The sequence below is a fragment of the Peribacillus sp. NPDC094092 genome (assembly GCF_050279365.1).
In the GTDB taxonomy this organism is placed as follows: domain Bacteria; phylum Bacillota; class Bacilli; order Bacillales; family DSM-1321; genus Peribacillus.
On record NZ_JBNNUC010000001.1, the window covers coordinates 980418 to 1038088 of the forward strand.

Consider the following 57671-nt stretch of genomic DNA (forward strand, 5'->3'; position numbering starts at 1 on the left):
GGAAACGATGACCAAGCGACTTCGAGGCAAACTGCCGGTCAAAAGGAGCAATCTGGTTCTCTACACCATTTTCAACGATCACCGCTTCTTTATGAATGGCAAACGTTTTTAGTGTATCTTCCTCGCCCTCTTCATAACCAGTAAGGATCAGTTTATGATCAAGATCGATCCCTTCAACCTCCACAAGACGAATATCAGGATATTTATCTTTATTGTTCAAAATGATTTTGGTAACATTCTCTTCATTATCAAACATTAACCCCACCCGATAGCCGGGCTTCAATTCTATATTCTCCGCATCTTCACCAGCCATGCGCACGTACCCGCCAAGAGGGAGCAATCGAATGGTATATACGGTTTCCTTCTTTTTATATGTGAATACTTTTGGCCCGAAACCGATTGCGAACTCACGGCATAAAATTCCTGCTCGCTTTGCAAACACTAAGTGCCCAAGCTCATGGAAAAAAACTAGAGCTCCAAAAATGATGATGAACGCTATAATCGTTTCTAAAGTCTGCATGTTCCGGTCACCTATCTTTCACTAGAGATTCTATATACTGCCTTGTCATATGATCTACTTCCTGAATCGTTTCTAAATCTGGAAGGGCTATGACGGAATGCTGGTTCAGCGCTTTTTCTATTAACGTTTCAATTTCAAGGAAGGTTACCTTTCCAGATAAGAATGCAGAGACTGCGGCTTCATTGGCGGCATTCAACACAGTAGTCATCGTTCCGCCCATTTTACCTGCTTTATAAGCGAATTGCAAACAAGGATATCTGGTGAAATCCATATCGCTAAAATGCAGTTTTCCTGCTTCAGCAAGATTAAGTCGTTTGCGGCCTGCTAGCTGAATACGGTCTGGATATGTAAGTGCATATTGAATCGGCACCCGCATATCCGGTGTCCCCAGTTGTGCTATCACGCTGGAGTCATGAAACTCAACCATGGAATGGATGATGCTCTCCTTATGTAGCAATACATCAATTTTATCGTATGGAAGATCGAATAGCCAGTGGGCCTCAATTACTTCCAATCCTTTATTCATCATTGATGCTGAATCGATCGTGATTTTGGCTCCCATTGACCAATTCGGATGGTTCAGTGCCTCTTCCACCGTTACATCCTTCAATTCTTCCCTGGTCCGGTCTCGAAAACTGCCTCCCGAAGCGGTAATGACCAGACGTTCTATATTTTTTTCCTTTTCACCTTGCAATGCCTGAAAAATGGCGGAATGCTCACTGTCAACCGGCAGCAATCTGACCCCCGCTTTTTTTGCTTCACTTATGACCAAATGACCTGCCGTCACCAAAGTCTCCTTGTTGGCGATAGCAATATCTTTTTTAGCCTTTATTGCTTGAAGTGTCGGATAAAGACCCACGCTTCCGATGACAGCATTGACCAATATCGTCGCCTGACCATAAACGGCAACAGCAGTCAATCCTTCATCTCCATACATGAACTCGATATCTTTGCGGCTGGAGAATTCACTTTTCAAAACATGATAATCTTCTTCCGTCTGGACTGAAACCAGTTTCGGTTCAAACTCTTGTATATAAGTCCTGACCAATTCTATATTCTTTCCAGCAGAAAGCGCCACGATCTTGAATTGATCTGGATGGGACCTAACTACATCCGCTGTTTGTTGACCAATCGATCCTGTCGCACCCAAAAGGCTGATATTTTTCAAATTGTTCATCTCCTAATTCAATTACGCTTGCCTATATTTATATTATAAAACATGCAATAAATGCAAAATCGGTAAAATGAATATCACGCTATCAAGCCTGTCCAAAATTCCTCCATGTCCCGGGAGAAGCTTTCCTGAATCCTTAACGCCATAATGGCGTTTATACGCCGATTGGACAAGATCACCCAATTGCCCGAATACACCAATGATTAATGAAATCAATAATAATTGTAATAAAGTGTAGTCAAGGTTGGAGAAGGCGTAAAATAGAACACCCACTATCAAAGCGGAAAATACCCCGCCAATAAACCCTTCCACCGTCTTGTTTGGACTTATTTCTGGCCAAAGCTTTCTTTTACCAAGTGATTTACCAATGAAGTAGGCCCCGGAATCGGTTGCCCAGATCGTAAATAAGGTAAGCAGGATATAGATCAGTCCCAAGCCCAAAGAGTCACGTGTTTCAAACAGGTAGTAGAAACCGATCCCCAAGTATAGAATCGAAATCACTAGAAAGCCAGCATCATCAAAAGTGAAACGGTTTTTTGAAACGACTGTATAAAGTAACAGCAGCAAAACCCCGATTAAGAAGACTTGAACTTTATCGTAATTTATTTCTGCTAAAAAAGCGGTATGCTCATTAGGCAATAAAAGCACCCACAATAATATGTGTGAAAGAAATGCTTCAAAAGACAGCACACGTATTTTTTTCATTTTCATCAGTTCATATAAACCAATTGACCCTAACAGATAAACCGTCAGTAAAAAGGGAGTGCCCCCTAAAATGACTAGTGGAATGAAGATAGCGGCAACTACGACCGCCGTAATAATTCGTTGTTTCATTATTCCATTTTCCTCGCCTTCTACTTTAAACGCCACCGAATCTTCGTGAACGCTTTTGATACTCCTCAACTGCCTGCAATAAATGCTCTTCACTAAAATCCGGCCACAGCACCTCAGTAAACCACATTTCAGTATAAGCAGCCTGCCAAAGCATGAAATTGCTTAAGCGGATTTCACCGCTTGTACGGATCAGTAAATCAGGATCCGACAAATGTTTCGTCATCAGGTAACTGGATAGCATTTCCTCAGTTACATTTTCCTTTATTATACCATTCTTAGCATCTTGAACGATGCTATTCACTGCAGATACAATCTCCCCGCGGCTTCCATAATTCAGGGCAAAATTCAGAATCATCCCATCATTGCCTTCGGTGTCTTCCATTGCCCGTTTAACGGCACTTTGTGTATGTGACGGAATGAGTGACAAGTCCCCTATCATTTCAACTCTTACATTTTCGGAAATGAGCTCGGGTAAAAATGTCCCAAGAAATTCCTGTGGAAGCTTCATCAAAAAGTCGACTTCACTTTTCGGACGTTTCCAATTTTCAGTGGAAAACGCATAGACTGTCAAAGTTTTGACCCCTAATTTATTGGCAACTTTCGTAATTCTACGAACGGTTTTCATTCCTTCATGATGACCCGCCACACGTGGCAATGCACGCTTTTTGGCCCAACGGCCGTTCCCATCCATGATGATGGCGATATGCTGAGGAACATCAAACTGTTTAATATGCTGAATCCTATTTGTTACATCGGAAGAAGCATCTTTTTTAACGAAACGCTTCCAAAGTGAATACATATGTTAGTCCCCCATCAGGTTGTACTTATCTCTCTACAAAGGCAAAGTTTTCGTGCACTATGTATATCAAGCTTTCTGCCGCTTAAAAAGAATCTATATTATAATATCAAAAAAAAACTGGTTCTCAAATTATTATTATGAAAATTATTTCTTCATTAGAATCTAGAAAGGGAGAAATCATTACTTCTTTTTTTCTATAACCGCTTATGATCACCATGTAAAATGCAAAAAAGGACCACCTCCAACGTTTGCATGCAACATACTAACTCAAGGAGCAATCATTATCGGAGAAACCTTATTATAACAGTTTTCTCCTTTAAGCACACCTATATGTTAGAACCACGACATGACCCGGTATGGATTCGGCCCTCTTTATTTAATCGATTCTTCAGCAGAAATTATACTTCCAAAATTTCTTTTTCTTTATCTTTTGTAATTTCATCGATTTTCGTGATATTGCCATCTGTCATCTTTTGGATGTCATCAGCATAGCCACGTAAATCATCTTCGGTGATTTCACCACTTTTTTCAAGCTTTTTCAAATCATCATTCGCATCTCGACGCACATTACGAACAGCTATTTTCGCTTCTTCCGCTTCTTTTTTCACAACTTTCACAAGCTCTTTTCTGCGCTCTTCAGTTAACGCCGGAATGGCGATCCTGATGACCGATCCATCATTGGAAGGATTTAAGCCTAAGTCTGATTTCAAAATTGCCTTTTCGATTTCACCCAATACCGTTTTATCGTATGGTTGAATGACCAATAATCTAGCTTCCGGGACAGAAATGCCGGCCACTTGATTAACTGGTGTCGGCGAACCATAATAATCAATCGTGATTCTATCAAGCAATGAGGCATTTGCCCTTCCGGCACGGATGCTTGCTAATTCACGTGTGTACGCTCCAATGGCTTTTTCCATTTTCGTTTTCGCATTCGAAATAACTTGTTTCGGCATCTTTTATTTCCCCCTTACGATAGTTCCAAGCGTTTCGCCTAAAACGGCCCGTTTAATATTTCCTTTTTCCATGATTGAGAAGACGATCAATGGAATATCATTGTCCATGCATAGTGAGGACGCAGTTGAATCCATTACTTCCAACCCTTCTTTAATCACATCAAGATAGGAAAGTTTATCATACTTCACTGCATTCTTGTCCTTAACAGGATCTGCATTGTATACGCCATCCACATTATTCTTCGCCATCAAGATGACATCAGCTTCAATTTCAGCAGCACGCAAGGCGGCAGTAGTATCCGTCGAGAAGTATGGATTACCTGTACCAGCTGCAAAAATCACCACTCTCTTTTTCTCTAGGTGCCTGATTGCACGGCGTCTAATGTATGGTTCTGCGACTTGTCTCATCTCAATGGAAGTTTGCACGCGCGTTTCAATTCCAAGCTGATCAAGGCTGTCTTGTAATGCCAATGAGTTCATGACTGTAGCCAGCATACCCATATAATCGGCATTAGCACGATCCATACCCATTTCACTGCCTATTTTTCCGCGCCAAATGTTTCCGCCGCCGACAACAACAGCCACTTCCACATCAAGCTCAGCCACTTCCTTGACTTGTTCAGCAATAGATTTAATTACTGCAGGGTTAATTCCAAATCCTTCTTCACCGGCTAATGCTTCGCCACTTAGTTTTAGAACGACACGTTTATATTTAGCGTTACTCATGAGAACCTCCAACTATGTAATCTTTTCATTCGTTCATCATGCTTTCTTGCAATACTACCAAAAATTCATGACATTTCAAAAAATAGGGAACACAAGAGTGTTCCCTATTATTAATTATCTGACAATTAGTCTTTTTTAACTTGATTCATTACTTCTTCAGCAAAGTTTTCTTGACGTTTTTCAAGACCTTCCCCTACTTCATAACGAACGAATGATTGGATTTTTCCGCCTTTTGATTCAACGAATTGTCCCACTTTTTGATCAGGGTTCTTAACGAAAGCTTGTTCGTTAACACAGATTTCTTCGTAGAATTTATTGATACGTCCTTCAACCATTTTCGCAACGATTTTTTCAGGTTTGCCTTCATTAAGTGCTTGCTGAGTAAGAACTTCGCGTTCGCGCTCTAGTTCGCTGGCATCTACTTGGTCACGAGAGATATATTTAGGGTTAATTGCAGCGATATGCATTGAAACGCCTTTAGCTGCCTCTTCGTCAGTTGTACCTTCAAGAACTGATAGTACGCTGATACGTCCACCCATGTGAAGGTAAGCACCAAATGCGTCGTTATCTGTTTTAGAAACGACTTGGAAACGGCGAAGAGTTAATTTTTCCCCGATTTTTGCAACAGCAGCATTGATATGATCTGCAACTTTCGCTCCATTTTCCATTGTTTGCTCAAGAGCTGCTTCAACGCTCTCAGGTTTGTTAGCAAGAAGGAATGAAGCCAATTCTTTAACAAGAATTTGGAAGCCTTCGTTTTTAGCAACGAAATCAGTTTCTGAGTTCACTTCAAGAATAACCGCTTGGTTTCCATCGACAACGATTGAAGTTAAACCTTCAGCAGCAATACGGTCGCCTTTATTAGCAGCCTTTGCAATCCCTTTTTCACGTAGGAAATCGATTGCCTTTTCCATATCGCCTTCTGTTTGTACAAGTGCCTTTTTACAGTCCATCATACCGGCACCAGTTTTTTCACGCAATTCTTTAACTAATTGTGCAGTGATTGCCATAATATATATCCTCCTCAAATTAAATGCAGTTTATTCAATCTTTACCCATTATTGCCAAAAATACTTGTTATCATCAAAGAAAATAACGAGTCTTGACAATTTTTCCGAAAAAACATCACCTTTTCCAGCCAATTTGACGGAACTAAACTAGTTGATGAATTTCATCCTTCAAAAATCGCCCATACCTTTTTATAAAGACATTCCGTACAGTGATTTTATGTATGTTTATTTAGTGCAAAAAAAAGGGATAAAAGGCATTATCCTCTTATCACCTTTTTTCTTACTGAATAAGCAACCTTTTTTACTTATTAAGCAGTTGTTGTTTCAGTTGCTGTTTCTTCGCCTTGTTTAGCTTCTAAGATAGCATCTGCCATTTTACCTGTTAATAATTTAACAGCACGGATTGCATCGTCATTCGCAGGAATAACTACATCGATTTCATCCGGATCACAGTTTGTATCAACGATACCAACAAGTGGAATGTGTAATTTGTGTGCTTCCGCAACAGCAATACGCTCTTTGCGAGGGTCGATAACGAAGATCGCATCTGGAAGAGTCTTCATATCTTTAATACCGCCTAAGAATTTTTCTAAGCGATCCCATTCTTTTTTAAGTTGGATAACTTCTTTTTTAGGAAGTACTTCGAAAGTTCCGTTTTCTTCCATTTTTTCGATATCTTTAAGACGAGCGATACGTTTTTGGATTGTTTCAAAGTTTGTTAAAGTTCCACCTAACCAACGTTGGTTAACATAGTACATACCAGAACGGATAGCTTCTTCTTTAACAGATTCTTGAGCTTGTTTTTTAGTTCCGACGAAAAGAACAGTACCACCGTTAGCAGCTAGTTCTTTCACGAAGTTATAAGCTTCTTCAACCTTTTTAACTGTTTTTTGAAGGTCGATGATGTAGATGCCGTTACGCTCAGTGAAGATATATTTCTTCATTTTCGGGTTCCAGCGACGTGTTTGGTGTCCGAAATGTACACCAGCTTCAAGCAATTGTTTCATAGAAATGACTGACATTTTAGTTCCTCCTAAATGGTTTTGTTTTTCCTCCGCACCGATCATTTTCAAACAGAAACTGTCGTAACAGCACCATCTGCAAGAATTACGGGGCGTGTGTATTAACACCATTTCATAATATATCATAATGGGCCTGTACAATCAAGAGATAACTTATCTATTCTTGCGAAACTTTAGTAATAGCTCTATCTCGGTTTGACCGCGACCTAACTTTTTGGCGATTTCCTCTACTGAATTCCCTTGATCCGCTAACATATCCACTTTTTCATTCAATGACCATTCCTTTAACGAAGCCTGCAGCATGTCCGAAAATTCCATGCCAGCCGGCTTCCCCTCGTTTTGAGGGGCTACCGATGAAAGCTCCAATTTATCCTCGGCTTTTATGTGTAAAACATTGGCATCATTTTCTTCAGGCACTATTTTATAAGCGTTAATCGCCTTCATTTTGGCTGCGGGGCGACTTCCCTCTTCATACTCAATGTTTTGTACTAGTTTTTCTTTTTTATCTTCCTTTGTTTCTTTACTTGAACCAAGTTCATGTCCATGATCGTGATTCATTGCCACCGAATTGGTGTATGCCTTTACCAATGTCTCGTTGTCCTCTTTCATCTCCATTAAATAACCAGACAAAAGTTGTTCCATTTCCCTTATGATGGCTTTTTGGTCTTTTTCCAACTTACTTAAACGATTTTGGCGAAGATATAAAACGATGATTGCAAAAATGGTGAATATGTTTAATACAAACAACAGAAATATAAAAAACGCTGACATGTTGCCTCCTAGATTAAACGGAATAGTCAATCCTGTTACCTTAATACGGATGGGGATTTTTTTTCACTGTTGTTTTTCCTTGAGTACTTTCTCCATGCATGAAAAAGTACAGTTCGAACATTCTGTGATTTCGTAACATTTATTGATGCGGGTACCCGCAAGAATTCTTTCAAGTTGACATATTGGGGCTTTCTTTGTTCTTCAAACCCCTCTTCAATCAAAATATCATGATTAAATCTTTTGATCCTGCATCGTGTTTCTTAATTTATATATCGCTTTCGAGTGAATTTGGGATATCCGGGAAGTCGATAGGCTCATCACTTGTCCGATTTCGGTTAATGTTAGTTCTTCCTTATAAAAAAGCTGTAAAACCAACTGTTCCTTTTCATTAAGCGTTTCTATGACTTTGGCTAATTCCACATACAGTTCTTCCCTTAACACATGTTCCTCAGGTAAATCCGCCTTTTCATCTTTAATATGAAAATTCGCGCTTTCTTTATCGTCCTCCTGGGGATTTTCATCAATCGAAAGTACATTGGCAAAGAAATTCTCATTTAATGCAGCATATACTTCATCTTCCGGGATATTTAATTCAGCGGCAATCTCATTTGGCGAAAGGTTCCTCATGTATCGCTGCTCCAGCTTTTCTATTGCAGATTCAATTTTCTTGGCTTTATCTCTTGCACTCCGTGGAAGCCAATCCTCTTTCCTTAATCCATCTAAAATAGCACCACGGATTCTAAAAGATGCATATGTGTCAAACTTCAGGTCACGCGTCGTATCAAAGCGCTCCAGGGCATCGAATAACCCCATCATCCCTAAACTCCTTATATCATCCCGGCTCACATTTTTAGGAAGACCTACTGAAATACGTTGAACATGATACGAAACGAGAGGTATGTACTTCTTCACCAAAATGTCCCCGGCCAGCGGATCTCTGCAATCCACCCAATTTTTCCAACATAATTGCTCTTCTTCGATGGTCAGATGAGACATTGGACATCCTCCTAACATTGTTATACGATTTGTGATCAAAACGGCCCTTAAAGCCATACACGCAATAATGATTCATTAGCAAGTGTACCTATCATATTTTTGGCTTTTCTCAAAGCCAATTCCGACCCTATATGTTTTTAGTCCCTTTAGTAACGGTCCGAATGTTTAACAAACAATCATTTAAATTGAATTCAATCGTTCTTCCGCTATTCCCGCCAACATCTTCGGCAACGACTTTGATCCGCAAGCCAGATAACTCTTTCCGGACAGCTTCCACATTCCTGGGTCCTATTCTCATCAAATCCCCTCCTGAGGCAAATTGAAACATTTGCGCTCCGCCAGCGAACTTCGCTTTTAGGAATGGCATTCTTGCTCCTTCTTTCACTAAGATCTGCACTAATTCCTTTATCGCCGTATCTGCAAATTTGGCAATGTTGATCTGTCCCGATTTAGCGAGTGAAGAGTCAGGCAGCATGATATGGGCCAAACCTGCAATTTCTATTTTTTCATCATAAATCACAACACCTACACAAGACCCCAACCCGGAAGTGCGAATCGAATAGGGAGGTTTTATTATATTCATATCCGCAATTCCAACATTAACAACCTGGCCCTTTAACAATTCAGTCATTAGGTGACACGCCTAAAGCGGAAAAAATGATATCAAGAAATTCGGGATCGGGTAATAGAAAGAAATGACCATTGATGGAGTCAGCATAAAGCTGGTCTTTTTCAAGTACTGTATCAATGACGATGGCTGCATCACTAACTTGAGATAATTCCAATAATCCATAACTGATCGTTGCCCCTACCATATCGATGCTCAATGATGGAACGGATGGATGGATATTCAACCGGGTGAAATCAGAAAGGGAAGAGAGATAGGATCCCGATAAAATATTTCCTATTTCCTGTAGGCAAGAGAGTCCCAATTCAGTATAGGGTGCTGAATCTATCAAAAAAGTCACATCACCAGTCATCTTACGAATCAAGTATTCAGCTACAGGTAGCGAAAGGATAAAAAACATACTCCCTGAAGCATCACTTTCTATTCTAAGGAAAACGCTGGCAACGACGTGATCGGCCCCGCCAGCCATTTCCATCATTTCATCAAAGGAAACGATCCGGGCATCAGGAACATTCATATTTATTTTCCTATTAAGGGTGGCAGAAAGCGCGGTTGCTGCGTTCCCTGCACCTATATTACCGATTTCCTTCAAAATATCGAGTTGAAAAGGGTTGATTTTCTCAAATAATGACATTTGATTATCCATCTCTTAACATATTTTCAGTCATTTCTAGACTTAAGGCCTTCTCCAAATTAATTAGTACGAGCAGTCGCTTCTCAATTTTAACCACTCCGCTAATGTATTCAGAAGCCAGATGTCCCACAACTTCAGGCTGAGGTTCGATACTCTCTACCGGAATATCCAAAACATCATTGGCAGAGTCCACTATTAGCCCCACTTCCATATCATCCAGAAAGACGACGATAATCCTTGTTGATTCATCGTATTCCACCTCTTCGAAACCAAAACGAATCCGTAAGTCAATAATTGGAGTGATTACCCCCCTTAAATTTATGACTCCCTTAACAAATGTTACTGCCTTCGGAACTCTGGTAATATGCAGAAGCTTTTCGATGCCACTGACCTTATCCACTGGAATTGCATATTCTTTATCCTTAATTTGAAATACGATTACTTTCATATCCTCCGACATCTATTTCCCTCCTTTTAAAAGTACTCATGTTAAGCCATGACGAAATACGAATCGGCACGGTTCACCCTCTATCATTCAATGAATCAATGTGTTGCAATCTATGATTAAAGCAACTTGACCATCACCAAGTATCGTTGCCCCCGATATTGCAAATGCACTAGTTAAATAATTACCTAATGACTTCAGAACGATTTCCAGCTGTCCGATAAATGAATCAACGACTAATCCTGCTAATTTATCGCCTTTTCTTACAATGACCACAGAGAGGGACTCTTCTTCTACCTGACTGATAGGCACTTCGAATATATCTTTCAAGAACAGAAGCGGCAGAACCTTCCCCCTGTAGTCAATAACTTGTTGATTATGTGCATTCATGATATCTGCTTTTTTTATGATTGCTGTTTCGATGATGGAAGAAAGCGGTATGGCATATTTTTCGTTTTGGATTGCAACCAGCATGACAGAAATAATGGACAATGTTAGCGGAAGTTGAATAAGGAAGATGGATCCTTCATTCTCTTTGGAATCGATCGTGACAGATCCACCGAGGGACTCAATGGTATTTTTAACCACATCTAGCCCCACACCCCTTCCCGATACATCTGAAATGGTTTCCGCTGTTGAAAAGCCAGAAGCGAATATCAATTCATAGATTTGCTTATCCGTTAGGGTGGCGGCAGTTTCCTTAGTTAATATCCCATTGGATAGGGCCTTGTTCAAGACTCGATCTTTATTGATGCCTGCGCCGTCATCCTTGATTTCTATAAAAACATGATTACCGCTGTGATAGGCTTTTAACAGGATTTTACCTTCCTCATTCTTTCCTTTCGCCAAACGTTCTACAGTTGTTTCAATTCCATGATCCATGGCGTTTCTTATTAAATGGACGAGAGGATCACCGATTTCATCAATGACGGTACGGTCAAGTTCCGTTTCGGCACCATTGATTTCCAAATTGACTTTCTTGTTTAAATCCCTTGCCAATTGACGAACCATTTTAGGAAAACGATTGAACACAGTTTCCACGGGCACCATCCGCATATTCAATACGATTGTTTGTAAATCGCTTGTTATACGGGACATCTTTTCTACTGTTTCATGCAATTCTTGATTATCCAATTCACTGGAAATTTGATCAAGTCTGCCTCTATCTATTACTAATTCCTCGAATAAGTTCATTAATATATCAAGCCGCTCAATGTTCACCCGAATGGTCTTGCTTGATGCCGGCTTAACGGGTGCCTGTTTTTTCTTATCATCGTTATCCGTTGAAAGCAATGCATTATTTGACTCTTGTTTTAGAATTTCAGTAACTTTATCCTCGTTTGAATTGGCGGCATGCGGCATGCCTTCTAGATCAAGTGCATTTACAACAACTTGATCCACTTCGGTAACCTTCATGATTTTATTCTTTATCTCTTCACTCGATTCAGTTGTTACCATCGTGACCGTAAATTGCTGATCGAATTGCTCTTCTTCCAAAAGTTCGACGGGCGGGTGCGACTTGATTACTTCACCTGACTTTTCAAGCACTTCGAAAACCATAAACACCCGGGCAGCTTTTAAAAGACAGTTCTCACGCAAACCAATCGAAATTTCGAATCTGTTGAAACCTTGATCTTTGGCCTGTTGAAGTACCGTCCATTCAAATTCATCGTACTCTCCTGCAATCATTTCCTTCTTTTCCAGGACGGCAGAAGTTGCTGCAATCTCTGTAATGGCGGAAGAAACGGGCGATTCCCCTTTTTCAATCATTTCCAGCTGATGGACAACATCCTTCACATTCCCTTTTCCATCTCCACCTTCAGCAATGGACATGACCATTGCTTCTAAGTCATCAACCGCTATAAATATCACATCAAACAATTCAGGCGAAAGGGCGATTTGACTGTTTCGGATTGCATCCAGCACATTCTCCATTTTATGTGTTAAATTGGCAAGATCCTCATACCCCATAGTTGCCGACATCCCTTTCAAGGTATGGGCGGAACGAAAGATTTCGTTAACGACTGAGAGGTCTTCCGGGTTCTTTTCGAGTACCAGCAACTGTTCGCTGCAAGTTTGAAGATGTTCTTTACTTTCTTCTATAAATACCTCTAAATATTGATTCATATCCATACAAACTCCCACCTCCACTTGTTAACAATAGCTTGTTATCGCTTTAGCTATTTTTTCTACATCCTCTACGCTATCTATTAACTTGGTATTGATTGCCGCCTTAGGCATACCAAAAACGATTGATGTCTCCTGTGATTCGGCTATCGCTTTTAAAGGACCCTTTTGTTTAAGATTGATAAGCCCCCTCGAACCGTCCATCCCCATCCCTGTCAAGATAACGGCTATTTTCGCAGAATCATTCATTTCACTTACCGATTCAAATAGCACATCAACCGATGGGCGATGTCCATGGCGCACTTCGGATTGATCCAAAAGGATGGCCCAGCTCATCCCGACCTTCCTCACTTTCAAGTGAAAACCTCCAGGTGCGATGTAGGCGACACCTTTTTGAATCAGTTCTCCCTCTTCAGCTTCCTTCACTTTAATCTTGCATAATGAATTCAGGCGTATTGCCAAGGATTTTGTAAAACCAGGGGGCATATGCTGGACAATGAGTATGGGAGCATCAATTTCTTCTGGGAGTCCTGGCAAGACTGTCTGCAGAGCTCTCGGGCCTCCTGTTGATGTACCGATGACTATTATCTTCTTGTATCCATAGGACCATTTTTTTTGATTTTTTTCGTTTTCTTTCAATCTTATTGAATCTATTTTACTATATTCCCCCCAAGCAAATGGGCTTCTTTCACTATTTTTCGCATTTTTTTCTAGTTTGTGAACATTTGCCCTGCTGGCAGCCATAACTTTTTCATGTAGTTCTTTCTTTATTTTATATAAATCCAATGAAATGGCTCCCGAAGGTTTAGCCACAAAGTCAAAGGCTCCACTGTTCATGGCGGCAAATGTATTTTCCGTTCCATTTTTCGTGGTGCTTGATAACATGACTACGGCGGTCGGGCATTCATTCATTATCCGGTTCAATGCTTCCAATCCGTCCATAATCGGCATTTCCACGTCCAAAGTCACGACATCGGGTTTTAAAGCCTTTACTTTATCAATGGCATCTCTTCCGTTCCTGGCAGTCCCGATGACTTCCATCCTGCTATCTTCTGCTAAAAACTCTGAAATTAACTTTCTCATAAACGCAGAATCGTCCACTATCAGCACTTTTACTTTACCCATATAAGGAGACCTACTTTCCAAAAAAATATCTCTTCATTTTTTGGAGAAAATGACTTTTATGCAAAGTAAATTCTTCCCCAAATGAATGATTTGCATATCTTGAAGCAATGTCCACAATGGCTTTGGATACATCGGCTCCAGAATCGCAAAGGAGAAAGGGCATTTGTTTGGTAACAGATTGGGGTACGGTTCTATCATCTGGCAAGTACCCTAGAGCTACAGTTTCCAGTCCCAAAAATTTCACTAGTGCATTTTGAAGCCGCTTAATCGTTTCTTTGCCGTCTTTCCTCGTGAAAACCCGATTGCAAACCAGGAACATTGGAATATCTTTATTTACTGAATGGATATATTTCATTGCGGAATATGCATCCATGATAGAAGTAGGTTCAGGCGTCGTGATAACGATTAATTCATCCACACATAACAGGAATTTCATGGAGTCCATAGTGATCCCTGCTCCCATATCAAATAAAATATAATCGTAATTCGCCAACAATAAACTGAATTCTTCATTAAAACGGGCATATTTCTCTTCATTAAGTGAAAAGAGATCCGTCACCCCAGTTCCACCCGTAATGATTGAAATATTTCCCGGTCCTGACATGATGATGTCCTTCAAATGACAATCTGTTTCAAAAAAATCAATAATACTGTAAGGAGAGTGTTCACCTATCAAAATATCAATATTCCCCATACCGATATCCATGTCGAATAATAGTACCTTTTTGCCCCTTTGGGATAAAGCTATGGAAAAATTCAAAGTAAAGTTTGATTTTCCCACTCCACCTTTACCGCTTAAAACGGCAATCGTTTTGGCCATTGATATATTTTGGCGGGCTTCCAATCTTTTTCGTAAATTCTCAGCTTGATCTTTCATATTTTTTAGCCCCGATAGCCATTTTCAACAGCTGTGATGATGTAGCTATTTCAATATCGTCTGGCACGTTCTGTCCATCTGTTATATAGGCCGCTCCCAATTTATGAGAGTGTATAAAATTGAATATCGGCCCGAAAGTGGAGGTTTCGTCCGCTTTTGTAAAAATGACCTGTTTAATCGGTATTGTAGCAAACTGTCGATAAATATCTTCCATATCCTTTTGTTTAGAAGTCAATGACAACACTAAATAGGTTTCCATATCATCTGTAAAATGGATGATTTCATTAAGATCCTTAACATATTGCGAGTTACGGAAATTCCTTCCTGCCGTATCGATAAAAACATAATCATAATGGGAGAAGCGTTCAGCGGCCCTTTTGAAATCTTCCAGATTATACGCGACTTCAATGGGAACGTTTAGGATCTTGGCATATGTCTTAAGTTGATCTATTGCAGCGATCCTGTACGTATCCGTAGTAATGAATGCCACCTTTTTATCATGCTTCAATATGGTTTCCGCAGCTACTTTTGCCAGGGTCGTTGTCTTTCCCACACCTGTTGGGCCAACAATATTAATATACTTTTTTTGCAAGCCGTTTTTCCCATTTTCGACCTTTTCCAAAATCCCGAACATGGCATCTTCCAACCAAACTTGAATCTCTTCATCAGTGGATTGCTGTTTAAAAACGAACCATTTTTCAAGCAGTTCATCCATGATTTGGCATCGAAGTGATAGATCCACTTCCTGCTCGGTTAGGTATTCGTTGATTTTCTGCAGTTTTCCCGGATATTTTCTATCAGGTGAATAGATTTGCAAACTCTTTATCATATCTTTCAAGCCTTCGATTTCTTTTACTAAGTCAGCACTTTCCCTATTGCCTTCATCGGGTTCAGGGGCATGACTTTCCATTTTCACCTTTGATTGAAACTTCTTCGATTTTTGTTTGGTAACCGTTTGGACAGGCCGGGACACGGGGTCTATGGCTGCAATGACTTCAATATTCCTCTTTTTGAATAATCCTAAGAAACCACCAGTATATAGAGCCTTTGAACTTAAGATTACTGCATCACTGCCAAGTTCCTCCCTTATTCGCTTCATTGCCTCGTTCATCGATGGTGCCAAATATTTCTTTACCTTCAATCGAAATTCACCACCCCTACACTTTGTACTTCTACATTAGATTCGAGTTCATTGTATGAAAGAATCGGTACATTAGGAAAATAACGTTCAGTTAATTGCCGGGCATACATCCTTACTGCTGGAGAGCAGAGTAAGATTGGTTGGTGATCCATTAAAGTCAGTTCTTCCAACTTGGCTGCAACGGCCTCCAATATGGATTGCGATATAGTTGGATCCAATGATAAAAAATTACCATGTTCGGTTTGCTGTACACCATCCGCGATGGTCTTTTCCACTTTCCCCGATAATGTTATGACTTTAATTCTATTTTCATCCGATAGAAAAGAATTCGTTATTTGTCTGGCTAAATTCTGCCTTACATATTCAGTAAGCAAATCTGTGTCAGTCGATAACTTGCCATAATCAGCAAGTGTTTCGAAAATGATTGGTAAGTTCCTTATTGAAACTTTTTCCTTCAATAATTTTGCCAATACCTTTTGTACATCTCCTATGGACAAGGGATTCGGAGTGACTTCCTCTAGTAGTATAGGTGCCGATTCATGGAGATGATCGATCAATTGTTTCGTTTCCTGCCTGCCCAGTAATTCATGCGCATTGGCCTTTATGACTTCCGTCAAGTGTGTGGATACAACACTTGGCGGGTCCACAACTGTATACCCCAACATCTCGGCATGATCTTTCATATCATCCGTGATCCACTTGGCCGGTAAACCAAAAGACGGTTCTATCGTATCTATTCCCTCTATTGAATCATCCTCCATCCCTGGACTCATGGCTAAGAAATGATTAAGGAGCAATTCCCCCTTGGCCACGACACTTCCTTTAATCTTCAGCCGATACTCATTGGGATTCAACTGAATGTTGTCACGTATTCTGACGACAGGAATCACAAGTCCCAATTCAATTGCAAGCTGCCTGCGAATCATGACGACCCGGTCCAGCAGGTCTCCCCCTTGATTGGCATCCGCAAGCGGAATCAATCCATATCCAAACTCAAATTCGATTGGATCGACACTTAAAAGGTTAACGACGCTCTCTGGACTTTTCATTTCATCGGTTTCCATCACTTCTTCCATTTCTTGTATTTCACTTTCATCCTGCTTTGGTATCCTTGAAATTGTATACCCTCCAACGACTAATAAAGCAGCGATTGGAATCGTGAATAAGCCGGAAATGGGTGTGAATAAGCCTAAAAGGAAAATGGTTGCTGCTGTCAGGTAAAGCATTTTGGGAAATTGGAATAGCTGTTCAACAATATCGGCTCCGAGGTTTCCATTCGAGGCTGCCCGGGTTACGACAATACCCGTAGCTGTAGAAATCAATAAAGCGGGTACCTGACTCACGATCCCGTCACCAACCGATAACATCGAAAAATGGACGGCTGCTTCTCCAAAGCTCATGTCCAATTGCATGACGCCAATAATCATACCGAAAATCAAGTTTATGATGACAATGATGATGCCCGCTATGGCGTCCCCTTTAACAAACTTGCTCGCTCCATCCATGGATCCATAAAAGTCTGCTTCGTTACTGATTTTTTCCCTTCTGGCACGTGCTTCGTTTTCGGAAATCATCCCAGCATTTAAATCTGCATCTATGGCCATCTGTTTCCCTGGCATCGCATCCAGCGTGAACCTTGCCGCTACCTCCGAGACCCGTTCGGATCCTTTCGTGATGACGATGAAATTGATGATGACCAAAATGATGAATACAACTAATCCGACAAGCACGTTACCGCCAACTACAAATGATCCAAAGGTTTCTACAACTCCACCAGCATCACCATAGGTCAAAATGGCACGAGTCGTCGAAACATTCAACCCCAGCCTGAACAATGTCAGTAAAAGGAGCAAGGAAGGAAAGATTGAAAATTCGAGCGGTTCTTTCATATTCATCGTAGTCAATAGAACCAGCAACGCAAGAGAGATATTTAAAAGGAGTAAAATACTTAACAACCATGTTGGCAATGGAATGACCAACATGGCAACGATCATGATGACGCTTGATATAACAACTAAATCTCTTGCTCGCATGTTTTTTCTCTCCTAACTAGCGGGTTACCCTATTACTTCTTTACAGTTTACCTTTGGTTTTATATATAAAAGCCAGTATTTCAGCGACCGCCTTAAAGAACTCTTCAGGTATCGCCTGGCCTAATTCAGTTTGATCATATAATGACCTGGCCAAAGGCCGATTTTCCACCATGGCCACATCGTTTTCTTTAGCAATGAATTTAATTTTCTGAGCAACAAAATCAACGCCCTTCGCCACTACGTACGGAGCCTCGGCTTTTTCTTCATCATATTTTAAAGCAATAGCAAAATGCGTCGGGTTAGTGATGACGACATCGGCATTGGGAATCTCCTGCATCATTCTTTGAGCCGCCATCTGCCTTTGCTTTTGTTTTATCTTGGATTTGATGAGCGGGTCCCCTTCGGAATTTTTATACTCATCCTTAATATCCTGTTTGGACATCCGGATGTTTTTTTCAAAGTCATATTTTTGGTACAAATAGTCTAATAGAGCAATGAACAATAAAGCCACGGCAGCATAAAATCCCACTTTTATCGTAATATCCGCCAAGGTTGCCATCGCTTCTTCCACAGAAATCTGTGATAAAATCATAATCTCGTCCATGCGCTGCCATAGTACATAAAAGGCAACAAAACCAACAAATGATATTTTAAGTATGGATTTCAATAATTCAACAATGGCCCTCACAGAAAAGATCCGTTTGAATCCTTTAATGGGATCCAATTTATCAAGTTTGAACTGAATGGATTCAGTCGAAAACAATAAACCGATTTGCATGACATTAGCCAATATCCCAGCCACTATCGCTGCTGCGAAAACAGGTCCTAGGATAAGGCCCATCTCCTTTAAAACCTCACTCATGATAATTTGCATATTCTCCTCGCTGAATCCAGTCAAGGTAAAATGTTGCAAGTATACTTTCATGAGACCGAGCAGATGATTATACATGTATGGTCCCATAAGCAATAGCACAGAAAACACCGCAATTAAATTCACAGAGGTATTTACATCCTGACTCTTTGCCACCTGACCTTTTTTCTTCGAATCCTGACGCTTTTTTGGAGTCGCCTTTTCGGTCTTCTCTCCAGCGAAAAACTGTAAATCCAGCTGAAAACTATCCATATCAACCGCCTCCAATCAACTGCATTAGTTGACGCATAGTCAAAAGCAAGAAATTGAAGAGTTGTGTTACAACCGTCATCATCGACCCCATTACCAGTATGATAACCGCCAAGCCGGCAATGATTTTCACTGGGATCCCGACAACGAACACATTTAATTGAGGGACCGTCCTGGCAAGGATCCCTAACGTGACATCCACTAAAAAAATGCTTCCCACTACAGGTATGGACATTTGAAAAGCAATCATGAAAGCTTTGCTAAAAGACTTGGCCAAATATTCTATCAGTGCATGATCTCCGAATGGCATAAACAATTGGTCAATCGGAATGAACTGGTAACTATAAAAAATTCCATCCAAAAGCAAATGGTGGCCGTTGGTATTCAATAGGAATAATAAAGCGATTGTATAAAGATATTCCCCCATCAGCGGGGTTTGCGCCCCTGTTTGGGGATCGATGACATTCGCAATGGAAAAACCCATTTGAAAATCAATCATTCCACCAGCGATTTGAACGGCCGATAAAATCATATAAGCTGCAAACCCGATGAAAAGTCCAACCAGCGCTTCCTTCATGATCAATAAATAAAATGTGACATCCAATTCCAGAACCGGAGCATCGATGGTGTAGTACATGATCCAGGCAAGGAAGATTCCAAGCCCTACCCGATGTTGTACCGGTATTGAACGGTACGAAAAAATCGGCATCACCACGAAAAACGTAGTGACCCTTACCACAATTAATAAAAAGGCGGGAAAATGCGGAAGTAGTTCCTCCATGCCCTACCCTACAAATCGATTCAGATTACCGAATATTTCATTTGCATATGATAAAAGGTGGCTCAGCATCCATGGAGCCAATAAAATAAGTCCCAATAAGACTGCGACGATTTTTGGAACGAATGCCAAAGTTTGTTCCTGAATCTGTGTAGTCGCCTGAAAGATGCTTACTAGCAGTCCTACAATAAGAGCGATTACCATCAATGGACCAGCAATGATCAATACCATATAAATTCCTTTTTCTGCTATATCTATAACGAATTCTGCACTCATATTTTCTCACCTGCTTAAAAACTCTGTAATAAAGACTTCACTACTAAATACCATCCGTCAACAAGAATGAAAAGGAGGATTTTAAATGGCAGGGAAATCATGACTGGCGGCAACATCATCATCCCCATCGACATAAGGACACTTGCGACGACCATATCGATAACCAAAAACGGAATGAAAATCATAAAACCTATTTGAAAAGCCGTTTTGATTTCACTGATGGCAAAAGCTGGCACAAAGGCAGTCAATGGTATGTCCTGTATCGTTTCCGGCTTATCCACCTTGGCATACTCCAAGAACAACGCCAGATCCTTTTGCCTTGTATGGGCACTCATGAATTCCTTAAATGGTATCGCGGCCTGTACATATGCCTCTTCTAAATCTATCTCTTCATTAAATAACGGGGTTAATGCCTTTTCATTCACTTCTTGAAAAGTCGGTGCCATGATGAAGAATGTCATGAAAAGTGCCAGGCCGACCAGCACCTGGTTCGGCGGCATCTGCTGGGTAGCTAGCGATGTTCTCACAAAGCTCAGGACAATGATGATTCTTGTAAAACAGGTCATCAAGATCAATATGCTTGGAGCCAGCGATAAGACAGTCATTAGTAGAACAAGTTTTACGGAGGTAGAGACATTAGTGGGATCACTGTTATTAAAAAACTCCATGAACTCATTCATTCATTGTCTCTTCCTTTCTTACCAAGCTCATCTAACAGCCTTTTCCTGCTATCGGACATTTGATCAAGTTGATTTTTGAACTCTGCAGGGAAACTTGCAGTTTCGGATTCGCTTTTCTTCAACCATTTATTTTTCAACTTCATTGCAAATTCCCCAGGCTGGATCATTTGCTCGATCTTATCGTTGTGATCTTTCAAAAGCTGCCCATATTCCTCGGGATCGTCTATTTCTTTCAAGAGCTGAATGTTTTCACCAACCCCGATCACCAATATTCGCCCGCCGACTTTAACAAGCTGGACTGAACGATTTGCCCCAAGGCCCGTACCGCCTAAATTCTCCACTGAATTTGCCTTTTGATACGATTTACTTTTTTTATTGATGAATTTCAATAGGATATATAGAAGGGCCACAACAAAAACAGTAGCAAATATCATCCTCAGAAACTCCCAAACGGTTATCCCCACTTTGTCAGGATTCGAAGCCCGTTCGATAGATTTCGAGTCTACTGATTCATCTTTATCCACCTTTAATTCATCTGGCTGATCATAAACATCCTTCACTGTTTCTTCAAGATCTTCCGCATGGGCCTGTATGGTTCCAGAGAAGAATACCGCTATCATCAGTGAGACCTGAAGCCATTTTTTAATTAAAAACAATATGAAGACACCCTCTTAACTTAATGCTTTATTTATGGCTTCCAAAACCCGGTCTGCCTGGAATGGCTTCACGATAAAGTCTTTTGCCCCCGCCTGGATCGCATCAATGACCATGGCTTGCTGCCCCATCGCTGAACACATAATGATCTTAGCGTGAGGATTTACCTTTTTAATTTCCTTTAACGCTGTAATCCCATCCATTTCGGGCATGGTAATATCCATCGTTACAAGATCCGGATGGGTTTCTTTATATTTTTCCACCGCTTGGGCGCCATCTGCGGCTTCCCCGACTATTTCAAAACCATTTTTAGAAAGGATATCCTTTATCATCATTCTCATAAATGCTGCATCGTCCACAATTAAAATTCTATTAGCCATTATTCTCGTCCCCCAAATTATCTTATTTTATTTAAGCGTTCACTTTGACTCATGATATCCGTAACACGTACCCCAAAGTTTTCATCAATCACCACTACCTCACCTTTTGCTATCAAGCGGCTGTTTACCAGGATATCCACTGGCTCTCCTGCTAATTTATCCAATTCGATGATCGATCCGGAGGACAGCTCCAAAATATCCTTGACGGAGCGTTTCGTTCTTCCAAGCTCCACAGTTACTTGCAAAGGGATATCCATCAGCATACTGAGATTTTTCGTTTCAGACTCCTGAAGCTGATATGGCTGAAAACTAGTGAAACTGGCAGGCTGAACATTTACCGGCTGTCCTGCTGGTACGGATGAAACTCCAAAATGTTGTGGAACATTCGGCATTTGGTTAGCAGGTTGGGTTTGGTTGCCGCCTTGTCCATACGTTTCGTTTGCCGACCGATCAGACCTGGTGTCCTGGAATGATGCCGGCTCCTGATATGGAATGTTTGTTACTGGATCACTTAGTACCTTTTGCGTATTACTATCGGTAGGTTCGCTTTCGCCCGTCCCATTTAATAATTCAGAAACTAATCCTTTTGCAAACTTTAACGGCAACAATTGCATAATACTGGAATCAATTAAGTTGCCGACACGGAGGCGGAAAGAAACTTTTGCAAATAAATCCTCGTCAGGTATCGCATTTTCACCCACACCGTTTAAAAAATTAAGTAAATCTATGCTAGGTGGAGAAATATCCACTTTTTTACTAAAAATGGTCGACATGGATGTTGCAGCAGAACCCATCATTTGGTTCATTGCTTCCTGAACAGCACTCAATTGAATTTCCCCAAGAAGGTCAGAAGGCTCCCCATCCCCGCCAAGCATCAAATCTGCAATGATAGCAGCATCGCTCTGCTTGATGACCAGCATATTTATACCTGAAAAACCTTCTGTATATTGCACTTGAATCGCTACATACGGATGCGGGAATTCTTCCGCAATCTGTCCCCTTTCAATTAAAGTAACCGTCGGGGTGGTGATATCCACTTTCTGATTCAATAAAGTGGATAGGGCAGTGGCCGAACTTCCGAAGGAGATATTACCAATTTCACCGAGGGCGTCGAGTTCCATCAATGATAAATAATCGTCAATCGAGAGAGGGAACACCTCATCCTCTATATCACTTGTACCTTTTAAAAGGGCATCTATCTCTTCTTGTGAAAGCATTCCATCACTTACCATCTTCGTCTCCCCCTTTCAAAATATCAAGAATCTGGATAGCATGTTTTTTTCCTACTTTCCCTGGCTGTCCACTATATTTTGGGATTCCCCCAACCTTAATCGTCAAAGGCTCATTGATTGTCTTATTCAATTCGATGACATCGCCAACATCAAGCAGCAAAAAGTCCTGGATGGTGATATCCGTAGAACCAAGTTCGGAAATAATGGGAAGATCGGCGTTTCGGATACGCTTTTCCAACATCATGATTTCCTCTGGAATTTTTTCCTTTTGGGAATTTTCCATCCAATAATGAGCAGATAACTTTGGTATGATCGGTTCCAATACGACGTGTGGAATGCAAACATTAATCATTCCGCTCGTTTCGCCGATTTGTGTACTCAAGGAAATGACCACTACAGTATCGTTGGGCGAAACCAGTTGCAGAAATTGTGGATTCACCTCGAATTCCGTCATCAACGGTTCGATTTCAACAATCGTTCCCCAAGCTTCCTGTAAATTTTCAAAAGCCTTCTCGAATAAGTTGGACATGATTTTCGTTTCTATTTCCGTTAAACTATCTACCTTATTCACACTTATGCCCCGCCCGCCCAAAACACGATCCATCATGGAATAGGCGATATTCGGGTTGACCTCAAGAATGATTCGGCCATCCAAGGGCGGTACCTCAAAAACATTCATGATTGTCATTTTTGGAATTGATCGGATAAATTCTTCATATGGTATTTGATCTGCCGAAGCAACGGATATTTGGACATATGTTCTAAGCTGAGCTGAAAAGTATGTGGTCAGCAGCCTCGCAAAGTTCTCATGTATTCTAGTCAAACTGCGGATTTGGTCCTTTGAAAACCGAAGCGCCCTTTTAAAGTCGTAAACTTTCACTCTTTTCTCTACTTCTTCTTTTTTTAAATCCTCTGCATCCATTTCACCTGTGGAAATGGCCGATAATAGTGCATCTATTTCATTTTGCGATAATATTTCCCCGGACATTAACACTCACCTCCAACGCTTCCCATTCTTATTTAATGAAGCAAGGATGTTCTTATTGCAGAATCGAGGAAGTTATATAAACCTTTTCAACATTTCCTTCTTCCATTAATTCATTCATTCTAGCCTTTAAAGCTTCCTGAAGCTTTTCCTTGCCTTTTTTACCGGTTAACTCTTCCGCTTTCATTTCCGATAGTTCGGTAATAATTATATTTTTCACTTGAAAATTTCTTTTTTCCAACTCTTCTTTCGCTTTTTTATTTTCTGTTTGGACCATAAATGAGATTTTAATATAATCATTGCCGGCAAGGTTCGTAGTGATTTCAGGAATCTCAACTGATGATTTGACAATTTCGTCAATGCTAGGTTTATCTTTGGCAGATGTGGGATCAGATAACTTTGTCACAACCACGACCGCTATGACACCTACAAGCGTTATAGCCACGAGTATAATCAACATAATAGTCATTAGATTTTTTTTCATGAACTTTCCTCCACATCCTTACGAAAACCGAGAATATTAACGGTACAGTAAAATTGTATAATTGCTCCAACCAGTTCTTCTTCCTTCTCTAGCACAACGATTTTCTTACCATTTGTAAAAGTAATGGTCGTATCTGGCAATGACTCGACTGTGTCTATGTACAATGCATTGATATGAAAGCATTTTCCATTGAGCCTTGTGACTTTGATAATGATATTTAGGAGCCAGAGCAAAAGCACCTGGCTCCTCCCTCCCTTAACCTATCGTTTTAAGTTAACCAATTCCTGTAAAATTTCGTCCGACGTCGTGATGATTCTTGAATTCGACTGGAAACCACGTTGTGCTACGATCATTTCAGTAAACTCTTCGGATAAATCCACATTGGACATTTCCAATGAACCTGACGCAATCACACCACGCCCCTCACCTGCAATGTTAATGTTTGCAGTACCTGAATTGACCGATTCCTGGAAGGTATTACCACCTATTTTCGTCAAGCCTGATGCATTGGAAAACTTGGCGACGGCCAGTTGGCCTAAGGTTGTGATCAGACCGTTAGAATAAACGCCATTTATTTCTCCTGATGCGCCAATATTAAAGCTTTCCAGTTTTCCCTCTTTATTACCATCCGGATTGACAAGAGCAGTAGTGGAACCTTTAACTTGAGTAAGGTTCGAGAAATCAAAATCCAAATTAACCCTTTGAATGCTTTCATCAACTGCTGTATCCGAGTCATCCTCTTTTCCGCTTGAAATGTTAATGGTTTGAGCTGCCTGGGTTTTATCAGCTGCCACTATTTGACCATTTGCATCGAATTTCACCGAAGTGAACGGTTTTGGTTTAGTTGTTGATGTATCCCCCAAAGCAGCAGGTTCTTCATCAAAAAGTTCCCATTTATCATCACCGTTTTTTTGGAAATAGATAGTTGCCGTTTGTTCTTTACCATTTTCATCCACAACCTTCATTTGCTGGCTAAATACGGTACCATCAATTGCGTCAGCAGCTAGATTTCCACTTACTGATATTTTAGTAGTGGCAATGGCAGGTAAAATCGCATTGACGTTAACAGCAACGTCACCAATCGTTTTTGATCGTTTACCGTTTTCATCAACCTTGTAGGCCTGTACTTTCAAACCATTGGAGTTGACAAGTGTTCCGTTATCATCCAGATAAAAGTTTCCTGCACGTGTATATGAAAGGGAATCGCCTTGCTTGACGACAAAATAGCCATCACCGGATATTCCTAAATCAAGATCGCGGCCGGTGGTTTGCAGGCTTGACTGTGTATGGATCGTATCGATTGTTGCAATCGTGGAGCCCAATCCAATTTGTTTAGAATTCGTTCCGCCTTTATTGGCTGTTGCTGCACTTGCACCAGATACCGTTTGGTTCATCGCATCGCTGAATGTCACACGGCTTTTTTTGAAACCATATGTATTGACATTGGCGACGTTATTACCGATAACATCCAATTTTGTTTGTAAGTTTTTTAATCCGCTTATTCCTGAATACATTGAACGAAGCATGTAAAAGCTCCCCTTTCATATCTCGACTGCTTCCGTCATCCCACAGTCCAGGCTTCCCTACCAGGTCCAGCCTATTTTATCTAAAATTATGGTTCCATTGATGCTCATTAAGATTTATGATGTTGCTTCATCCCTGTCCATGACCGTGGTGACCCTGTTGTTTTTCGTGCTTACTATGGGTGCCGCATCATCAATGATGATAAGAGATTCAGTTACCCCCATCTTTTTGCCTCTTTGGCTTTATCAGTTATTTTGTCACAGGTTTGTGGTGCCATTTCCATATTCCGTTGACTCATCCGCAATAGAACATGTTTACTAATGGTCAACTTTTCATTTGCGGAGACAGCAACTTGAAAATGATGTTGAAAGTCTTGTTGGACCTTCTGCCTTTGCCTTAACGGTAATTTTGTATGTGAAAAAAGCTGAGCGAAATTTGCTTGTAAACCAAGTCCATTCATATTTCCGTCCCTTAAGCTTCGGCGATTTTTATCAATTGCCCTGATGATAACTTAGTTTTGTTTTCATCATCCACTTCGATTTCCAGCTTGCCATTACTCATGGATACCGAGATTACAACAGCAGACGATTCACCATTTTTATCGTCCATCCAGGAAACACGCCTGCCTATTAATTCACTTGCCGCCGTCAAGCTATTCGACGTGGAACTTGGTTGTTTCATTGCTGAAATATTTGCGGGTTCAAGCTTTGTTCCATCTTCTAAAAGAAAGTAAACACCATCACCCTTATATTGGATTGATTTAACGATGCCTGTCCCTTCTTCTATCGCAAGGTCATCATCGCCTTCATCCAATTTGTGCCAAGTGACTTCCTTACCTACAAAAGAGTTATAGTTCATTAAACTATTTTGTTGATTGATCCCGATTATTTCTTCCATTTGGGCTCCCATATTCATCATCTGTTCCAAAGAGGAAAAAGTGGCCATTTGGGCGATGAACTCCGTATTGTCCATCGGACTTGACGGATCTTGATTTTGAAGCTGGGTAAGCAACAATTTCAAGAAATCATCCTTTCCCAATGCATCTCCGGTTTTTCTGTTTTCAGTTTGAGATTTTGATAATAATAGTGACGTATCGATGGTCGTCATTTTTTCACCTACACTTCCAGATTTAACAGAGCATCGGCAAGGGATCCCGTAAACTCGCTTTCCGTTTCATCATCGCTTTCTTCCTTGCTCTCCTGTTGTTCATTATGTCCATCCTCATCTTTATGGCTGAATTTCTCAGAGTTAAATGCATTGAAGGCCTGTGATAGTTCAATTCTTTCCATTTGGATGTTTTGTCCGCTAAAGGCTTGTTTTAAGCCATGGATCTGATTCTCCAGCATATCTTTGGCCTGAGAAGTAGAAGCCATAATCTTGGCTGACAGCATACCATCCTTTTGGATTAACTCGATTCTTAGGGACCCTAAATGTTTAGGAGTCAATCTGATCAAAAGTTTATTTACACCGTTGGTTCTGTTAAAGTTCGCCTTGCTCAAAATATTTTCAAATTGTTTGACAAACTCTTCTTGGCTGACAGTTTGCTCACCTTTTGGAGCTGCCAAAACGAATTGTTCCAGCTTTGTCATGAGAAAAGGCATACCAGTTCCTTGATGATTGCCACTATCCGTACTTTGCAAAGTCACACCGCCGCTGACTGTCCCCTCTTTATTTACCTTGTCACTCCCGGATAATTGCGAAAATGCACTTTTCAATGTTTCGATTGTTTTCGTTTGCCCTTTCTCCAGAGTGTTGGATTGCCCAGGTTCTGCTTTTGACTGATTGGACAGCCATCTCTCCAACTTTCCCGTTAACCCCTCAAGCTGGTGTTTCATTTGTTTCTGGATGGCCGCTTCGTCTTGGGTCATATCCTTATTTTCCGAGAGAAGATCATGAATTTTCACCAGTTTCAATAGATTCACAACACCGGATAATGTGGGGTCATGCCATTTTTCTTCGCTCAAAACAGTGATTTTTTTCAGGATGGTATACAGATCCCTGACATTGGCTGATAACAATCTTTGTGGATTCAGGCTGAAATCATCCACTTCTTGTTCTAAGTCCAGATCCTCAATGCTCCCAAAGAATTCATCAAGGGCACCCTCATCATTTCCTGCTACATTTTTTAGGGCCTGTAAAATAACGTTGTTGTCTTGTTGGTATACTGAAGGAGCTTCGGCAACTCTCTCTTTCCCTGTTTCACTTAGCCTTTCCAGTTTCAAAAAACCAAGCAAATCCTTTATTACAGACATTCGTCCTTCTGTGATGGCGCCTATATCCGATAGAATGGGAGGTTCTGCCCCAATGGCTGATTGAAGTACCGAACCAAACCCTGTATCAGTTTGCTGATTTGGTTTAACTGGTACCTTTAGACCTAATGATGCCAAGGGAAGTAAAGAATTAATTGCTGAATACATCCATTCACCTCCTCACTCTTTCCACTTAAGAACTTTGTTCCGTTAGTTTCTTCGTTAACCTTGCAGCATCAGCCGTTGTCATTTGCTCCAAGACCTTAGCTAAAGTGGCTGCTTTCATACTTGAGAGAATCTCCACTGCATCTTCATCATTCATTTCCATAATGATAGGTGCAGCCTTCTTGGGAGCCATCGTTTCATAAGTACGGATTATATCTTTAAACCCTTGTTTACTATTATTTTGACTATCCCTGAGTTGATTCATTTCTGTTTGAAGCTGCTGTTTTTCCGCTTCTGCCTTTGCAATGGCCTTGTCACGTGTATCAATGATGCCCTCAAGCTTTTCTATCTCTTTTTCCTTGTTTTCAATCTCTTTTTCTAATTTTTCGAGTTTCATGGAAACTTTTTCTTCATTCTTGGCTGGTTCATCATTCTCCTCTGGCTTTCGATCCATTTCAATGAAGGGTATTTTAGCAGACATTTCCTTTACCTTTTCCGCTACATTCACCCCTGCAACTGTAAAAACAATCAACGCTACAGTTACCGCAAAGATTAAAGGAATGAAGATGGCAAGAAACCATTGAAACTTACTTATCTTGCTTTCTTCCAATTCTTCCAATCCATTTGACCCAATTTTTTTACGCATAGCATCACCTTACGCCTTTGATTAAGAATTGACGGATAGATATTTCATCCATTTGTTTGTTCTCAGCTTCCTTAATGACATCGAGGAATTTAAGAAAATCATTTTCTTTCATTTTCTCGTACTTTCTAACCTCGATATTCCTTTCCATTAATATATCCCGTTGAATATTCATCTTGTATCGCGCTTCAATGACTTCCTGTTGACAGTGGCTTAAGAGTTTTTCCAAGTTGTCCATAAATAATTGATGGTGACGAATTTCCTGTATGGATAATCCAGTCCGCAGCTTTTCCTGCTGAAACTCAAGCAACTCTTCTTTTTTCTTTAAAAGCTTATATAGCTTTTCTGCCACTTCTTCAAACTTTTTTAAAACAGCATTATATGCAGCTAGTGCATCGGTTTTTTCCTTTTCTTTGATGGTCAGGATCTTCTCGAATTTATATTGATAAATCATTATTAATCACCTTTCTCCATCAATTCGACAAGGGCGTTGATACTAATATCTTTGGAAGCTTTTTCATGGGTTCCCTGCTTCAAAAATGAAATGATTTCCGGATACCGTTTAATCGAGTTATCAATTTGTTTGGAAGAACCCTTCTTATAGGCTCCTATATTAATCAAATCTTCCGACTCCATATAGGTTGATAAACTTGCCCGCAATTTTTCTGCGGCGTTTTTATGCTCGTCACCAACAATATTGTTCATGACACGACTAATGCTCTTTAATACATTAAGCGCTGGAAACTGTCCTTTGTTGGCTAAATTACGGTCTAGTATGAAATGACCATCCAAAATTCCCCTGACAGCATCAGCAATTGGTTCATTCATATCATCACCGTCGACCAGTACCGTATAAAAAGCTGTAATGGTCCCCAACTGATTTGTTCCCGTTCTTTCGAGTAACCTTGGAAGGATGGCAAAAACGGATGGCGTATATCCTTTGGTCGTCGGAGGTTCCCCGATAGCAAGCCCAATTTCCCGCTGGGCCATCGCAACCCTCGTGACCGAATCCATCATCAGCATCACATTCAATCCCTTATCACGAAAATATTCCGCGATGGCAGTTGCCGTCAAAGCACCCTTTATCCTCATCAACGCTGGCTGGTCAGATGTCGCCACTACAACGATTGATCTTGCCAGTCCTTCTGGTCCAAGATCTTTCTCAATGAACTCTCGAACTTCACGGCCACGTTCTCCAATAAGTCCGATTACGTTTAAGTCAGCCGCCGTATTCCTTGCAACCATACCAAGCAACGTACTTTTCCCGACACCGCTCCCTGCAAAGATACCGACGCGTTGTCCTTCTCCGACTGTTAATAAACTATCAATCACCCGAACGCCAACATCTATCGGTTCATGGATGGGAGGTCGTTTCATCGGATTCGGCGGATCTTGATCCACGGAAATTGTCGCGAGACCTTTTGGAAGCAGTGTGTCATCAATGGGATCCCCCAATGGATCGACTACTTTGCCAATTAGCCCGCTTCCCACCTTTATCTCAAGGCTCCGTCCACTCCCTTCCACGATACACCCCAGTGCAATATCACTAACTGCTGTAAACGGCATTAAAATAACCATCTCATCACGGAAACCGACAACTTCAGCTAAGATTCGATTTTTCTTTTTTTGTATGCCTATATGGATATAACAAACATCACCTATAGAGCTTTCAGGGCCTTGAGATTCTATCATTAACCCCACGACACGTTTGACCCGTCCATAGCGTTTGAATGAATCAACTTCATCAATCAAGGGCAATAGTTCTCTAGTTTTCATCTTTACTCCCCTTCCAGCAATTCAGTTAGTTTCATTTTTATTTCCTGCAGCTGACTGTCGACACTGGCGTCCATCCTTCCGTTTTCGGATTCGATGATGCAGCTGCCCACTTCAAGCTCATCATCTGGAAAGATATAAAACTCAGTATCTTTCGGAAAGATTGCCAGCAACTCATCTTTATGAGAAAAAATCGATTGATATTGAATCGGATGGATATGCAATTGCACTTCACGGTAATCCCTCACCTCTTTGATGGCTCTTTTGACTATGGATAAAAAAGACTCTTCATCTTTTTCAAGCTGTTGCCCGATAATTTTCTCTGCCACCTTCAGGGCAAGATTCAATATAACGGTTTCAGATGAATCGATATTGTGCCGATAATCTTTTTTAGAGGACTCTACCACTTCTTTTGCGAAGGCTATTTCCGCTGCAATCTCGTTATAACCCTTTTGGATTCCATCTTCGACTCCCTGCTGATACCCTTCTTTTTGAGCTTGTTCAATAAACATTGCTTTTTCTTGATTCTCCCATTGTTCTCGGTCTTGCTGGATTTCAGCAGCAATTGCTTGGGCTTTTTGTTGAGCTTCGAGCAATAACGTTTCCGCTTCCTGTTTAGCATCATTGAGAAATTCATCAGATTGAATATAATGAAGGTTTTTCCGCTCGTCTGCATCATCATTTTGAAGAAAGTCGAAAGGGCGAACTTTTATTGTGATCTTTTTGCTTTTCTCCTGGATAGCCTGCTGGGATTTGATAATCCTAGACAATGATATCATCCCCTCCCCCACGGGCAATTACGATATCTCCAGTTTCTTCTAGTCGCCGAATGACGGCAACAATTCTTGATTGTGCTTCTTCCACATCACGCAATCTTACTGGCCCCATAAATTCCATTTCTTCCTGGAAGGTTTCAACCATACGTTTTGACATGTTTCGGAAAACGATTTCCTTCACTTCATCACTAGCCACTTTAAGAGAAAGTTTAAGATCTTCGTTATCGGATTCCCTGACTACCCGCTGAATCGCCCTGCCATCAAGGGTCACGATATCTTCAAAAACAAACATTCGTTTCTTGATTTCCTCAGCAAGCTCCGGATCTTGAATTTCAAGTGCATCCAAAATCGTTCTTTCCGTTGAGCGGTCAACACCATTCAAAACATCTACAACAGCTTCCACTCCACCCGTCTGTGTATAATCTTGGGTTACAGTCGCAGAAAGTTTCCTTTCGAGTATTTGCTCCACTTCATTTATGATTTCCGGAGAAGTGCTATCCATTAAGGCAATCCTTCTTGCAATATCCGCCTGTACCTCTTGCGGAAGTTCAGACAATATTTGTCCAGCCTGTGTGGGATCAAGATAAGACAAGATTAATGCAATGGTCTGCGGATGCTCGTTCTGGATGAAATTCAGAATCTGTCCAGGATCTGCCTTTCGTGCAAAGTCGAATGGCCGAACCTGTAAGGATGATGTTAAACGGTTAATGATGGCGGTTGCCTGATCAGTTCCCAATGCCTTTTCAAGTACCTGCTTCGCATATCCTATCCCGCCCTGCGAAATGTAATCCTGTGCTAAAGCAATATTATGGAATTCTTCCAGAACTTCTTCTTTTTCATGGGAATCCACTTTTCTCACTCCCGAAATTTCAAGGGTCAATCTTTCTATTTCCTCTTCGGAAAGATGTTTATATACGGATGCAGAAACATCCGGGCCTAAGGAAATAAGGAGGATGGCGGCTTTCTGTTTGCCAGTCAATCCGGCCTTTTTTTTTCTATCTGTCACTTTCTAAAGCCTCCTAGTCTTCTGCTATCCAGCTTCTTAATAATTTTGCAAATTCATCCGGCTTTTCTTTTGCAAGCTTCTCCAGTTGTTTTCTTTTTAAAGATGCTTCCGTTTCCTTCTCTTTGTTCAAATCCGGAATATCGAATACGGCTTCTTCCTCTTCAACCACGTACTCCTCTTCCATTTCAGCTTGTTTTCGGGATCGGAGGAACAAGATTAAGAGAATGATAATGGCAAGTATTAGTGCTCCGCCTACGATGTATGCCCATATTGGTAACGAAGGATTCGTTTCACCTTTTTGCAACGTCATTTTTCCGTTAAACGGCTGTACTGAAATCGCAATTTTATTATTTAGCTCCTCGTCCGTCAGTTCTTCCCCTTCTGCTTTTTTCTCGATTGTCGTGCGTATTATCGTACCTAGGATTTGTGTAATATCCTCCACACTCTGTTGCGATAAAGAATTCGGATCGTCAGCGGTGGGCGGTTCTACCATGACCTGAATACTTAAATCCTTAACTTTATATGGGCTTTCGACTATTTCTTTCTTGATTCGGTTCACTTCACTATTTATCGTTTCATCCACTTTTTCATAATCACCGGATCCGTTTGTGCCATCAACGTAACTGGAACCCAATGAATCAGAGGAATCCTCACTTTGCGGAACGCCTCCTGCACCTGCCGCGTCCCCACTATACGATTCATTGATCCTTTGCGCAGAAATCTCAATTCCAGCCATATTTTCTTCATCGACCGGTTCAACTAAATTCTCTTCCCGATTTTCTTGAGTGAAATCAATGTCTGTCGTGACTGAAACAACCACTTTGTCTCTCCCCATTAACGTTCCAAGCATATTTTGCACCTGTCTTTGAATATCACGTTCTATTTCTTTTTTGATTTCATTTTGGGTGGCAAATGCGGACGCGAAAGAAGAAGTTTCATTTTCAAGATCGAAGTACTCAAACTCTTGGTTCATGATGACGATATTATCTGTAGGGAGATTCGGAACACTTTTTGAGACGAGATGATAAAGGGACTTGATTTGACTTTCTTCAAATTTATAGCCGGGCTTCGTATTCAATACAATGGATGCTGACGCTTCCCCAGCCGAATCACTGACAAAAACTCCTTTATCCGGAAGAGTGATCATTACACTTGCATCTTCTACACCATCAATCTTTTTTATTAAACTAGCCAATTCTGTTTGCATCGAGTCCAGTTTAATGACATTGAATTCATTTTCTGTCATTCCGATACCAGCACTTTGGCTAAAAAAGGAATAGTCGATACTGCCTGATTCCGGAATACCTTCAGCTGCCAGTTCCACTTTAAGTGAATCCAGTCTTTCTTCAGGAACTTTTATGGTTGTACCATTTTCTGTAACTTCATTCATAATCCCTTGGCTGTCTAAATTTTCTTTAATGCTTCCCGTTTCCGATGGAGTTAAGTTGGAATATAAGGGCACCAGCGTCGTACGCGTGGTTAAAATTGAAACTGCCGTAATGATGATGATCATTAATGCTGCTGAACCAATCATCATGAATTTTTGTTTTTTACTGCGGCCCGTCCAATAAGCAGTTATTTTGTTTTTAAAATTCACTAGAACTTCATTCATTTAAATCCCCCGGTCAGTCTATGAATTTATGATTGAGGGATTTTTCCCCCTGGTCATTTTTCTCTATATAATGAGGTTAAAAAATGAATGCTATATACTCATTCTCATCATTTCCTGGTAGGCTTCCACAACCTTATTCCGAACCTCTAATGTAGCCTGCATGGTAACGCTGGCTTTTTGTGAAGCTATCATCACCGAGTGAAGCTCAACATCGTCTCCATTAACCATTTTGGTTGTAAGATCATCAGATGCCACTTGTGTTTCGTTAACTTTATTCATTGATTCTTTTAATACCGACGCAAAATTCTGCTGTGCTTCGTATGGTGTATTAGTCTCGTTTTGACCTTTTTTCAGTACATTGCTTGCATTGTTCACTGTAGAAAGAGAAATCCCCTCCATATCAACAATCCCCTTTCAAACTTTTATTTTCCAATTTCCAAAGCTTTCATCATCATTCCCTTTGATGCATTTAAAACTGTCACATTTGCTTCGTATGAACGTGTGACACTCATTAGATCAACCATTTCCCGAAGCGGGTCGACATTTGGCATTTCAACATAACCATCTTCATCGGCATCAGGATGTTCTGGATTATAATCCAATTCAAAAGGTGTTTTATCTTTCACTATTCCAGTCACCTTAACACCATTCCCTGCCTCACTCGATTTTTGGGATGCTGCGTTTAAGAAACTTGAAAAACCGTTTTCCTTACTTTGCAGTACAACCGATTTTCTCGTGTACGGCTTCCATGTTTTGGATTCCGTGTCATATTCCGCCCTGGTCGTATCGGCATTAGCCATATTAGCAGAGATTACATCCATCCTTACCCTTTGACTCGTCAGGCTGGATCCCGTCATGTTCATACTTTGGAAGATTCCCATCACTTACCTCCTCTAATTACATTCTGCAATGATTGAAACTTACCAGAAAGCCTGTCGGCTACTGCATTATAATAAATCTGATTGGCAGCAAGCTCCGTCATTTCCTTATCAACATCGACGCTATTTCCATTATTGTTATATCGGACATTTTTCTGCGTCACGATTTGAGAATCATGCCCCCCCTCTGATTTGAAGGCGAAATGTCGTTCATCTGTACGATATGATTCCAGGGAAGATTCCAGCTCTGCCTTAAAGGATTGTGATTTGTCGACCTCTTTAGCTTTATAATTAGGCGTATCCGAATTGGCTATGTTCTGTGAAATGACTTTTTGTTTTACATTAGAATAATTAAGTGCATTTTCTAGATATTGAAAAGTATTCGAGAATAATTCCACATCGATCACCTCTTTCTATAAATTAACAAATAATTACATAATCAATAAATTAACCCAGTATATTTACGTTTTTAATTTTAAAGAAACATTATAACTATGTCCATAAACAACCATCAGACTTTAGACCTATTATCGTCGAAAATTGTCATAAAATGATAGGTTATGTCGTTTTTATTAGTATGATTACAGGATTAAAATACGTAATATTACATATTAATATGATATTCTACATTTTAACCAAATTTTACTTCTATTAGCTTTTATATCATATCGAAAAACAAACCTATATACCTGATACTTTAGAACTAATTTTCATATTTACTTTCAATTAATTATTTCAAATTAGTTGATTTCTCCCTTTAAAATAAAGGGTTCTTAAGAAAACAAAGGATTACTGCCTTTTTTCTTTTTTTGAAAAAAAAACGTTTTTTTCAAAACTCTGCTTCATTCGACAAAATCCCCTAATGACTAAAACACGTTATCCATCGAGTTTTTATAAATCAAAAAAGTTACAACAACGTTCATTTTCACTATTACAACAGTTATAACAATATAATTACCCTTTTAAAGAAAAATTTAACTATTTTTTTCATTTCTAAAGAAAACCAGCCTATATTCACATTTCCATTTAATTCGAATTACCTCTTTTTTTCCTTTCTCTCCCCTGTCATTACCCGCTTTTACTTATTAGTCCCGGAGAGCAATAGATCTAAATACCAAAAAAAAGCAGCCCTTTTTAAAGGACTGCCTTTTCAGTATGTTAATTATTTTTAAGCTTTTCTAATTCCAGAAGGAATTTATCGTTCAATACTTTGATATAAGTACCTTTCATTCCTAATGAGCGGGATTCAATGACTCCGGCACTCTCCAGTTTCCTTAGTGCATTAACGATAACGGAACGGGTGATGCCGACACGGTCTGCGATTTTGGATGCTACAAGCAGACCTTCATTGCCTTTAAGCTCCTCAAAGATGTGCTCAATTGCTTCCAATTCGCTGTAAGATAACGAGGAAATTGCCATTTGAACAACAGCTTTACTACGAGCTTCTTCTTCTATCTCTTCTGATTTTTCACGTAGAATTTCCATACCGACTACAGTCGCACCATATTCAGCCAAAATTAAATCATCATCGTGAAATTTTTCTTGTAAACGGGCAAGAACCAATGTTCCCAAACGTTCTCCCCCACCCATAATCGGTACGATCGTTGTTAATCCAGATGCGAAAAGCTCTTTGTTTTCGACTGGGAAAGCAGTATATTCGCTTTCGATATCAAGATTCGAAGAGGTTTCAGGAATATTGAACAGGTTTTTTGTGTACTCTTCAGGGAATTGTTTATCTTCCAACATTTTGTACATGCGTTCGTTTTCAATTTGCTGACTGACCGCTATGCCAAGTAATTTCCCGCGGCGGCTGACAACGAATACATTCGCTTCGATAACTTCACTTAAACTTTCAGCCATTTCCTTGAAGTTAACTGCTTTACCTGCTGCTTTTTGGAGCATTGCATTGATTTTTCTTGTTTTTGCTAATAAGTTCATTTGATTTGTTCCTCCTAAAAATACCATGGTTCACAATAACTATGAAGTTGTATTTCCGTAATTTTATGTTCATTGCGTTGGCAAATCATTGCCAAAATCTAAATTAAAGGATAAACTGGCTTAAATCTTTGTTCCGGGCGATAGAACCAAGCTTACCTTCGACATATTGGGGTGTAATTGTAATCTTCTCCATCGTTATTTCCGGAGCTTCAAAAGATAAATCTTCAAGCAACCGTTCCAAAATGGTATGAAGTCTTCTTGCACCAATATTGTCTGTGTTTTGATTTACTTCGAAGGCCACTTCAGCTATCTTACGAACAGCATCGTCAGAAAATTCAATTTCTATACCTTCAGTTTCTAATAAAGCAACATATTGTTTTAACAAGGCATTATCCGGTTCATGAAGAATCCGTACAAAGTCGTCCACAGTCAGTTTGTTCAATTCTACACGAATTGGGAACCTACCTTGTAATTCAGGGATAAGGTCGGATGGCTTAGCCATATGAAAGGCACCTGCAGCAATGAATAAGACATGATCCGTTTTAACTGAACCATACTTAGTCACTACTGTCGAACCTTCGACAATTGGCAGGATATCCCTTTGGACACCCTCCCTTGATACATCCGCAGATGAACTTCCAGATTGCTTACTGGCAATTTTATCTATTTCATCGATGAAGATAATCCCATTTTGCTCAGCCCCGTATACTGCATCGGAAGTGACTTCATCCATATCAATCAATTTTGCCGCTTCTTCATTCGTTAAAACGGTTCTTGCTTCACTTACTTTCAATTTGCGCTTCTTGCTTTTTTTCGGCATCAAGCTTCCTAAAGCGTCCTGCATGTTCATCCCCATTTGTTCCATTCCCGAACCTTGGAGCATATCAAACATCGAAGCAGCCTGTTCTTCCACTTCGACCGTTATCATTTCACTTTCCAATTCACCATTAGCCAGCTTTTCAGCGACGATTTTTCTTTTTTCCTGCAAACTTAAATCTTCGGAATTTTCTTCCGTATCCTGGTCGTCTTGATTGTTATTGCCTCCAAAAAAGACTTCAAGAGGATTCTTGAAATTACTCTGTTTTTTTGTTGATGGCACTAAAAGTTCTATTAAGCGGCGATTTGCATTTTCTTCTGCACGCTCCTTTACGCTGGCCATCTTTTCTTCCTTCACGAGGCGGACGGAAGTCTCCACCAAATCACGAACCATCGACTCAACATCCCGGCCGACATATCCGACTTCCGTAAATTTCGTTGCTTCAACTTTTACAAAAGGAGCACCTACCAATTTAGCCATTCTCCGAGCTATTTCTGTTTTCCCAACGCCTGTCGGTCCAATCATTAATATATTCTTCGGAACGACTTCATCACGAAGTTGATCCGAGAGAAGGGAACGTCGGTAGCGATTCCGAAGAGCCACTGCCACTGCCCGTTTTGCCTCACGCTGCCCTACGATATACTGATCCAGTTTTTCAACGATTTGCCTCGGTGTTAAATTAGCTTTTTTTGACATTTGCGCTCCTCCTTACAACTCTTCCACGATTATATTCGTATTCGTAAATACACAAATTTCCGCTGCAATTTGTAAAGATGATTGAGCGATTTCCTTAGCCGATAAATGGTCACTGGAAAACCGCATTAATGCCCTGCCGGCAGCCAGAGCATAATTCCCTCCCGATCCTATGGCGAGAATACCGTCATCCGGTTCAATTACTTCCCCGGTGCCAGAAACGAGCAGCAAATGGCTCTTATCCATCACGACTAGCATGGCTTCCAGCTTTCTCAATACATTGTCACTTCTCCATTGCTTTGCCATTTCGACGGCAGCGCGCTGAAGATTGCCATTATACTCTTCAAGTTTAGCTTCGAACATCTCAAATAAAGTGAATGCATCTGCAACGGAACCTGCAAAACCTGCAAGGACATTACCATTAAAGATTTTTCTTACTTTCCTCGCGGTATGCTTCATCACTACTGAATTTCCTAAAGTAACCTGCCCATCACCGGACATGGCACATTCACCTTTATGATGCACTGCAAATATCGTTGTCATAAAGTGTCCCCTTTCAACATTTAAGGCCGCGGATGTGATGCATTGTAGACTTTTTTCAATTGGTCTTTTGTAACATGCGTATACACTTGCGTTGATGAAATTTTAGAATGACCAAGCAATTCCTGAACCGTGCGAATGTCCGCTCCATTATTCAATAGGTGTGTAGCAAACGAATGCCTTAGCATATGGGGATGAAGACTTCCATCTGCGGCTGACTTTTTAATCAATTCATTCAATATATAGCGAACTCCCCTTGGTGTCAGAGGGTCTCCACGAAAATTAACAAATAAGTAAACATGCGCCTTGGCGTCAGACGAAGTCAATTCCATCCTGGCTGTACGTATGTATAAATCTATCGCTTCCTGTGCATAACTACCTACCGGAACGTAGCGATCCTTTTTACCTTTTCCATGAATCAGTACCGTCCCTAAGGAAAGATCGATATCCTGCAGTTTAATCTCACAACATTCACTAACTCGAATTCCTGTAGCATACAATAATTCCAGTAAGGCATTGTTCCTTATTCCTATCGGTGAATCTTTCTTTAAAGTAGAAAACAACTGATTCATTTCCTTCTCATAAAGAAAACGAGGCAGTTTTTGATCCTTTTTAGGTAAAGAAGCCAAAGAAAAAGGGTTATCCTTCACATCACCTTCACGCAGTAAAAATCTATAAAGACTCCGCAAGCAAGAAGTTTTTCTTGCTACGGTGCGCTTAGAAAGGTTTTTCTCATATAAATTCGTTAAATATAACCGCACATCAAAATATTCGACTGACGTGATATCCTCAATGCCCTGTTCATTAAGGAACAGGAAAAATTCGTGAATATCACGTTTGTAATTTTCAATGGTGTATTGTGAACTGTTTTTTTCAATTTGTAAATATTCGATGAAGGATGATAATGCCTTTTTTTGATTAATCATGGAAACACCTCGCAAAGGCTAATAAATAGTATCATACTTTAAAACAGCAGGCAAATATTTTACAAATTTTTCACAAAGTTCTGAATTGTGTCCAAAGCGCGTTTAGCATGCGTTTCGTTCCGCTCTTTTTTGGATTTGATTCTCACTTCAAGGTCTGGAAGCAATCCAAAGTTGGCATTCATCGGTTGGAAGCTCTTACCATTCGTCGATGTTATGTACCTTGCCATGCTGCCCATTGTCGTCTCCGCAGGGAATATGATAGGCTCCAGTCCTTGGACGATCCTTGCAGCATTGATACCTGCCACAAGTCCTGATGCAGCAGATTCTACATACCCTTCGACACCAGTCATCTGACCGGCAAAGAATAAATCATCCCGATTCTTGAATTGGTATGTAGGCTTCAATACATTAGGTGAGTTTATGAAAGTGTTTCGATGCATAACTCCATAACGCACAATTTCCGCATTTTCCAATCCAGGTATGAGCTGCAAGACTTCTTTTTGCGGCCCCCATTTCAAATGTGTCTGAAAACCAACAATATTGTAAAGTGTTCCTGCCGCATCATCTTGACGCAATTGAACTACGGCAAAAGGACGTTTTCCCGTTTTTGGATCTTCTAAGCCAACTGGCTTCAATGGACCAAATAACATCGTTTTCTTCCCACGTGATGCCATCACTTCTATGGGCATGCAGCCTTCAAAAAAGATTTCCTTTTCGAATTCTTTAAGTGGTACTGTTTCAGCAGCTATCAATGCTTCATAAAAGCGGTCGAACTCTTCTTCCGTCATCGTACAGTTCAAGTAAGCTGCTTCCCCTTTATCATAACGGGATTTCAAATATACTTTATCCATGTTGATGCTGTCTTTTTCAAGAATTGGCGCTGCGGCATCATAGAAGTACAAGTATTCTTCATCCATGATTTGCTTCAAGCTGTCAGATAGTGATTGACTTGTAAGCGGGCCGGTTGCAATAACGGTCGGACCTTCCGGAATTTCCGTCACTTCTTCATTAATGACCGTCACATTTGGATGGTTTTTGACCCTTTCCGTAACAAGACCGGCAAATTCATGACGGTCAACAGCTAAAGCACCGCCAGCCGGTACAGCACAAGCATCTGCTGCGGACATGATGACCGAATCCAGTATGCGCATTTCTTCTTTTAATACACCAACTGCATTTGTTAAAGTATTTGCCCGAAGTGAATTGGAACAAACAAGTTCAGCGAATTTATCGGTATGATGGGCTGGTGTTTGTTTTACAGGGCGCATTTCATATAGATCGACTTTAATTCCTCTTTTAGCTAACTGCCACGCCGCTTCACTTCCAGCAAGCCCGGCACCGATTACACTTACTTTTGTTTCTTTCATTTTTCGAACCTCCATGTATAGATATGATAAGACAGGATCATTTATCATTAAAACTGCTTTCATAAAGTTTCATTTTTAACGATATCTATGTATTTATACCCGAAATACTCATTCCTGCTAACGATAATCTTAAAGTATATGCCACAAAGCCGGCATTCTTCCTGCAATCCATCTTCTAAAAGGGTAACGGACACAAATAGGAATTATATCTTTAAAAGAATGTACTTGTCCACTGAATTTTACATCACATGGCCTAAATAAAAAAGTTTCAAGCTTTATCCATTTTCTTCTTGGAAGGGAATCCACATATAATCATGATATCATACTTTCCTGAACATAAAGAAACCCGGCAGATGCCGAGTCAATTTATATTTAGTTTTTTTTGATAGTTCTCAGGGAAAGTAAACGATTTCACAGTCTTATCTATGCTTGGGGCATTTCTTTGAAATCACAATCCATGCATTGGACCTGGACGCCTTTTTTGAGTTTTTTCTCAACAAGTGTACCTTCACATTTTGGACAACTGCGCGGCAGCGGTTTATCCCACGATATGAAGTCACATTCAGGGTAGGTATCACATCCGTAAAATATGCGGCGTTTTTTACTTTTCCTTTCAATGATGTTTCCTTCTTTACATTTTGGGCATTTGACACCGATTTCTTTAACGATTGGCTTTGTGTTACGGCAATCCGGGAAATTACTGCATGCCATGAACTTTCCATAACGTCCCATCTTAAAGACCATACCATGTCCGCATTCCACGCAATCTTCACCAGCTGGTTCATCTTTGATTTCAATTTTCTCCATCTCGACTTCGGCTTTGGCCAGATGAACTGCAAATTCCTTATAAAATTCATCAATGACCTTTATCCATTCGATGCTGCCTTCCTCGACGCTGTCGAATTCCTGTTCCATCTTGGCAGTGAACTCTGCATCAAGAATATCCGGGAAGAATTCGCGTATCAATTCAAGAACGATCTCACCAAGCTCCGTTGGGATGAATCGTTTATTATCCAAGGTAACATAGCCGCGTTTTTGAATCGTATCCAAGGTAGGGGCATATGTAGAAGGACGGCCTATTCCCAGTTCCTCTAGGGTTTTGACAAGACGGGCTTCAGTATATCGGGGTGGAGGCTGTGTGAAATGCTGCTTCGGTTCGATATCTTTTGAAAAGAATTGATCTCCTTTTTTCACATCCGGAAGTGCATTTTCCTTTTCTTCCACCGAGTCATCGGACCCTTCAACATATACCTTCATAAAACCCGGAAATTTAATTTTTGAACCATTTGCCCTGAAGATGACATCCTCGTTATGAAGGTCGATGCTCATCGTATCCATGACCGCCGAAGACATTTGACTGGAAACGAATCGCTCCCATATCAATTTATAAAGACGGAATTGATCTCTGGATAAGAACTCCTTGACTACACCCGGTTCACGCAATGTGCTTGTTGGCCTGACTGCTTCATGGGCGTCCTGTGCATTAGTTTGTTTTTTCTCCTTGCGCTGTTCAGCCTGAACATAATCTTTACCATAATTATTTTGAATGAAGGTATGGACTTCCTCTTTCGCAACATCGGAAATCCGGGTCGAATCGGTTCTCATATAAGTGATTAACCCGACTGTACCTTCCTTGCCAAGCTCTATTCCTTCATAAAGCTGCTGAGCAAGCATCATGGTTTTCTTTGCACGGAAATTCAATTTACGTGCCGCTTCCTGTTGCAGGGAAGAAGTTGTAAAAGGGGCAGCTGGATTGCGCCTTCTTTCCTTTTTAGCCACAGCTCCTATCGTAAATTCGCCGCCATTTAAAGAAGCGAGCACTTTTTTGACGTCCTCTTCGGTATTTAATTCCTTCTTCTCGCCGCCAAGGCTGAAAAAGGAACCTTCAAACTGTTCTTTTCCTTTAACAAAATCAGCCTTTATTGTCCAATACTCTTCCGGGATAAAATCCTTGATCTCCTTCTCCCGGTCAATGATCATCCGTACAGCAACCGATTGGACCCGTCCCGCACTTAAGCCTTTCTTCACCTTTTTCCACAAAAGCGGGCTTATATTGTATCCGACTAAACGATCCAAGACCCTTCTTGCCTGCTGGGCATCAACCAATTTCATATTTATTGGCCTCGGCGATTTAAATGATTCTTTGATAGCATCTTTCGTGATCTCGTTGAATACCACGCGGCAATCTGAGTTAATGTCAACATCAAGACTGTGGGCCAAATGCCAGGCAATGGCTTCCCCTTCCCTGTCGGGGTCAGCCGCGAGATAGATTTTTTTCGCTTTTTTCGCAGCGGTTTTCAATTCTTTTAAAACCGGGCCTTTGCCGCGGATAGTTATATATTTAGGTTCATATTCACGTTCAACATCGACACCCATTTGACTTTTAGGCAAATCTCGAACATGCCCCATGGAAGCCTTTACTTTATATTTTTTTCCCAAGTAACGTTCTATTGTTTTCGCCTTTGCGGGCGATTCCACAATCACTAAGTATTCTGACATCCAATAAATCCTCCTCAAAGAGGTAATATAAATCTTCACTATTATTAATCATTCAAAAATCATTTGTCAACACCTCTTTACTTTTCAAAACATGCTGATTCAATTATTAATAGGTATTTTGACAAGAGGTGCCATTTGCAAAACTTATAACAGTTTTACAATATTTTCAACCTTTTTGTCTAATAATTCAACCCATCGTTTTAAAAAAGCACCTTTTTTTCTATTATCCCGTTTAGTTCTCCGTCTATCTTCTATATTATATTGTTTAGTACTCTTCCTCGATCTGCCTGGAACTCAAAACAAGTTTGGCACCATCGGAAATCAATTGATTGGTCCCCAGTGATTCTGGGCTCGTAACATTGCCGGGAAGAGCAAATACGTCCCTGCCGTGTTCCAAAGCTGTTTGTGCCGTAATAAGGGAACCGCTTCTTTCTTTTGCCTCGACCACGAATACTCCTTGTGATAATCCACTGATGATTCGATTCCTAAGCGGAAACATCCAAGGTTTTGCCTTCATTTCCGGTGGAGCCTCAGATATAAGCAAGCCTTTATTGGTGATTTCTTCAGCAAGGGTAATATTGGATCTCGGATATATTTGCATAAGCCCCCCTCCTAAAACCCCAATCGTATCTCCGCCTTCCCTTAATGCAATCTTATGTGACTCTGCATCGATTCCAGCCGCAACTCCGCTTATGATCACGAACTTTTTTTTTACGAGCGGTAATAGAATCGATTTTAAGGCCTCCAGACCATACGAGGTTGGCTTACGTGTTCCAACAACACCTAGTGTATTCTTCCTTGTTAAAAGCTTCTTATCGCCTTTATAATAAAGAACCCACGGAGGATCGAATATGTGCTTCAGCAAAAAAGGATATTCATCATCGAAGGTCGTCAAACAATGGATTTTGCTATCTTCGTAATTTTTAAGTTTATCGATGGTATTGAGAGAATGTAAATCTTCGAAAAAGAGGTTAAGCTTATTTGAGGGGATAGGGAGCATTTTTGCCCATTCCATGTAATTCGTCGTGAACAGTGAAGATAATGATGGGTCTTTGGACATGATTATTTGGATTGTTTTCCATCCTGCCCCCCGGCAATGATGGAGATGGATTAACTTTTCTTTTTTATTCAATTTGAAACGCCCCTAATCGGATATTTTTATAGGTAGGTTGATGGTGATGTACTCGGTGTCTCCCGAGGAAATTGGAGGAAAAGAAGACCGACCCAAAAAAAGGTCGGCCCAGCTTAAATTAATGGGTTTTACAAGGTTCGTAAATCTCTTTTTCTTTCAAGACGGAAATCAATGTTTCACCCATTACGGATGGAGTTTCGGCAACTTTAATTCCACATTCGTTCATGACGCGGATTTTCTCGTCAGCAGTCCCTTTACCTCCTGAGATAATGGCACCAGCATGTCCCATGCGTTTACCGGCAGGAGCCGTACGGCCACCAATGAAACCAACAACTGGCTTAGTCATATTTTCCTTCACCCAGATTGCTGCTTCTTCTTCTGCCGTTCCGCCGATTTCCCCGATCATGATCACAGCGTGTGTTTCAGGATCTTCATTGAAAGCCTTCAATACGTCAATAAAATCCGTTCCATTAACTGGATCCCCACCGATACCTACAGCTGAAGATTGCCCAATGCCTGCTTGCGATAATTGGTGAACGGCTTCGTACGTTAAAGTTCCAGAACGTGAAACTACACCAACATGGCCTTTTTTATGGATATATCCTGGCATGATACCGATCTTACACTCTTCAGGAGTAATGACACCTGGGCAGTTCGGTCCGATCAAGCGAGTTTTTTTGCCTTCCATGTACCGCTTAACCTTGACCATATCCAGAACAGGAATATGTTCCGTGATACAAATGACAAGATCAAGTTCTGCGTCTACGGCTTCCAGAATTGCATCGGCAGCAAATGGCGCCGGTACATAGATAACGGAAGCCTTCGCTCCGGTTTCAGTGACAGCTTCGGAAACTGTATTGAATACAGGTACCCCTTCCGCTTCTGTTCCACCTTTACCCGGAGTGACTCCTCCAACGATTTTCGTGCCGTATTCCAACATTTGTTTTGTATGAAATAATGCTGTTGCACCAGTGATTCCTTGAACGATCACTTTCGTATCTTTATTAATATAAACGCTCATTATGTTCCCCCCTGCCTATTATCCTACAAGTGATACTATTTTTTGTGCTCCATCAGCCATTGATTCAGCAGCCGTAATATTTAAACCTGACTCTTTTAGAATCTTTTTGCCAAGGTCCACATTCGTTCCTTCAAGACGAACAACAAGAGGGACATCCAGGCCAAGCTCTTTAGCAGCAGCCACGACACCTGTTGCGATGATGTCACATTTCATGATTCCTCCGAAGATATTAACGAAGATGCCTTTAACATTTTTATCGGAAAGGATGATTTTGAAAGCTTCTTTCACTTTTTCCTCAGTGGCGCCGCCACCAACGTCAAGGAAGTTAGCCGGATCTCCCATATAATGTTTAATGATGTCCATCGTTGCCATAGCAAGTCCGGCACCATTAACCATGCATCCGATATTTCCGTCAAGCGATATGTAACTAAGGCCATGTTTCGATGCTTCAATCTCTTTTGCATCCTCTTCATCCAAATCACGGAATTCCGCGATGTCTTTTTGGCGGTAAATCGCATTATCATCAAAATTCAACTTGGCATCAAGTGCCATTACATTGCCGTCGCCCGTAACCACTAATGGATTGATTTCTGCGATTGAGCAATCTTTTTCAACGAAAGCTGTATATAAGTTAACCATTAGCTTGGAAGCTTTATTTATAAGTGAAGCCGGAATATTGATATTGAATGCAATCCTCCGTGCTTGGAAGCCAGTCAGGCCTACAACCGGATCGATTACTTCTTTGAAAATTTTCTCTGGCGTCTTTTCGGCCACTTCCTCAATTTCCGTTCCGCCTTCTTCTGAAGCCATCAACACGACACTGTTCGTAGCACGGTCAAGGACCAGACCGATGTAATACTCTTTCGTAATGTCGCAGCCCTCTTCAATAAGTAAACGCTTAACTTCCTTGCCTGCAGGTCCTGTTTGATGGGTCACCAACGTCTTGCCAAGAATCTCTTCTGCATATGTACGTGCTTCATCAAGATTCTTCGCTACCTTGACTCCGCCGGCTTTCCCGCGGCCGCCCGCATGAATTTGAGCTTTTACGACAACAACTTCCGTACCTAACTCCTTCGCTGCTTCCACTGCTTCATCAACAGTAAAGGCAACCCGGCCATTTGGAACGGATACCCCGTATTGTCGCAATATCTCTTTCCCCTGATACTCATGGATATTCATTTCCCATCCTCCTTATCTACTAAAAAACAACCTCGAAATTTAATGCGTGTTTTCTCTATCATATTACAACAAAATTCTCCTTCGTGCATAATTTTCTTTCACGAAATTTTTAAAATATTATTATAATATACTTCCATACCCCCGTGTAAAATGGTAAAAAACTTCTTTGCCGTTGGTTTTTTCTTATTAAGTGGATTTATTTTTGCTTTGATTTTTTTGTCATTACAGTTATAAGGTCTAGTGAAAACGCTATCGTGAAAGCCTTTTCATCATATCAGCTCAGAGATCTTTTCATGGTAAATTACGGTTATCCTTTGTCTGACCCTAACTAAAAGCGAAAGGACAAAGCCATCGCCTTGTCCTTTTGTAAATAGTTTAGTATTTTTTTAATATAATGAATATGCGCTAGTGATTTCCCTACTATTCTACAAAAACCAACAGAATCCCATTTGGTGAAATCACAGATAACCAGGATCCTACCGATTCTTTCCCTTGTCAACTTTATAAATGAATGCAAATACCTCTGCAACTGCTCCATATAATTCTTCCGGAATCGTTTGATTGATATCCAATTGACCTAAAAGTGCAGCAAGAGATTCGTCCCTCTGGACCGGTATATCCAGTTTCATGGCGTTTTCCAGTATATTTTCAGCTATTTTACCTTTCCCCTTCGCCAATATGAAGGGCGCTTCGGATGTACTTTGATCATACTTTAAGGCAATGGCTTCTTTTCGTTGATCATTCATCATATTCGAATATCCACTCCGCTATATGAACCGGCTTCCGAAAAAGGAATCGGGTTCACCCTTTGGTCGCGCTCTTTTTCATTCATAGGTTTTACAAATGAAACCCCTGATAATCTGTAATCCATTTTTCCGAGATTCTCTCTTAGGGTGTCAAGATATTTATCCGCTGCCTCTTCAAGTACTGCATCATGCCGATTGATGACCGTCACTTTTATGATTCGGTTTTGAACCTGCATGTCGATGATCGTTTCTTTAAGACGTTCCAATTCTAAATAAAATAGGACTCGGCAGTAATCCGGATCTATTTTGCCATCTTTTGTTTTCCTTCCGCTACATTGTATAGTTAGGTCCGTTTGAATCGATCCCAAATTGAGTGGAAGTGTCAGGAGCAAATTCTGAATCGGCCCATTTTCCTGCGAAAGGATCTGTTGCGCAGTAATCCGATTTAGGATTTGTTCTGCCGTCTCCTTGATAGATGCAGGAATTTGCTCATTCAGCAATTTAAGCAGGAGCGGTTTAAGTGTCTCTAAATCATTCGGGATCTCCTTCATAACCTCTCCGGAAAAATTAATGAGTGAATGTTCCAGCTGAAGGCCAAGGACCTTGGTCATTTCTTTTAGTTGGTGGGCAACGGAAGGTCCATTGGCGAAATCGATTGTTCGAAATTCAGCTTCCAGGACATGTGCAAGGACAAGCCTCTCATTACCCCCAACGTATTGGGCCTCAGGAAGCTTATTAAGCGACTGAAACATTAATTCAGCTACCTTACCCTTCGACTCCTCTATTTGCCCTGTATCCATATTCAAGTAGCCTATAAGGTCATTCACTTCTATTTTTCCGCCTTTTGCCTGTTTAGCTGTTTCGGTAAAAGCACCCTGCAGTAATTGAAAGGCAAGAGGGGAAAGTTTTTCTGCAGCAATGTTTTTTCTCTGTATCGAGTGGATATCAGCTGGCAGGTTTGTCCCCTCATGATCATGACCTTTAAATATGCTGTCAATGGTCGTTTCGATCTCATCAACTTTTGCAAATGCACCGTTTTTTGCCCTGGAAAGCAACTGCAATCCTTGGTGTAATTTATCAATCACTGAATTCTTGGCCATACCGGATCTTTCCACAGCTCCATCCATTAATTTTTCCAGAAAAACAGATTCTGTCATTTCGTTTGGCATTAAACCCGTCTTTTGAAGCAGGGAAAATGCACCGGATTTCATTTCTGGCGTTGAATCGGGATCAAGCCATGTGGTCACTAGGTTTTGCAAACCATTTTGTCGAAGCTGGTTCTGTTTAACAACATGTAAAGAGCCCAATACCCCCTTAAGCTTGACGGCCGTCCTCGATACTCCCCCGCCATCTTGCAGCTGTTGCTTGAAAGCACCGAGTAGTTTGTGGAAAGGTTCACCTTTGGACTGTGTAAATAATGCATCAAATACACCCTTTACAAATGGCAATTGCTGAATGAACATCGATTTTATTACAGGCAGACCGGCTTCTTCAGCACCCGCAGCTTTTAACCATTGCAATGCCGACTGAAAGGTCTCCTTGGTTATCGGAAGCCGATTGGTCAGAAGGTATTCGGCAAGCTTCGTTACGGCCGGTTCAGGCTTCATTCCGAGTTGAGCGATCAATTGCGCAGCCTTTCCCTTTAAGCCGGAAACGGTCAAATCGGGGGAATCCAAAGCTTTTAACACGACACCCCCCTCTTTTGGGTGCTTCACTTGAAACCAGTACCTTTCCCCTGTTCGTAGCGGGCTTTCGGGATTGGCAATCATTCTCTGATGGCCAATCTGTACCTGAGCCGTTTGGTCAGGAAAAACCTTATTCACCTTCCCGATTAGGATTTGCCCGTTTTTCAAACTCACAGATCCTTTAACTTCAATGGGTGAAGGATTTGGTTGGCTGCTTGTTATGGATTGCACCCCTCATCCCCCCTCAGCCCTTCGTTCGTGCAGCAATTTCCTTAACTGGCGCAAAACTTCTTCTATGCCAAGGTGTAAGCCCGTGCGTGCCGAGTGCTTCTAAATGTTGGCTCGTCCCGTAACCCATGTGCTTTTCGAAACCATATTCCGGATGTTTTTCACCATATTCCTTCATCATCCTATCACGGGTCACTTTCGCTATTATGGAGGCCGCAGAGATGCTAATGCTTCTTGCGTCACCCTTTATGAGAGAAAGCTGCGGAATCGGCACATCCAGTTTCATCGCATCGATCAACAAATGATCAGGAAGCTCTGACAAATCGTTCAATGCGGCCACCATTGCCTTTTTCGTGGCTTGATATATATTGATTTCATCAATAACTTCGCTATGTACAACACCCACACCTATGGATAGTGCTTCCTTGAAAATCATCTCATAAAACCGTTCCCTTTTTGACTCTGAAATTTTTTTAGAATCATTAAGACCTGGCAAATAAAAAGATTCAGGCAAGATGACTGCACTCGTCACAACTGGTCCTGCAAGCGGTCCTCTTCCCACTTCATCGATACCAGCCAGAATGGAAAACCCCTGTTTTCGCAACTGGCGTTCAAACTCTGTCATTTCCGTGAAAGCATCCCTTACCTGTTGTTCTTTTTCATAAGCTCTTTGCCATTTGCTTACTAAGTCGGTTACTCCCTTTCTTCCGTCCTCCCGGCATTCTTGTAGAAATGAATCTTCGGGTTCTTTTATTGTCATTAACTTTACGGAGATTTCCTTAATGCTCATTGCAGTTACCATCATATATCACCCATCATATTAATTATCGGCAGTATTGCTTCCTTTCTTCAGTTCAGACAAAAATACGGAGCGGAAAAGAGACATCAAAAAGAAATACCTTTTCGACATCCAACTCCAGCTCCGTATCACTTCATGTTAATCGGGGATATCAACCTCTTCATAATCCAATGGGACCTCAAACGTAAGCGGGCCCATCTTTTCTGAACGGATTTCACGTACGACCAACTCTGCGGTTTTATCATAATCGATGAAGCCCCCAGATGCCAAACAGCCCCTGAACTTTCCGACCGCATCGAACAATTCGAGCGTTTCCTGGGGAATCACATCCAGGTTATATCGGGATTTCATTCTATCTGGATATTCTTTTTCCAAAAAGCGAAGACCGTATAAAGAGACTTCGTGCAAGTTTAAAATCGTATCCTTGATCGCACCTGTCAATGCAAGCTTCAAACCAACTTCTTGATCCTCGAATTTCGGCCAGAGAATTCCCGGCGTATCCAGCAATTCCAATTCCTTACCAACTTTTATCCATTGCTGCGCTTTCGTGACGCCAGGAGTATTCCCTGTTTTGGCAATGTTCTTTTTGGCAAGTCGATTGATCAGAGTCGATTTCCCTACGTTCGGAATGCCGACTATCATGGCACGGATCGCTCTTGGCTTTATTCCTCTTGATTCCATCCGCTCATACTTCTCTTTTAAAAGATTTTTGGCAGCAGCTGTTATCTGGTTTAAACCGTTTCCTGCCTGCGAATTAATGGCAATCGCCGTTTTCCCCTGCGACTTATAATGCTCAAGCCACATATTCGTTTTTACCGGATCGGCCATATCAGCTTTATTCAAAAGGATAACCCTCGGTTTATGCTGAATGATTTCATCGATCATCGGATTTCGTGAAGATGCCGGAATCCGGGCATCCACAAGTTCAAAGATGATGTCGATCAGTTTTAATTTCTCTGTTACTTCCCGTCTTGCTTTGGCCATATGGCCAGGGAACCACTGTATTGTCAATGGAATCCACCTTCCTACTATTCCGCCAATCTAAAGTCTTCAATTGGCCAATAAACTAATTTAGTTTTTCCTAACACTTTATCGTAAGGAACGACACCAACGCCAATATGGCGGCTATCCTTACTAAAACGGCGATTATCCCCTAGGACAAATAGTGTGTCCTCAGGCACCGTTCCTTGTTCTATGACATCACTTAATGTAAAAGGTTCCGTCAAATCCCCGCCATCTATCAATTGTTCTTTATATTCATCCAAGTATGGCTCATCATAAGCTTTTCCATTCACGTAAAGAGTATCATCTTTATATTCCACTTTTTCCCCTGGCAATCCGATGACCCGCTTTATGTAATCTTTGCCTTCTGGAGCTTCGAAAACGATGATGTCGAATCTTTTCGGTTCGCCAATCGAATAGGAGATTTTATTAACGATCATGCGGTCCGTATCCTTTAATGTCGGCATCATGGAATTACCGTCCACAACAATGGGAGCCAGAAGGAAATAACGAATCAGCGTCGCCGCTATAACCGCGATTATGACCGCCTTCGTCCATTCCCACAATTCATTTTTCTTCTTCGCCATCCTTACCCACCCTTTTTGAAGCATATCAACAATTATTTTAACATGTTGCGGACGCCATAGCGAGCAGGTTTTCACCGTATGTGTATTCACTTTTTCTTAAAGTGCAAAAAGGGAGCCTGATAAACAAGCTCCCTTTTTTTGCATGATACTGTTTGGTTATTCACCTTATGTGGATCATGGTAAACCCGCATGAAGATATTCGAAGGATTAACGACGAATTTCTTTAATACGTGCTTTTTTACCACGAAGTTCGCGTAGGTAATAAAGTTTCGCACGACGTACTTTACCGTGACGGATAACTTCTAGTTTCGCAATTTTTGGTGTGTGAACAGGGAAAGCACGTTCTACTCCAACGCCGTAAGAGATCTTACGTACTGTGAAAGTTTCACTAACTCCGCCGCCACGACGTTTGATTACAACGCCTTCAAACAACTGGATACGTTCGCGAGTTCCTTCAATAACCTTTACGTGTACACGTACTGTGTCACCAGGTCTGAATGATGGAAGATCTGAGCGAAGTTGTTCTTTTGTGATTTCGTTAATAAGATTTTGCATCGATTTCAACTCCTCCTGGACGCTCTTGCAAATACTTTTTGTTTGCAGCGGAACATCGTTATAAGACTGAGCATTTTGCCCAAGTCACAAGTTATATCCTATCATACTATAAACGTCGATGCAATAGACATCAGTCTTCTTTTTTAATCTCGGATAATAATTTTTTTTCAACTTCCGATAGTTCATAACTATCGAGCAAATCCGGACGTCGAATCCAAGTTCTGCGCAGAGATTCCTTCATCCGCCATTCATCGATTTTTTTATGATTCCCGGATATTAGCTGATCGGGAACTTTCATCCCCCGGAAATCTGCAGGTCTAGTATAATGGGGATGCTCTAACAAACCAGAAGAATAGGAATCAAGAATCGGGGAGTCAACATTTCCCAGAACGCCAGGCAGCAAGCGCACAACGCTGTCAATAATGACCATTGCACCCAATTCCCCGCCTGTAAGCACAAAGTCACCAATCGATATTTCATCAGTGACGACATGCTCCCGGATACGCTCGTCATACCCTTCATAATGCCCGCAAATGAAAATGAGATGGTCCTCTCCAGCAAACTCTTCGGCTTTTTTCTGCGTGTAGCGCTCTCCCTGGGGACAAAGCAGGACTACCCTTGGGTTTAGCTCACCTTGGCCTTTTAGAGCTTCCACAGCGTCAAAGATCGGCTGTGCCTTCAATACCATTCCGGCACCGCCGCCATACGGATAATCGTCTACCGTCGAATGTTTATTATCTGCATAATCTCGAAAGTTGGTCACCTTATAGCTGACAGCCTGCTTTTCCGCAGCCTTTTTTAAGATGGACGAACCAAATACCCCTTCGAACATTTCTGGAAAAAGCGAAAGCACATCGATTTTCATCAGTCCAAAAGTCCTTCCATCGGTGTAATGATGACCTTTTTAGCGGGAATATCCACTTCTTTTACAATTTGTTCAATATACGGGATCAGGATGTCCTTACTGCCAGCTTTCTTAATGACCCAAACATCATTGGCACCAGGCGTAAGGACCTCAGTGATTTCCCCAACTTCCTTGCCTTCATCCGTAAATACCGAACAGCCGATGATTTCATGGAAATAGAACTCACCTTCATCCAATTCACCAAGTTGTGCTTCCTTGACTTTCAGGACCCCGTTTTTAAAAGCCTCGACCTGGCCGACGTTATAAAAGTTCTCGAACGTCAACAGATTAAAGTTTTTATGGGTACGATGCGACCTGACGATAAGCGGCAAAGGTTTTTTCTCCGTGTCCCTAAACAAATACAGGGTATTTCCCACTTTGTATCGTTTTTCCGGAAAGTCTGTTGAAGAAATAACACGGACTTCTCCTAAAAGACCATGTGTGTTGACAATTTTACCTACATTAAACCATTTTTCCATTCTTTCACCTCTAACGAATTTCCGAGACGATTCCATCTTTAATGACAATGGTCTTCGTTGCCATAATTTCGTCCCAATCTGCCCCAATTTCCACATCAATGATACTTTGAACTTCCCGTTCCTTTAATTCACTACCTGCGGGAAGGATCTCCAACTGCTCCATTTGAAATTCAAGCAGTTTAATTTTTTCTTGCCTCTGGTTTATTTCTTTTTCAAAATGAGCACGGAGACTAGCAGGTTGGAGAGTTCTTGTTTTTTCAAGTTTTTTCAGTTCAAAGCGAAGCTGTTCACTCTCTTTTTGAAGCTGAAGGCGTTTTGACTTGTATTTCTCGAGGAGCTGATTCTTGCTGGATTCCGTTAATACTTGGTTAACGATTACGTTTTGGAGAATTTTCATTCCAGCACCTCCTATTATCTATGATTTCTTATTTCCTTCAAAAAATATGTATGATGGGGTAATCTTTTTGAAATGGGGGTCATTCTCTTAAGTATAACGTAAATCGGTAAAAGATGCGTCTTAAAAAGGCGTAAAGTTTAAAGTACTGGTCTATTCAATTAGGACCCTATTCGGAATTTCACTTTCTTGAAGTACAAAAAAAGGAGGGGTATTAACCCTCCTTATTCGGAAATCTCCAAATAGATTTTCTTCTGCTGTGAAGATCCTGCTGCATATACCACAGTCCGAATCGCCTTAGCAACACGCCCTTGTTTACCGATCACCTTGCCCATGTCCTCTTTATGAACCGAGAGGATATAAACAATCCGGTCGGATTCTTCCTTGGAGGTCACGATGACCTCTTCCGGATAATCCACAAGTGCTGAAACAATCGTTTCAATCAGTGCTTTCATCAACTACCGTCGATTACTTGCTGTTTTTTGCAACATGGAATTTTTCCATGATGCCTTGTGTAGAGAATAAGTTACGAACTGTATCAGATGGTTTAGCTCCATCTTGTAACCATTTAAGAGCAAGCTCTTCGTTGATTTCAACTTTAGCTGGTTGAGCCACCGGGTTATAAGTTCCTACCACTTCGATGTAACGTCCGTCACGTGGTGAACGAGAATCTGCAACTACAATACGATAGAAAGGAGATTTTTTAGCTCCCATACGTTTTAAGCGAATTTTTACTGCCATTTTAAATAAGCACCTCCGAATAGTTTCACACAAGATAGTATAATATCAAATGTCTTGCATGTTTGTAAAGGTTTTTTTCTTAACAGGTAAAAAAAGTGTTGAAATACATGGATTCGACCTGTATTCCGCTTCAGTTTCGACCTAAAATAAACCTTACATGAACGGGAATTTGAATCCCTTTTTCTTTCCTTTTTGCATGTTCGTAACCTGTTTCATCATCTTTTTCATTTCTTCGAATTGCTTCAGTAGACGGTTCACTTCTTGAATCGATCTGCCGCTTCCCTTGGCAATCCGTTTCTTGCGGGATGCATTCATGGTTTCCGGATGTTCCTTTTCATGCGTAGTCATTGAACGGATGATAGCTTCCACATGACCGATCTGTTTCTCATCGATCTGAAGGTTGTCCATCCCTTTCATTTTATTCGCACCAGGAATCATTTTCAGAATATCATCAAGTGGTCCCATATTCCGCACCTGACCAAGCTGATCAAGGAAATCATCAAAGGTAAAAGTGGCTGTACGCATCTTTTTCTCTAATTCTTTCGCTTTTTCTTCATCTACATTGGCCTGTGCTTTTTCGATAAGGGTCAATACATCACCCATGCCCAGAATCCTTGACGCCATCCGTTCTGGATGGAACGCTTCAAGTGCATCCAATTTTTCCCCCATACCGACGAACTTAATCGGCGTATCGGTGACCGAACGAATGGAAAGTGCCGCACCACCACGTGTATCCCCATCAAGTTTCGTTAAGACGACTCCAGTAAGGCCTAGCTGTTCATTGAAGCTTTGGGCTACATTGACCGCATCCTGACCTGTCATCGCATCGACAACCAGGAAGATTTCATCAGGTTTTGTCAACTCTTTGATATCCTTCAGTTCGCCCATCAAGTTTTCATCAACATGAAGGCGGCCTGCGGTATCGATCAACACATAATCATGATGTTCTTCCTTAGCTTTTTCAATTGCCTGTTTGGCAATTTCAACAGGGCTGACCTGGTCCCCTAGGGAGAAAACAGGCATGCTTAATTGTTTGCCAAGTGTTTCAAGCTGCTTAATCGCCGCCGGACGGTAAATATCAGCCGCAACGAGCAATGGCTTGCGGTTGTATTTTTTTCTAAGAAGATTGGCAAGCTTTCCGGTGGTCGTCGTTTTACCAGCACCCTGAAGCCCTACCATCATAATGACGGTCGGTGGTTTCGAGGCAACGGCAATCTTGCTTTGTTCGCCGCCCATCAGCTCCGTCAATTCTTCCTTAACTACTTTAATTACCTGTTGACCGGGGGTTAAGCTTTTCAGCACTTCCTGACCTACCGAACGTTCACTGACACGTTTTACAAAATCCTTCACGACTTTAAAGTTAACATCCGCTTCAAGCAGGGCCAATCGAACTTCACGCATCATTTCTTTTACGTCCGCTTCGTTGACCTTCCCTTTTCCACGAATCTTTTGCATCGTGCTCTGCAGTCGGTCGGCCAATCCTTCAAATGCCATATTGCCGCCTCCTAATCCAACTTCTCAAGCGTTGTGATTGCGTCAAGCAGCTCCTCTTTTGAAAAGGAATCCTTTTCTATGAGTCCCTTCATATTCGCAATCCACTGGTTACGCTCTTGAAATTTTTGAAATAACAAAAGCTTTGCTTCATATTCCTCAAGCATCGCTTCCGTTCTTTTTATATTATCATAGACTGCCTGCCTACTGACTTCGTATTCTTCGGCAATCTCGCCAAGAGAGTAATCATCCAGATAGTAGAGGGACATGTAGCTCTGCTGCTTCTCTGTTAACAACGATTGGTAAAAGTCATACAAATAATTAATCCGCGTTGTCTTTTCAAGCATCTTAGCAAGCCTCCCTGCTGTTAAGTGAAAACCCTTTACAAGTTTATATTGTAAAGCCTTGTTTATTTGATGTCAAGTTAAACTCCTTACCACTTGTTTGCAAAGCATTATTTTTTTCTTTTTTTCGCCTCATTTTTAGACTTTTCTGCAATTGTTCCTCCAAATGACCACTGTGAACAAAAAACCAGAAGAGAATTATCCCCTTCTGGCTTACAGTTTTTTTAAACCTCTTCTTTATCGATAATATCAGCAAAAAGTCCATAAACATATTTCTCAGCATCGAATTCCTGTAGATCGTCCATTTTTTCACCTAGCCCGACAAATTTAACGGGAATGGCCAATTCATTGCGAATTGCCAAAACAATCCCACCTTTTGCGGTGCCATCAAGCTTTGTTAAAACTATGCCGGAAACATTGGTCGCTTCCTTGAATGTCTTGGCCTGAATAAGGGCATTTTGACCAGTTGTAGCATCAAGGGCAAGCAACACCTCGTGTGGTGCACCTGGTACTTCACGTTCAATTACACGTTTCACCTTTTCCAATTCCTTCATTAAATTCACTTTATTCT

64 protein-coding genes (2 of these 64 cut by a window edge) are annotated in these 57671 nt (G+C 41.0%); all 64 read right to left on the reverse strand.

The window, feature by feature from the left end:
• Window positions 1-520 carry the start of an RIP metalloprotease RseP gene (gene rseP, locus ACQKNS_RS04560; protein WP_427641394.1) on the reverse strand. It extends 749 nt beyond the left edge of the window, so the window shows 520 of its 1269 coding nt (coding positions 1-520); its start codon is at window positions 518-520; its stop codon lies off the left edge, out of view.
• Window positions 521-527: 7 nt separating this feature from the next.
• Window positions 528-1688 carry a 1-deoxy-D-xylulose-5-phosphate reductoisomerase gene (dxr, locus tag ACQKNS_RS04565; protein WP_427641395.1) on the reverse strand — a complete coding sequence of 387 codons (1161 nt, stop codon included), beginning with the start codon at window positions 1686-1688 and terminating at the stop codon, window positions 528-530.
• 42 nt (window positions 1689-1730) lie between these two features.
• On the reverse strand, window positions 1731-2528 hold the full coding sequence (locus tag ACQKNS_RS04570; protein ID WP_427641396.1) for a phosphatidate cytidylyltransferase: 798 nt from the start codon (window positions 2526-2528) through the stop codon (window positions 1731-1733).
• Between the two features lie 25 nt (window positions 2529-2553).
• Window positions 2554-3327, reverse strand: a complete 774-nt coding sequence (locus tag ACQKNS_RS04575; RefSeq protein ID WP_427641397.1) for an isoprenyl transferase — start codon at window positions 3325-3327, stop codon at window positions 2554-2556.
• A gap of 398 nt (window positions 3328-3725) precedes the next feature.
• Window positions 3726-4283: a ribosome recycling factor gene (frr, locus tag ACQKNS_RS04580; protein WP_427641398.1), complete on the reverse strand. Its 558-nt coding sequence runs from the start codon at window positions 4281-4283 to the stop codon at window positions 3726-3728.
• Between the two features lie 3 nt (window positions 4284-4286).
• Window positions 4287-5009, reverse strand: a complete 723-nt coding sequence (gene pyrH / locus ACQKNS_RS04585) for a UMP kinase (protein ID WP_034313639.1) — start codon at window positions 5007-5009, stop codon at window positions 4287-4289.
• 125 nt (window positions 5010-5134) lie between these two features.
• Window positions 5135-6019: a translation elongation factor Ts gene (gene tsf, locus ACQKNS_RS04590; protein WP_427641399.1), complete on the reverse strand. Its 885-nt coding sequence runs from the start codon at window positions 6017-6019 to the stop codon at window positions 5135-5137.
• A gap of 308 nt (window positions 6020-6327) precedes the next feature.
• Window positions 6328-7041 carry a 30S ribosomal protein S2 gene (gene rpsB / locus ACQKNS_RS04595; protein WP_034313644.1) on the reverse strand — a complete coding sequence of 238 codons (714 nt, stop codon included), beginning with the start codon at window positions 7039-7041 and terminating at the stop codon, window positions 6328-6330.
• Window positions 7042-7194: 153 nt separating this feature from the next.
• Window positions 7195-7812, reverse strand: coding sequence for a hypothetical protein (locus ACQKNS_RS04600; protein WP_427641400.1), 618 nt, complete (start codon window positions 7810-7812; stop codon window positions 7195-7197).
• A 231-nt stretch (window positions 7813-8043) separates the two neighbouring features.
• Window positions 8044-8808: a FliA/WhiG family RNA polymerase sigma factor gene (locus ACQKNS_RS04605; protein WP_427641401.1), complete on the reverse strand. Its 765-nt coding sequence runs from the start codon at window positions 8806-8808 to the stop codon at window positions 8044-8046.
• A gap of 127 nt (window positions 8809-8935) precedes the next feature.
• Window positions 8936-9439, reverse strand: a complete 504-nt coding sequence (locus tag ACQKNS_RS04610; protein WP_427641402.1) for a chemotaxis protein CheD — start codon at window positions 9437-9439, stop codon at window positions 8936-8938.
• Window positions 9432-10070 carry a chemotaxis protein CheC gene (locus tag ACQKNS_RS04615; RefSeq protein ID WP_427641403.1) on the reverse strand — a complete coding sequence of 213 codons (639 nt, stop codon included), beginning with the start codon at window positions 10068-10070 and terminating at the stop codon, window positions 9432-9434. The genes ACQKNS_RS04610 and ACQKNS_RS04615 overlap by 8 nt, the downstream gene beginning before the upstream one ends.
• Before the next feature lie 4 nt (window positions 10071-10074).
• A complete protein-coding gene (locus tag ACQKNS_RS04620; protein WP_427641404.1) occupies window positions 10075-10530 on the reverse strand; it encodes a chemotaxis protein CheW in 456 nt (151 codons plus the stop codon).
• A gap of 75 nt (window positions 10531-10605) precedes the next feature.
• The gene (locus ACQKNS_RS04625; protein ID WP_427641405.1) at window positions 10606-12648 is read right to left on the reverse strand and encodes a chemotaxis protein CheW; all 2043 of its coding nucleotides are present in this window, start codon (window positions 12646-12648) and stop codon (window positions 10606-10608) included.
• Between the two features lie 21 nt (window positions 12649-12669).
• On the reverse strand, window positions 12670-13767 hold the full coding sequence (locus ACQKNS_RS04630) for a protein-glutamate methylesterase/protein-glutamine glutaminase (RefSeq protein ID WP_427641406.1): 1098 nt from the start codon (window positions 13765-13767) through the stop codon (window positions 12670-12672).
• Window positions 13768-13777: 10 nt separating this feature from the next.
• Window positions 13778-14644, reverse strand: coding sequence for a MinD/ParA family protein (locus tag ACQKNS_RS04635; protein ID WP_427641408.1), 867 nt, complete (start codon window positions 14642-14644; stop codon window positions 13778-13780).
• The gene (flhF, locus tag ACQKNS_RS04640; protein ID WP_427641409.1) at window positions 14628-15785 is read right to left on the reverse strand and encodes a flagellar biosynthesis protein FlhF; all 1158 of its coding nucleotides are present in this window, start codon (window positions 15783-15785) and stop codon (window positions 14628-14630) included. Before flhF ends, ACQKNS_RS04635 begins: the two co-directional genes overlap by 17 nt.
• Window positions 15782-17818 (reverse strand): flagellar biosynthesis protein FlhA, encoded by a 2037-nt coding sequence (gene flhA / locus ACQKNS_RS04645; protein ID WP_427641410.1) that lies wholly within the window; start codon window positions 17816-17818, stop codon window positions 15782-15784. Before flhA ends, flhF begins: the two co-directional genes overlap by 4 nt.
• A 40-nt stretch (window positions 17819-17858) precedes the next feature.
• The gene (gene flhB / locus ACQKNS_RS04650) at window positions 17859-18941 is read right to left on the reverse strand and encodes a flagellar biosynthesis protein FlhB (RefSeq protein ID WP_427641411.1); all 1083 of its coding nucleotides are present in this window, start codon (window positions 18939-18941) and stop codon (window positions 17859-17861) included.
• A gap of 1 nt (window position 18942) precedes the next feature.
• The gene (fliR, locus tag ACQKNS_RS04655) at window positions 18943-19719 is read right to left on the reverse strand and encodes a flagellar biosynthetic protein FliR (protein WP_427641412.1); all 777 of its coding nucleotides are present in this window, start codon (window positions 19717-19719) and stop codon (window positions 18943-18945) included.
• 3 nt (window positions 19720-19722) lie between these two features.
• The gene (gene fliQ, locus ACQKNS_RS04660) at window positions 19723-19992 is read right to left on the reverse strand and encodes a flagellar biosynthesis protein FliQ (protein ID WP_076366504.1); all 270 of its coding nucleotides are present in this window, start codon (window positions 19990-19992) and stop codon (window positions 19723-19725) included.
• 14 nt (window positions 19993-20006) lie between these two features.
• Window positions 20007-20672, reverse strand: coding sequence for a flagellar type III secretion system pore protein FliP (gene fliP / locus ACQKNS_RS04665; RefSeq protein WP_427641413.1), 666 nt, complete (start codon window positions 20670-20672; stop codon window positions 20007-20009).
• Window positions 20669-21328, reverse strand: a complete 660-nt coding sequence (locus ACQKNS_RS04670) for a flagellar biosynthetic protein FliO (RefSeq protein ID WP_427641414.1) — start codon at window positions 21326-21328, stop codon at window positions 20669-20671. The genes fliP and ACQKNS_RS04670 overlap by 4 nt, the downstream gene beginning before the upstream one ends.
• A gap of 15 nt (window positions 21329-21343) precedes the next feature.
• Window positions 21344-21706 (reverse strand): response regulator, encoded by a 363-nt coding sequence (locus tag ACQKNS_RS04675; protein WP_427641415.1) that lies wholly within the window; start codon window positions 21704-21706, stop codon window positions 21344-21346.
• Window positions 21707-21723: 17 nt separating this feature from the next.
• Window positions 21724-22938, reverse strand: a complete 1215-nt coding sequence (fliY, locus tag ACQKNS_RS04680; protein WP_427641416.1) for a flagellar motor switch phosphatase FliY — start codon at window positions 22936-22938, stop codon at window positions 21724-21726.
• Window positions 22928-23926 (reverse strand): flagellar motor switch protein FliM, encoded by a 999-nt coding sequence (gene fliM / locus ACQKNS_RS04685; protein ID WP_427641417.1) that lies wholly within the window; start codon window positions 23924-23926, stop codon window positions 22928-22930. Before fliM ends, fliY begins: the two co-directional genes overlap by 11 nt.
• Before the next feature lie 52 nt (window positions 23927-23978).
• Entirely contained in the window at window positions 23979-24407 is a 429-nt protein-coding gene (fliL, locus tag ACQKNS_RS04690) for a flagellar basal body-associated protein FliL (RefSeq protein WP_427641418.1), read from the reverse strand.
• On the reverse strand, window positions 24404-24619 hold the full coding sequence (locus tag ACQKNS_RS04695; protein WP_427642131.1) for a flagellar FlbD family protein: 216 nt from the start codon (window positions 24617-24619) through the stop codon (window positions 24404-24406). Before ACQKNS_RS04695 ends, fliL begins: the two co-directional genes overlap by 4 nt.
• 48 nt (window positions 24620-24667) lie before the next feature.
• Entirely contained in the window at window positions 24668-25933 is a 1266-nt protein-coding gene (locus ACQKNS_RS04700) for a flagellar hook protein FlgE (RefSeq protein WP_427641419.1), read from the reverse strand.
• A 212-nt stretch (window positions 25934-26145) separates the two neighbouring features.
• A complete protein-coding gene (locus ACQKNS_RS04705) occupies window positions 26146-26391 on the reverse strand; it encodes a hypothetical protein (protein WP_427641420.1) in 246 nt (81 codons plus the stop codon).
• Window positions 26392-26402: 11 nt separating this feature from the next.
• On the reverse strand, window positions 26403-27038 hold the full coding sequence (gene flgD / locus ACQKNS_RS04710; protein WP_427641421.1) for a flagellar hook assembly protein FlgD: 636 nt from the start codon (window positions 27036-27038) through the stop codon (window positions 26403-26405).
• A gap of 8 nt (window positions 27039-27046) precedes the next feature.
• Window positions 27047-28348 carry a flagellar hook-length control protein FliK gene (locus tag ACQKNS_RS04715; RefSeq protein WP_427641422.1) on the reverse strand — a complete coding sequence of 434 codons (1302 nt, stop codon included), beginning with the start codon at window positions 28346-28348 and terminating at the stop codon, window positions 27047-27049.
• 25 nt (window positions 28349-28373) lie between these two features.
• Window positions 28374-28991: a MotE family protein gene (locus ACQKNS_RS04720; RefSeq protein ID WP_427641423.1), complete on the reverse strand. Its 618-nt coding sequence runs from the start codon at window positions 28989-28991 to the stop codon at window positions 28374-28376.
• Window positions 28992-28995: 4 nt separating this feature from the next.
• Window positions 28996-29442: a flagellar export protein FliJ gene (gene fliJ / locus ACQKNS_RS04725; protein ID WP_427641424.1), complete on the reverse strand. Its 447-nt coding sequence runs from the start codon at window positions 29440-29442 to the stop codon at window positions 28996-28998.
• Window positions 29443-29444: 2 nt separating this feature from the next.
• Window positions 29445-30764 (reverse strand): flagellar protein export ATPase FliI, encoded by a 1320-nt coding sequence (gene fliI / locus ACQKNS_RS04730; RefSeq protein ID WP_427641425.1) that lies wholly within the window; start codon window positions 30762-30764, stop codon window positions 29445-29447.
• Between the two features lie 2 nt (window positions 30765-30766).
• Entirely contained in the window at window positions 30767-31531 is a 765-nt protein-coding gene (gene fliH / locus ACQKNS_RS04735; RefSeq protein WP_427641426.1) for a flagellar assembly protein FliH, read from the reverse strand.
• Complete coding sequence (fliG, locus tag ACQKNS_RS04740; RefSeq protein WP_427641427.1) at window positions 31524-32543, reverse strand: flagellar motor switch protein FliG; 1020 nt, start codon at window positions 32541-32543, stop codon at window positions 31524-31526. The genes fliH and fliG overlap by 8 nt, the downstream gene beginning before the upstream one ends.
• 13 nt (window positions 32544-32556) lie before the next feature.
• Window positions 32557-34155, reverse strand: a complete 1599-nt coding sequence (fliF, locus tag ACQKNS_RS04745; protein WP_427641428.1) for a flagellar basal-body MS-ring/collar protein FliF — start codon at window positions 34153-34155, stop codon at window positions 32557-32559.
• Between the two features lie 90 nt (window positions 34156-34245).
• Window positions 34246-34554, reverse strand: a complete 309-nt coding sequence (gene fliE / locus ACQKNS_RS04750; protein ID WP_427641429.1) for a flagellar hook-basal body complex protein FliE — start codon at window positions 34552-34554, stop codon at window positions 34246-34248.
• A 23-nt stretch (window positions 34555-34577) separates the two neighbouring features.
• Window positions 34578-35036: a flagellar basal body rod protein FlgC gene (gene flgC / locus ACQKNS_RS04755; protein WP_427641430.1), complete on the reverse strand. Its 459-nt coding sequence runs from the start codon at window positions 35034-35036 to the stop codon at window positions 34578-34580.
• A complete protein-coding gene (flgB, locus tag ACQKNS_RS04760; RefSeq protein ID WP_427641431.1) occupies window positions 35036-35431 on the reverse strand; it encodes a flagellar basal body rod protein FlgB in 396 nt (131 codons plus the stop codon). Before flgB ends, flgC begins: the two co-directional genes overlap by 1 nt.
• A 760-nt stretch (window positions 35432-36191) precedes the next feature.
• Window positions 36192-36971: a GTP-sensing pleiotropic transcriptional regulator CodY gene (codY, locus tag ACQKNS_RS04765; protein WP_427641432.1), complete on the reverse strand. Its 780-nt coding sequence runs from the start codon at window positions 36969-36971 to the stop codon at window positions 36192-36194.
• A 103-nt stretch (window positions 36972-37074) separates the two neighbouring features.
• Window positions 37075-38484 carry an HslU--HslV peptidase ATPase subunit gene (gene hslU / locus ACQKNS_RS04770; RefSeq protein WP_427641433.1) on the reverse strand — a complete coding sequence of 470 codons (1410 nt, stop codon included), beginning with the start codon at window positions 38482-38484 and terminating at the stop codon, window positions 37075-37077.
• A 12-nt stretch (window positions 38485-38496) separates the two neighbouring features.
• A complete protein-coding gene (gene hslV, locus ACQKNS_RS04775) occupies window positions 38497-39024 on the reverse strand; it encodes an HslVU peptidase proteolytic subunit (protein ID WP_427641434.1) in 528 nt (175 codons plus the stop codon).
• Between the two features lie 20 nt (window positions 39025-39044).
• Window positions 39045-39947: a tyrosine recombinase XerC gene (gene xerC, locus ACQKNS_RS04780; protein WP_427641435.1), complete on the reverse strand. Its 903-nt coding sequence runs from the start codon at window positions 39945-39947 to the stop codon at window positions 39045-39047.
• A gap of 59 nt (window positions 39948-40006) precedes the next feature.
• Window positions 40007-41314 carry an FADH(2)-oxidizing methylenetetrahydrofolate--tRNA-(uracil(54)-C(5))-methyltransferase TrmFO gene (trmFO, locus tag ACQKNS_RS04785; protein WP_427641436.1) on the reverse strand — a complete coding sequence of 436 codons (1308 nt, stop codon included), beginning with the start codon at window positions 41312-41314 and terminating at the stop codon, window positions 40007-40009.
• Between the two features lie 423 nt (window positions 41315-41737).
• A complete protein-coding gene (gene topA, locus ACQKNS_RS04790; RefSeq protein WP_427641437.1) occupies window positions 41738-43813 on the reverse strand; it encodes a type I DNA topoisomerase in 2076 nt (691 codons plus the stop codon).
• A 265-nt stretch (window positions 43814-44078) separates the two neighbouring features.
• Window positions 44079-44945, reverse strand: a complete 867-nt coding sequence (gene dprA, locus ACQKNS_RS04795; protein ID WP_427641438.1) for a DNA-processing protein DprA — start codon at window positions 44943-44945, stop codon at window positions 44079-44081.
• A 118-nt stretch (window positions 44946-45063) separates the two neighbouring features.
• Window positions 45064-45966, reverse strand: coding sequence for a succinate--CoA ligase subunit alpha (gene sucD / locus ACQKNS_RS04800; protein ID WP_427641439.1), 903 nt, complete (start codon window positions 45964-45966; stop codon window positions 45064-45066).
• A gap of 18 nt (window positions 45967-45984) precedes the next feature.
• Entirely contained in the window at window positions 45985-47145 is a 1161-nt protein-coding gene (gene sucC, locus ACQKNS_RS04805; protein WP_076366553.1) for an ADP-forming succinate--CoA ligase subunit beta, read from the reverse strand.
• Between the two features lie 476 nt (window positions 47146-47621).
• Complete coding sequence (locus tag ACQKNS_RS04810) at window positions 47622-47891, reverse strand: EscU/YscU/HrcU family type III secretion system export apparatus switch protein (RefSeq protein ID WP_427642132.1); 270 nt, start codon at window positions 47889-47891, stop codon at window positions 47622-47624.
• Complete coding sequence (locus tag ACQKNS_RS04815) at window positions 47891-49807, reverse strand: hypothetical protein (RefSeq protein WP_427641440.1); 1917 nt, start codon at window positions 49805-49807, stop codon at window positions 47891-47893. The genes ACQKNS_RS04810 and ACQKNS_RS04815 overlap by 1 nt, the downstream gene beginning before the upstream one ends.
• Before the next feature lie 13 nt (window positions 49808-49820).
• Window positions 49821-50594 carry a ribonuclease HII gene (locus ACQKNS_RS04820; RefSeq protein ID WP_427642133.1) on the reverse strand — a complete coding sequence of 258 codons (774 nt, stop codon included), beginning with the start codon at window positions 50592-50594 and terminating at the stop codon, window positions 49821-49823.
• A gap of 147 nt (window positions 50595-50741) precedes the next feature.
• Window positions 50742-51614, reverse strand: a complete 873-nt coding sequence (gene ylqF, locus ACQKNS_RS04825) for a ribosome biogenesis GTPase YlqF (protein WP_427641441.1) — start codon at window positions 51612-51614, stop codon at window positions 50742-50744.
• A gap of 17 nt (window positions 51615-51631) precedes the next feature.
• A complete protein-coding gene (gene lepB / locus ACQKNS_RS04830; protein WP_427641442.1) occupies window positions 51632-52192 on the reverse strand; it encodes a signal peptidase I in 561 nt (186 codons plus the stop codon).
• Window positions 52193-52399: 207 nt separating this feature from the next.
• Window positions 52400-52747, reverse strand: coding sequence for a 50S ribosomal protein L19 (gene rplS, locus ACQKNS_RS04835; RefSeq protein WP_034313702.1), 348 nt, complete (start codon window positions 52745-52747; stop codon window positions 52400-52402).
• 130 nt (window positions 52748-52877) lie between these two features.
• The gene (gene trmD / locus ACQKNS_RS04840) at window positions 52878-53612 is read right to left on the reverse strand and encodes a tRNA (guanosine(37)-N1)-methyltransferase TrmD (protein ID WP_427641443.1); all 735 of its coding nucleotides are present in this window, start codon (window positions 53610-53612) and stop codon (window positions 52878-52880) included.
• Window positions 53612-54130, reverse strand: coding sequence for a ribosome maturation factor RimM (rimM, locus tag ACQKNS_RS04845; protein ID WP_427641444.1), 519 nt, complete (start codon window positions 54128-54130; stop codon window positions 53612-53614). Before rimM ends, trmD begins: the two co-directional genes overlap by 1 nt.
• A gap of 10 nt (window positions 54131-54140) precedes the next feature.
• Complete coding sequence (locus ACQKNS_RS04850; RefSeq protein ID WP_034313711.1) at window positions 54141-54527, reverse strand: YlqD family protein; 387 nt, start codon at window positions 54525-54527, stop codon at window positions 54141-54143.
• A gap of 221 nt (window positions 54528-54748) precedes the next feature.
• Window positions 54749-54979, reverse strand: coding sequence for a KH domain-containing protein (locus tag ACQKNS_RS04855; RefSeq protein WP_048684915.1), 231 nt, complete (start codon window positions 54977-54979; stop codon window positions 54749-54751).
• Window positions 54980-54992: 13 nt separating this feature from the next.
• On the reverse strand, window positions 54993-55265 hold the full coding sequence (gene rpsP, locus ACQKNS_RS04860) for a 30S ribosomal protein S16 (protein ID WP_048684918.1): 273 nt from the start codon (window positions 55263-55265) through the stop codon (window positions 54993-54995).
• Window positions 55266-55418: 153 nt separating this feature from the next.
• Window positions 55419-56759 (reverse strand): signal recognition particle protein, encoded by a 1341-nt coding sequence (gene ffh, locus ACQKNS_RS04865; protein WP_034313716.1) that lies wholly within the window; start codon window positions 56757-56759, stop codon window positions 55419-55421.
• Between the two features lie 11 nt (window positions 56760-56770).
• On the reverse strand, window positions 56771-57103 hold the full coding sequence (locus tag ACQKNS_RS04870; protein ID WP_076366571.1) for a putative DNA-binding protein: 333 nt from the start codon (window positions 57101-57103) through the stop codon (window positions 56771-56773).
• A gap of 221 nt (window positions 57104-57324) precedes the next feature.
• Window positions 57325-57671, reverse strand: partial view of a signal recognition particle-docking protein FtsY gene (gene ftsY, locus ACQKNS_RS04875; RefSeq protein WP_427641445.1) — the final stretch only. Its footprint extends 670 nt past the window's final position; only the last 347 of its 1017 coding nucleotides appear in the window; its start codon lies off the right edge, out of view; its stop codon occupies window positions 57325-57327.

What these genes read in the sequence shown, in the direction of transcription:
- ACQKNS_RS04570 (WP_427641396.1), bottom strand. Translation starts at nt 2,528, where the DNA reads ATGAAACAACGAATTATTACGGCGGTCGTAGTTGCCGCTATCTTCATT.
- ACQKNS_RS04575 (WP_427641397.1), bottom strand. Translation starts at nt 3,327, where the DNA reads ATGTATTCACTTTGGAAGCGTTTCGTTAAAAAAGATGCTTCTTCCGAT.
- frr (WP_427641398.1), bottom strand. Translation starts at nt 4,283, where the DNA reads ATGCCGAAACAAGTTATTTCGAATGCGAAAACGAAAATGGAAAAAGCC.
- pyrH (WP_034313639.1), bottom strand. Translation starts at nt 5,009, where the DNA reads ATGAGTAACGCTAAATATAAACGTGTCGTTCTAAAACTAAGTGGCGAA.
- tsf (WP_427641399.1), bottom strand. Translation starts at nt 6,019, where the DNA reads ATGGCAATCACTGCACAATTAGTTAAAGAATTGCGTGAAAAAACTGGT.
- rpsB (WP_034313644.1), bottom strand. Translation starts at nt 7,041, where the DNA reads ATGTCAGTCATTTCTATGAAACAATTGCTTGAAGCTGGTGTACATTTC.
- ACQKNS_RS04600 (WP_427641400.1), bottom strand. Translation starts at nt 7,812, where the DNA reads ATGTCAGCGTTTTTTATATTTCTGTTGTTTGTATTAAACATATTCACC.
- ACQKNS_RS04605 (WP_427641401.1), bottom strand. Translation starts at nt 8,808, where the DNA reads ATGTCTCATCTGACCATCGAAGAAGAGCAATTATGTTGGAAAAATTGG.
- ACQKNS_RS04610 (WP_427641402.1), bottom strand. Translation starts at nt 9,439, where the DNA reads ATGACTGAATTGTTAAAGGGCCAGGTTGTTAATGTTGGAATTGCGGAT.
- ACQKNS_RS04615 (WP_427641403.1), bottom strand. Translation starts at nt 10,070, where the DNA reads ATGTCATTATTTGAGAAAATCAACCCTTTTCAACTCGATATTTTGAAG.
- ACQKNS_RS04620 (WP_427641404.1), bottom strand. Translation starts at nt 10,530, where the DNA reads ATGTCGGAGGATATGAAAGTAATCGTATTTCAAATTAAGGATAAAGAA.
- ACQKNS_RS04625 (WP_427641405.1), bottom strand. Translation starts at nt 12,648, where the DNA reads ATGGATATGAATCAATATTTAGAGGTATTTATAGAAGAAAGTAAAGAA.
- ACQKNS_RS04630 (WP_427641406.1), bottom strand. Translation starts at nt 13,767, where the DNA reads ATGGGTAAAGTAAAAGTGCTGATAGTGGACGATTCTGCGTTTATGAGA.
- ACQKNS_RS04635 (WP_427641408.1), bottom strand. Translation starts at nt 14,644, where the DNA reads ATGAAAGATCAAGCTGAGAATTTACGAAAAAGATTGGAAGCCCGCCAA.
- flhA (WP_427641410.1), bottom strand. Translation starts at nt 17,818, where the DNA reads ATGCGAGCAAGAGATTTAGTTGTTATATCAAGCGTCATCATGATCGTT.
- flhB (WP_427641411.1), bottom strand. Translation starts at nt 18,941, where the DNA reads ATGGATAGTTTTCAGCTGGATTTACAGTTTTTCGCTGGAGAGAAGACC.
- fliR (WP_427641412.1), bottom strand. Translation starts at nt 19,719, where the DNA reads ATGGAGGAACTACTTCCGCATTTTCCCGCCTTTTTATTAATTGTGGTA.
- fliQ (WP_076366504.1), bottom strand. Translation starts at nt 19,992, where the DNA reads ATGAGTGCAGAATTCGTTATAGATATAGCAGAAAAAGGAATTTATATG.
- fliP (WP_427641413.1), bottom strand. Translation starts at nt 20,672, where the DNA reads ATGAATGAGTTCATGGAGTTTTTTAATAACAGTGATCCCACTAATGTC.
- ACQKNS_RS04675 (WP_427641415.1), bottom strand. Translation starts at nt 21,706, where the DNA reads ATGGCTAATAGAATTTTAATTGTGGACGATGCAGCATTTATGAGAATG.
- fliY (WP_427641416.1), bottom strand. Translation starts at nt 22,938, where the DNA reads ATGGTAAGTGATGGAATGCTTTCACAAGAAGAGATAGATGCCCTTTTA.
- fliM (WP_427641417.1), bottom strand. Translation starts at nt 23,926, where the DNA reads ATGTCCGGGGAAATATTATCGCAAAATGAAATAGATGCACTATTATCG.
- fliL (WP_427641418.1), bottom strand. Translation starts at nt 24,407, where the DNA reads ATGAAAAAAAATCTAATGACTATTATGTTGATTATACTCGTGGCTATA.
- ACQKNS_RS04700 (WP_427641419.1), bottom strand. Translation starts at nt 25,933, where the DNA reads ATGCTTCGTTCAATGTATTCAGGAATAAGCGGATTAAAAAACTTACAA.
- ACQKNS_RS04705 (WP_427641420.1), bottom strand. Translation starts at nt 26,391, where the DNA reads ATGAATGGACTTGGTTTACAAGCAAATTTCGCTCAGCTTTTTTCACAT.
- flgD (WP_427641421.1), bottom strand. Translation starts at nt 27,038, where the DNA reads ATGACGACCATCGATACGTCACTATTATTATCAAAATCTCAAACTGAA.
- ACQKNS_RS04715 (WP_427641422.1), bottom strand. Translation starts at nt 28,348, where the DNA reads ATGTATTCAGCAATTAATTCTTTACTTCCCTTGGCATCATTAGGTCTA.
- ACQKNS_RS04720 (WP_427641423.1), bottom strand. Translation starts at nt 28,991, where the DNA reads ATGCGTAAAAAAATTGGGTCAAATGGATTGGAAGAATTGGAAGAAAGC.
- fliJ (WP_427641424.1), bottom strand. Translation starts at nt 29,442, where the DNA reads ATGATTTATCAATATAAATTCGAGAAGATCCTGACCATCAAAGAAAAG.
- fliI (WP_427641425.1), bottom strand. Translation starts at nt 30,764, where the DNA reads ATGAAAACTAGAGAACTATTGCCCTTGATTGATGAAGTTGATTCATTC.
- fliF (WP_427641428.1), bottom strand. Translation starts at nt 34,155, where the DNA reads ATGAATGAAGTTCTAGTGAATTTTAAAAACAAAATAACTGCTTATTGG.
- fliE (WP_427641429.1), bottom strand. Translation starts at nt 34,554, where the DNA reads ATGGAGGGGATTTCTCTTTCTACAGTGAACAATGCAAGCAATGTACTG.
- flgC (WP_427641430.1), bottom strand. Translation starts at nt 35,036, where the DNA reads ATGGGAATCTTCCAAAGTATGAACATGACGGGATCCAGCCTGACGAGT.
- codY (WP_427641432.1), bottom strand. Translation starts at nt 36,971, where the DNA reads ATGAACTTATTAGCAAAAACAAGAAAAATCAATGCAATGCTCCAAAAA.
- hslU (WP_427641433.1), bottom strand. Translation starts at nt 38,484, where the DNA reads ATGTCAAAAAAAGCTAATTTAACACCGAGGCAAATCGTTGAAAAACTG.
- hslV (WP_427641434.1), bottom strand. Translation starts at nt 39,024, where the DNA reads ATGACAACGATATTTGCAGTGCATCATAAAGGTGAATGTGCCATGTCC.
- xerC (WP_427641435.1), bottom strand. Translation starts at nt 39,947, where the DNA reads ATGATTAATCAAAAAAAGGCATTATCATCCTTCATCGAATATTTACAA.
- trmFO (WP_427641436.1), bottom strand. Translation starts at nt 41,314, where the DNA reads ATGAAAGAAACAAAAGTAAGTGTAATCGGTGCCGGGCTTGCTGGAAGT.
- topA (WP_427641437.1), bottom strand. Translation starts at nt 43,813, where the DNA reads ATGTCAGAATACTTAGTGATTGTGGAATCGCCCGCAAAGGCGAAAACA.
- sucD (WP_427641439.1), bottom strand. Translation starts at nt 45,966, where the DNA reads ATGAGCGTTTATATTAATAAAGATACGAAAGTGATCGTTCAAGGAATC.
- sucC (WP_076366553.1), bottom strand. Translation starts at nt 47,145, where the DNA reads ATGAATATCCATGAGTATCAGGGGAAAGAGATATTGCGACAATACGGG.
- ACQKNS_RS04810 (WP_427642132.1), bottom strand. Translation starts at nt 47,891, where the DNA reads ATGAATGATCAACGAAAAGAAGCCATTGCCTTAAAGTATGATCAAAGT.
- ACQKNS_RS04820 (WP_427642133.1), bottom strand. Translation starts at nt 50,594, where the DNA reads ATGAGCATTAAGGAAATCTCCGTAAAGTTAATGACAATAAAAGAACCC.
- lepB (WP_427641442.1), bottom strand. Translation starts at nt 52,192, where the DNA reads ATGGCGAAGAAGAAAAATGAATTGTGGGAATGGACGAAGGCGGTCATA.
- rplS (WP_034313702.1), bottom strand. Translation starts at nt 52,747, where the DNA reads ATGCAAAATCTTATTAACGAAATCACAAAAGAACAACTTCGCTCAGAT.
- trmD (WP_427641443.1), bottom strand. Translation starts at nt 53,612, where the DNA reads ATGAAAATCGATGTGCTTTCGCTTTTTCCAGAAATGTTCGAAGGGGTA.
- rimM (WP_427641444.1), bottom strand. Translation starts at nt 54,130, where the DNA reads ATGGAAAAATGGTTTAATGTAGGTAAAATTGTCAACACACATGGTCTT.
- ACQKNS_RS04850 (WP_034313711.1), bottom strand. Translation starts at nt 54,527, where the DNA reads ATGAAAATTCTCCAAAACGTAATCGTTAACCAAGTATTAACGGAATCC.
- ACQKNS_RS04855 (WP_048684915.1), bottom strand. Translation starts at nt 54,979, where the DNA reads ATGAAAGCACTGATTGAAACGATTGTTTCAGCACTTGTGGATTATCCG.
- rpsP (WP_048684918.1), bottom strand. Translation starts at nt 55,265, where the DNA reads ATGGCAGTAAAAATTCGCTTAAAACGTATGGGAGCTAAAAAATCTCCT.
- ffh (WP_034313716.1), bottom strand. Translation starts at nt 56,759, where the DNA reads ATGGCATTTGAAGGATTGGCCGACCGACTGCAGAGCACGATGCAAAAG.
- ACQKNS_RS04870 (WP_076366571.1), bottom strand. Translation starts at nt 57,103, where the DNA reads ATGCTTGAAAAGACAACGCGGATTAATTATTTGTATGACTTTTACCAA.